This window comes from Brevundimonas sp. DW-iso22 (assembly GCF_058725425.1).
This window is the reverse complement of record NZ_JBZXEB010000002.1, coordinates 111,395-169,065: the sequence shown is the minus strand read 5'-3', so window position 1 is coordinate 169,065 and position 57,671 is coordinate 111,395. Positions and strand designations below refer to the sequence as shown.

Genomic DNA, 57,671 nt, shown 5'->3' with positions numbered 1-57,671 from the left:
GGCTGGACCTGAACTACTCCAAGGTCGAGCGGCAGGACGTGGTTCTGGAGACTTACTCGGGTACAGGTCGCAATATCGGCGGAGCGACTGACAGTGTCAGCTTTGTCACCGGCAGCGACGGCGTGCCTGTGCTGACCACGACACTGAACTATGCCGACCCGAACACCATCTTCCTGACCAGCCCTCAGGGGTGGGGTGGGGATATCGTTCCCGGCGGACAGGTCGGCTATCTGAACACGCCGTCGATTGACGATGAGATCAAGGCTGTGCGTCTGACGGCGCGTCGTGACTTCAATGGTGGTCTGTTCAGCTCGATCGATTTTGGCATCAATCTGTCGGACCGCGAGAAGTCCTTTGCCAACGACCAGTTCTTCCTGGGGGCTGCGGGTGACACGACGCCGATCCCGACCCAGTTCCTGCTGGCACCGACCCGGTTGGACTATCTCGGTATTCCGGCGGTCATCAGCTATGACGCACTGGGCCTGGTAAACTCCGGCTTCTACACGCAGGCTCGCAACCCGAACGCGGACGTCCTGAGTGGCAACTGGGTCGTCGGCGAGACGGTCAATACCTACTACGTCAAGGCCAACATTGACCACGAACTGTTCGGACGCGCCCTGACCGGCAACCTCGGTCTGCAGATCGTCGACACATCTCAGGAATCGAGCGGCTTCTCGGCCAGTGGCACGGGCAGCAGCACCGTGTCCATCGCGGTCAATGGTGGCGACGACTACGTCGAGGTCCTGCCTAGCGCGAACCTGATCTTGGAGATTGGCGAGGACCGGTTCCTGCGGTTTGCCGCGTCACGAGTTCTTGCTCGTCCCCGTATGGACGACATGCGAGCGTCGCAAAACTACAACTTCAATGTCGGCAACAACAATGACACGGCCACGCCAGAGCTGAACTCGCCCTGGAGCGGTGGTGGCGGCAATCCGGCACTGCGGCCAACGATCGCCAATGTCGTTGACCTGTCGTTCGAACAGTATTTCGCGAACCGGCGGGGTTATGTTTCGGTTGCAGCTTTCTACAAGGATCTGGAAACCTACGTTTACACGCGCAATCAGATCTTCGATTTCACCGGATACCCGACCAACGCACCGGGCGTTACGCCGGTCATCAATGAAGGCATCGTTTCAACCCCGGCCAACGGCGATGGTGGCTACATCAGCGGTATTGAGTTTGCCGCCTCCGTGCCGTTCGAGGTCTTCCATCCGGCACTGGAAGGCTTCGGCCTTCAGTTCAGCGCCTCGCAAACGTCCAGCGAGATAAAGCCGGACGGCGTGAACGCAACGGCCCTGCCTGGGCTGTCGGAAACGGTGGTCAATACGACCATCTACTACGAAAACAGAGGCTTTCAGGTCCGGGCATCGAACCGTTACCGCTCGGATTTCTTGGGTGAGGTCGCCGGTTTCGGCAATGGCCGAACCTTGCGCAGTGTCGGCGAGGAAAGCGTGGTGGACGCCCAGATCGGTTACCAGTTCGAATCCGGTGCCCTGGAGGGCCTATCTTTCCTCGCTCAGGTCAACAACCTGACCGACGAGCCGTTCTACACGTTCCAGAATGGGGACGAGCGCCAGGTCATCGACCATCAGACCTATGGCCGGTCGTTCCTAGTGGGATTGAGCTACCGCTACTGACCGCCCTGAACGGTCGAACTGGGCCGCCGCGGGAGACCGGGGCGGCCTTTCTTTTTGCTGTCAGCGCAGGGCACTTTTGGTTACGGCCCGCGAAAATGCGCTGGACGCAACCGCGCACGGATGAAACCTAGAGCGCATGATCGTCGCGCGGATGCCGCCGACGACCCCGGGGAGAGACATGACCGACACTTCGACCGCACCACGCAAGGGCACAGGCCTGGCCTTCGCTTATGTGACTACGCTGTTTTTTGCCTGGGGGTTTGCGACCTCGTTGATCGACCCACTGATCGCGGCGGTGCGCAAGGTATTCGACCTGACGACGACCGAGGCGCTGCTGACCGCCTCGGCCTGGTTTATCGCCTATGCTGTGGTGTCTATCCCCGCTGCAGGGATTCTGGGTCGGCTGGGGTACAGCCGCTCGATCATTTCCGCCCTCGGCGTGATGGTCGTTGGGTGTTTGATCATCCCGCTGGCCACCCTGGTCGACGTCTATGAGATCGTGCTGCTTGGTCTGTTTGTCATAGCATCGGGCGTAACCCTGCTGCAGGTCGCGGCCAATCCTCTGGTCGCCGTGCTCGGCTCGCCGAAGGGGTCCCATGCGCGCCTGAACTTCTCGCAGTTCTTCAACTCGCTGGGAACCACCTTGGGGCCGCTGCTGGGCTCCAGCGTTCTGCTGACGGGCGGCGTGTTCGCAACCGGCGCCGTAGTCACGGCGGCGACGCGCGACGAGTCGCTGCGCAGCATCGACTTCGCCTTCCTGGGGCTGGCCTCCGTCTTCGCCGTAGTCGCGTTTTTCATCTTCACCGCTCGCAAGAAGATCAATGCCGCCGCCGAGGGGGCTCAGGGCGACGCCGTCTCCTCACCGCTAAAGGCCTTCAGCTCGCGCTGGGCCGTGTTCGGGGCCTTGGCGATCTTCGTCTACGTCGGCTCCGAGGTGACCATAGGCGGCTTGCTGACCAACTTCCTGGCCAGCCCCTCGATCCTGAACCTGGCCGAGGTCGATGCGGGCCGTCTGGTCAGCTTCTACTGGGGCGGCGCGATGGTGGGCCGTCTGATCGGCGCGATCCTGCTGACACGCGTGCCTGCCGGCGTCTTGCTGACGGTTAATACGGTGATCGCCGCGATCCTCTGCTTGGTGGTGACGCAGTCCTCGGGCACGACCGCCGCCTATGCCGCGATCGGCGTGGGTTTCTTCAACTCGATCATGTTCCCGACCATCTTTACCTTGACGCTGGAGCGTTCCAGCGCGCCGGTGTCGGCAACCTCGGGCCTGCTGTGCACGGCCATCGTCGGTGGGGCCGTCCTGCCCCTGATCGGCGGGATGTTGGTTGACGACGCGGCCGAGATCTTCAACCCGGCTTTCTTCGTGCCTCTGGTCGGCTACGCCCTACTGGCGGTCTTCGCGGTGGCTGCGGCGCGTAAGAAGCCGGAAAGCCGTGAGGCGGAAGTCGCCACGACATTCCACTAGTTGCTTAAGGCCGCCGATATCATCGGCGGCCTTTTTCTGACCGGGGTCAGCTGTTTCGCTTTGCCTCAGGCAGCACGAGCGGTTGATGCGTGCTTGCGCATCATCAGCGCAGCAAATCGCCGCATTTTACCCGGACCGCTAGATCAACGTTGAATGAGCTGGCTTCATCCTATACTGCGACGCGTTCTCATTATCGTGAAGGCGTCGTCCCATGCTCCGTACCCTGCTTCTGGCCTCGACTGCAGCCCTGATCCTGGGTTCTCAGGCACAGGCTCAGGATACCGAGGTCACACAGATCGACGACGTCATCGTCACGGGCTCGCAGGTGACCCTGACGTCGCCCTATGCCGGTGGCCAAGTCGCGCGCGGCGGACGGGTCGGGCTGTTCGGCAATCTGGGCGTCATGGACACGCCCTTCGCGACGACCAGCTACACCGAGGAACTGGCCCGCAATCAGCAGGCCCGCAGCGTTGGCGATGTGCTGCAAAACGATCCGGCGGTGCGCGTGTCCAAGGGCTTTGGCAATTTCCAGGAGCTGTATGTCATCCGCGGCTTCCCCGTCTATTCGGACGACATGACCTACAACGGCCTGTACGGCATCCTGCCGCGTCAGTTCGTGGCGGCAGAGTTCCTGGAGCGGGTCGAGGTCTTCCACGGGGCGACGGCGTTCCTGAATGGCGCCGCGCCGGGCGGCAGCGGCGTCGGCGGGGCCTTCAACCTGACACCCAAGCGGGCCCCGAACGAAGCGCTGACACGCCTGACCGCCGGGATCGACGGCGAGAGCGAGCTGTATCTGGCCGCCGATGTCGCCCGGCGTTTCGGTGCCGCCGACGACTATGGCTTGAGGCTGAATGTGGCCCGCCGGGACGGGGAGGCGGGGATTGAGGGCGAAAGCCGCGAGCTGACCGCCGTCGGACTGGGTCTGGACCGCCGCGGCGAGCGCGCACGGTTCTCGGCCGACATCGGCTATCAGGACCACCGCATCGACACGCCGCGCCCGACCGTGACGCCAGCCGGGGCCGTGCCCGCGCCGCCGTCCGCCGACAGCAACTTCGCCCAGCCCTGGACCTATACAGACGAGCGTCAGCTGTTTGGTGTCGTGCGCGGCGAGTTCGATCTCAGCGACACCGTCACCGCCTGGGCCGCCTTCGGTGGTCGTCAGGGCGAGGAGGCGAATATCCTGGCCAACCCGGCGGCCCAGCCCGACGGCACGCTGAGCGCCTATCGCTTCGACAATACGCGCGAGGACACGGTCTGGTCCGGTGATATCGGCGTGCGTGCCGAGCTGACCACCGGTCCGGTCGGGCATACGTTGGTGGCCTCGGCGTCGCAGGTTCAGTCCAGGTCGCGCAACGCCTATGCCTTCTCCGACTTCGCGGGTTTCGCCAGCGATCTTTACGCGCCAGTTGTCGCTAGTCCGCCTGTAACGGACGCCCTGGTCGGCGGCGACCTCGACAATCCTCTGGTGACCGAGCGCGTCAACAACAGCAGCGTCGCCGTTGCCGACATGATGTCCTTCATGGACGGCAGGCTGCTGGCCACGGTCGGTGCCCGGTATCAGCAGATCGAGACGCGGACCTACGACTACAACACCGGCGCGCCTTCTCCGGCGGTCGAAGGCGACGCGATCACGCCGGTGTTCGCTCTGGTCTACAAGCTGAGCGACGCTGTGGCCGTCTACGCGAACTACGCCGAGGCCCTGCAGCCCGGCAAGATCGCGCCGTCGGTCGTCAACGGTGTGCGCGTCCAGAACGTGCAGGAGGTGCTGTCGCCGTTCCGCTCGAAACAGAGCGAAGTCGGGGTGAAATATGATGGAGGGACCTTCGGCGGCACGCTGAGCCTCTTCCAGACAACCCAGGCCACGGAGTCGTTCTACATCGTCAATCCGGACGCCCCGCCTGCTGATCAGTTTGGCATCTACGGCGACGGTGATGAGCAGCAAAACCGGGGTGTCGAGGTCAGCGTATTCGGCGAGCCGGTTCCCGGCCTGCGTCTGATCGGCGGAGCAAGCTGGTTGGATACCGAGATCGTCTCAACCGAAGCCATCGGCGTCCCTGACTTCCAGGCCAACGCCAATGTCGAATGGGATGTTCCTCAGTTCGCTGGTCTGACCCTCGAAGGCCGCGCCGTCTTCACGGGTGAGCAGCAGGTCAATGAAGCGAACACTGTGCAACTCGACAGCTGGACCCGTTTCGACGCCGGTTTGCGCTATGTGACCCAAGTCGCGGATCGCCCGGTCACCCTGCGAGCCCGGGTCGAGAACCTGGCAGATGAGGATCAATGGGTCGCCGTCGGTGGCTTTCCGGGGGCCAACTATCTGACGCTGGGCGCGCCGCGCACCTTGCGGCTGTCACTGTCGACGGACTTCTGAGGCGGATGCAGACACGCACCCTCAAGGGCTGGTCGTGGGTCCACAAGTGGTCGAGCCTGGTCTCGACCGCCTTCCTGCTGATGCTGTGCATCACGGGCCTGCCGCTGGTGTTCAGCCATGAGCTTGATCACCTGCTGCTGGACGAGCCGTGGGCGCCCGCCCATGCGGACGGGCGTCGTCTGTCGCTGGATCAGGTGCTGGAGACCGCACTGGCGCGTCAGCCCGGTGAGGTGCCGGCCTTCATGAGCTTCGACGAGGACCGGCCGGTGGTGAACGTCACCAGCCGGAGGCCCGATGCGCCCGAGGGGCAGTACTCATTCCAGCCCATCGACCAGACCAGCGGCGAGGCGGCTCCGCTGGTGGCCGGTCATCCGGTGATGGAGTTCTTGCTGCAGCTTCACACCGACATGTTCCTGGGTCTGCCGGGCATGCTGTTTCTGGGGGCGATGGGGCTGCTGCTGGTGGTCGCCGTGGTGTCGGGCGTGGTGCTCTATGTGCCGTTCATGCGGCGGCTGGTGTTCGGGACGATCCGGATCGACAAGGCCGCGCGGACCCGGTGGCTGGACTATCACAACCTGCTGGGCATCGTGACGGTGGGCTGGGTCCTGGTGGTCGGGGTGACCGGCATCGTCAACACCCTGGCGACGCCCATCCTGGCCTACTGGAAGGATACGGCGCTGAAGGAACTGACGGTGGCCTATGCCGATCCGGCCCCGGTCGGCGAGCGGGCCTCCCTGGATGTGGCCGTAGAGCGGGCGAGAGCGGCCCTGCCGGGCAAGACACTGCAATTTGTGGCTTTTCCCGGCACCGCCTATTCGACGGACCACCACTACGCCGTGTTCTTCCATGGCGACACGCCGTTGACGACGCATCTGACGACGCCAGCCCTGATCGATGCACGGACCGGCGAACTGGCCGCCATTGCGCCGACGCCCTGGTATGTGAAGACCCTGGCTCTGTCGCAGCCGCTGCATTTCGGCGACTATGGCGGGCTGGCGCTGAAGATCGTCTGGGGCATCCTGGACCTGGTGACAATCATCATCCTAGGCTCGGGTCTGTACCTGTGGCTTGGCAAGCGACGGAAGGCGATCTGATGCGTCGGTCGTTTCCGCTCGTCGCTATACTGTGTGTGCCCCTGCTGCTTATGATCCTCAGCCTGACCGGCCTTGTCGGTGCGTTGATCTATGATGGAGCCTGGGATGTCATTGGCTCGGCCCTGCTGGGAGTCACCATCGGTGTAGCCCTCTGGGCCTGGGTCCGGGCCAGGATCACTCATCGTCGCTAAGGTCAGTCTGGCCTTCGACCAAAGTCTCTCTCTGCACTCATGAATGCGGCTGTCACTGTCACGGTGACGATCGCTTCGGGCGATGCGTGAGAACAGCCGATAACGGCGAGCTTTGGGAGGCTAGACTATGACCGATAGCGCGATAGGCGCACCGGCCGAACCGGAACATGTGGTGGACAAGAACGACCGCCTGGTGATTCTGGCGTCGTCCGTCGGCACCGTGATCGAATGGTACGACTTCTATCTCTACGGATCGCTGGCCGCGATCATCACGGCCCAGTTCTTCTCGGGCGTGAACGAGACCACAGGCTATATCTTCGCGCTTATGGCCTTTGCCGCCGGGTTCGCCGTGCGTCCGTTCGGAGCGGTGTTCTTCGGGCGGCTGGGCGATCTGTGGGGGCGCAAGAATACCTTTCTGGTCACCATGCTGCTGATGGGGCTGTCGACCTTTGTGGTGGGTCTGTTGCCGTCCTATGCGGCCATCGGCATCGCCGCGCCGATCATCCTGGTCGCCATGCGTCTTATTCAGGGTCTGGCCCTGGGCGGCGAGTATGGCGGGGCCGCGACTTATGTCGCTGAGCATGCGCCCAAGGGCAAACGCGGTTTCTACACCTCGTTCATCCAGATCACGGCCACTGCCGGTCTGGTGCTCAGCCTGCTGGTCATTCTGGGCGTGCGCCTGGCGGTCGGTGAGGAAGCCTTTGCGGAATGGGGCTGGAGAATTCCATTCCTGGTCTCGATCCTGCTGCTGGGCGTGTCGCTGTGGATCCGCCTGAAGCTGGCTGAAAGCCCGTCGTTCAAGCGGATGAAGGCCGAGGGCAAGGGCTCCAAGACCCCGCTCAAGGACTCCTTCGGCAAATGGCCGAACCTGAAACTGGTGATCATCGCTTTGGTCGGTCTGACGGCGGGTCAGGCGGTCATCTGGTACACCGGTCAGTTCTACGCCCTGTTCTTCCTGGAGCGGGTCATGAAGATGGACGCCACCCTGGTGTACATCCTGCTGGCCATCGCGCTTCTGGCCGCCTCGCCCTTCTTCATCTTCTGGGGCTGGCTTTCGGACAAGGTGGGGCGCAAGCCGATCATCCTGGCGGGCTGCCTGATCGCGGCGATTACCTACTTCCCGCTGTTCCAGGCCCTGACGCATGCCGCCAACCCGGCGCTGGCCGCGGCAACGGAATCGGCACCGGTGACCATCTATGCGGACCCGGCGGACTGTAATCTGCAGTTCGATCCCGTGGGCAAGACGGTGTTCAACCAGTCCTGCGACCTGGCCAAGTCCTACATCGCCAAGGCGGGCGTGAACTACACCAATGTCGCGGCTCCGGCCGGGACGGTGGCAGAGGTCCGCATCGGCAACGACTTGGTCTATCCGGCCTTCCGCGGCGAGGCCCTGAGCACGGCCGACTTCGCAGCGCAGAAGAAGACCTGGGAGGCCGGTCTGGGCGAGGCGCTGACGACCGCAGGCTATCCGGCCAAGGCCGACAGTGCGCAGGTCAACAAGCCGATGGTGGTGCTGATCCTGTTCATCCTCGGCTTCTATGTGACCATGGTTTACGGCCCGATCGCCGCTGCCCTGGTCGAGATGTTCCCGACCAACATCCGCTACACCTCGATGTCGCTGCCCTATCACATCGGCAACGGCTGGTTCGGTGGCTTCCTGCCGACCACGGCCTTCGCGCTGGTCGCGGCGACAGGCAACATCTTCTACGGCCTCTGGTACCCGATCATCGTCGCGCTCGCGACGGTCGTGCTGGGCTTCTTGCTGGTCAAGGAAGGCAAGGACGTCGATCTCAACGCCTGATATCGATGACGTGCAGACAACAGGGGGCGGGTCGACCGGAAACGGTCGGCCCGCCCCTTGGCCTTGCGACACAGCCCGGGAGCCTCTCTAGATGAGTGCGATGCTCAGCCTGGTGATCCTGTCGATGGTGGCCGCCTATATGGCGATGCTGTTCCTCGTCGCCTGGCGTAGTGAGCGGCGCGCGGCGCGGGGCAAGCCGGGCCGCATGGGACCGTGGGCCTATGCCCTGTCACTGGCCATCTACTGCACCTCCTGGACCTATTATGGCGCGGTGGGTACGGCGTCGAGGGACGGATGGGAGTATCTGCCCATCTACATCGGTCCAGCGCTGGGGATCGTGCTACTGTTCCCGATCTGGCGCAGGATTGCGGCAACCGCCCGGCGCGAAAACGTCGGCTCCATCGCCGATTTCATCTCCTCCCGTTATGGCAAGAGCCAGGGGCTGGGAGCTCTCGTCGCCTGCGTCGCCATCGTGGGGTCGCTGCCCTACATCGCACTACAGTTGAAGTCGCTGGCCATGGCCTGGACCCTGGTCATGGCCGATACACCGGTGGCGGGGTCGGAGGGGCTGACGGTGACCGGGGTGGCCATTGTGCTCGCGGGGTTCACCATCCTGTTTGGGGCCCGGCGTCCGGACCTGACGGAGCACAATCGCGGTCTGATCCAGGCCATTGCGCTGGAATCGGTCGTCAAGCTGGCGGCGTTGGTCGCGGTCGCCGTCTTTGCCGCCCTGCTGATCCTGGGGGCGCCGGATAGCGCGGAGATAACCGCCAGCCTGGGTCGTCTGGCCTCTATGCCGGACCTGGACGGGCGCTTCATCGCCATCACCCTACTGGCGACCCTGGCCATCTTCTGCCTGCCCAGACAGTTCCACGTCGCCTTCGTGGAGGCGGCGGCTCCGGCAGACATCCGGCGGGCGCGATGGGTCTTTCCGCTCTATCTGCTGATCACCAGCCTGGCGGTCATCCCGCTGCTGGCGGCAGGCGGACTGTTCTCGGCCATCGCCAATCCGGACCTGTTCGTGCTGGACCTGCCGTTCAGCCAGGGCAATGGGCTGCTCACCGCCGTTGTTTTTGTCGGCGGATTTTCGGCGGCGACGGCCATGGTCATCGTGGAGACCGTGGCCCTGTCCGCCATGGCGTCCAACAGCTTGATCCTGCCGCTGGTTGCGCGCGATCGCTGGCGGGCGCGGGAGGACGGCTCGGACATGGCCGGGGCCATCCTTCAGGTCCGGCGCGTCGTGATCTGTGCGGTGCTGTTTCTGGCCTGGCTGTATTTTCAGGCCATGGACCGGTCCAGCGGACTGGCCTCCATCGGCCTCACGTCGTTCGCTGCCCTGGCCCAGCTGGCCCCGGCCCTGTTCGGTGCTGTCTTGTGGCGGGATGGTCATGCGCGCGGGGCCTTCGCCGGGATCGTGGCGGGCACCGTCATCTGGTTCGTGCTGCTGGCCTGGCCTCAGGTCGGATCGTCGATGGGGCTGGCGGATGCGACTCCATTCGGGATCGCCGACACCCTGCCGCTGGGGGTGTTCCTGAGCCTTCTGGTCAATACGGCGATCTATGTCGGTGTCTCGCGACTCGTACAGCCTCGCCTGATCGACCGGGTTCAGGCTCGCGCCTTCGTCGACAGGCTGAGCCCGGATTGGCGTGAGCCCAATCCCGCTCCGGCGGGTGCCCTGATCGGCGATCTGAAGACGCTGGTCGCCCGATTCGTCGGCGAGGCGGGGGCCATGCGCGCCTTTCAGGCTCTCGAGCGCGAAACGGGGCAGGTTCTCAGAGACAAGGATCCCGCCGATGCCGGCCTTGCCCGAGCGGCCGAACGCATGCTGGCCGGGGCGGTCGGCGCGTCATCGGCCCGCCGCGTCATCTCGGCGGCTCTGGCCGGTGGGGGGCGGGCACCCGAGGACGTTGTGCGGATGCTGGATGAGGCCTCGCAGGCCGTTCAGTTCAATCGCGAGCTTCTGCAAGCGACCCTGGACAATATCGATCAGGGAGTCAGCGTCGTTGACGCGGACCTGCGGCTGATCGCCTGGAACGCGCGCTATGTGGCCTTGTTCGACCTGCCGTCCGGCTTCGTCCACGTGGGCCAGCCCGTCGCCTCCATCTATCGCCTGAATGCCGAGAGGGGCGAGGTCGCGGGGGACATCGAGGCCTGGGTCGAGCGGCGGCTGGAGGCCCTGCGTCGGCGCGAGCCGCATGTCTATGAGCGCATCCAGCCCAATGGTAGCGTTCTGCGCTCGACCGGCACGCCGATGGCGGGCGGCGGCTATGTCACCAGCTATACCGACATCACCGAGTTGCGCCGTGCGGCCGAGGCGCTGGAAGAGGCGAATGAGAGGCTGGAGGCTCGGGTCGCGGACCGCACCGAACGCCTGGCCGAAGCCAAGCGGATGGCCGAGGAGGCCACAGCCTCCAAGACCCGGTTCCTGGCCGCGGCCAGCCATGACCTGCTGCAACCGCTTCATGCCGCCCGGCTGTTCATCGCAGCATTGAAGGAAGAGCCTGGCCTGACCGATGCCGGGCCGCACGCCCTGGCCGACAACGCCGACCGATCGATCGAAAGCGCCCATCGGCTGCTGAAGGCCCTGCTCAACCTCTCCCGTCTGGAAGCCGGGGGCGTGAAGCCGACGGTGCAGCCCCTGTCGATCCAGAGCCTGTTCGATGACCTGCTGCGGGAGTTCGAGCCCTTGGCCACGGCGAGAGGGCTGCGGCTGAAGGTCCTGCCGTCCAGCCTGTGGGTGGCGTCGGACCGGGATTTGCTGCGGTCCATGCTCCAGAACCTTGTCGGCAATGCCATCCGCTACACGGATCGCGGAGTCGTGCTGCTGGGTGTGCGGCGGCAAGGCGATCACGTCCGTTTCGAGGTTCACGACACGGGGCGTGGGATTCCGACGGGTCAGCAGCAGAGTATCTTCGGCGAGTTCGTACGGCTGCCGTCTGCCTCGGGCGAGGAACCGGGGGCCGGTCTGGGGCTGGCCATCGTGCGCAAGGTGGCTGAGTTGCTCGGACAGACGGTGACCGTGGCGTCGCGGGAAGGGCAGGGCTCGAGCTTTGCGGTCACGGCCCCGCGTGCCGAGCCCATTATAGCCCAAGCCGTGGTTCATGGGGCGACATCCGTCGGGCTATCGGGTCTGCGTGTGCTGTGCGTCGACAACGACCCAGCGATCCTGGCGGGCCTGACGGCGCTTCTGGCCCGGTGGGGCGTCGAGATGACCACAGCTGCGGATGCCGATGCGGCCCTGGCTCTGGACAGCATCTTCGACGTGGCTCTGGTTGATCTGCACCTCGGCGACGGACCTGATGGTCTGGTCGTCGCTGACACCCTGCGGCGCAGAGGGCTGGAACACATTGCCCTGATCACCGCTGATGCGGATGAAACCCTGACCGCACGGGCTGCCGATGCCGGGGCCACGCTGCTAGCCAAGCCGGTCAAGCCCGCCGCCTTGAAAGCCTTCCTCAGTCGGTTGGCCGTTTAAGTCTCACGCGACGTTGGGGTCGAGGTCCAGTGTTCGCGCGGCGATGACGGCCTGGGTCCGGTTCTGGACGCCCAGCTTGCGGAATACGCCCGTCAGATGCGCCTTGATCGTTGCCTCGGTCACGCCGAGGTCGAAGGCGATCTGCTTGTTCAGGCGCCCGCGCTGAAGCCCGGTCAGGATCTTGAGCTGGGAGGGCGTCAGGGTGGCGATCCGCTTTTCCAGATCGCCGATCGGGACATCGTCGAACAGGACCGGGGCCGCAACATCGCCGGCGAGCACGCGGGTCAATGCGTCCACCATCTCGTTCAGCGAGGCGGACTTGGGAATGAAGCCCGACGCCCCAAAGGCCAGCGCTCGCTGTATGGTCGGGACATCTTCGCTGGCCGAAACCACGACGACAGGTGTGGCGGGGAACTCGCTGCGCAGGGCGACCAGCCCGGAAAACCCGTCGCAGTCCGACAGCTTGAGGTCCAGCAGCACCAGGTCGGCCGGCATCTTCAGGGCTTCACGCGCACCGGCCAGGCTGTCGCACTCGTCGATCTGTGCGCCCGGCAGAGCGCGAGCCACCGCAGAGGCGACGGCGGCGCGGAACAGGGGATGATCGTCGGCGACGACGACACGATCCATGGGCATCCTTCCTGGCGTGACCGGGTTCTTGCGACGGCTCACAGCGGCATTGTGACACCCCTAGACCTTGGTCGAAACTAGACCAATGGCTAATGGCCCCGACCGCCCCCTATCCCGGAAGCTGTCCTCAGGGAGGTTCGCATCAGACGAACCCGGGAGGACGTCGCATGAAGCTTCATCTGTTGGCCGGCACCGCTGCCGTTGCCCTGCTGGCCGTGCCCGGTGTCAGCATCGCCCAATACGATCCGGCGGCTCTGGAAGCCCGAATCGCCCTGCTGGAATCAGAGTTGAACGCCCTGCGCAGCGACATCGCCGCAGCCCGTGCCGCCCAGGCAGCCCAGACGGACGATATTATCCGGCTGGACCGCCAGGTCGCCGCCGCGCCCCCCGCGCCGGCCGCTCCGGCTCCCGCCGCTCCCGCTGACGGGTTTCGCATCGGGGCGCATACGGTCAAGCTGGGCGGCTATGTGAAGTTCGACGCCATGGCCAGCCGGTACAGCGACGGCGATCCGGCCAATGGCGATGCCCTGAGGGAGTTCTATCTGCCAAGCTCGATCCCGATTGGCGGTGCCAGCGAGGGGACGGCGACCGACTTCAACGCACGGCAGTCACGCTTCTGGTTCACGACCGAGGGTCTCATAGGTGGCCACCGCGTCGGTTCGCGTGTGGAGATGGACTTCCAGGTCCTGCCCGGCACCGGCGACCAGCGCACTACCAGCCCCGCGACGCCCGCCCTGCGACGGGCCTATGTCACCATCGACAACTGGCTGTTCGGTCAGGAATGGACCAATTTCCAGAACGTCTCGGCCCTGCCCGAGACCGCCGATTATGTGGGTCCGTCCGAAGGCACCGTCTTCAACCGCCAGGCCCAGGTCCGCTACACGCGCGGCCCCTTCTCGGTCTCGATCGAGAACCCCGAAACCACCGTCAGTCCCTTCTCCGGCGGTGCGCGCATCGTGGCCGACGACAATTCGTCCCCCGACTTCACGGCGCGCTATGTCCATGCGCGGCCTTGGGGCGACGTGGTGCTGGCGGGTCTTGTGCGCCAGCTGCGATACGAAGTGCCGACGGCGGGGATCGACACCGACGCCCTGGGCTGGGGTCTGTCCCTGTCCGGCAAGATCAAGGTCGGGACCCAGGACGATTTCCGCTTCATGGTCACGGGCGGGGAGGGGATCGGCCGCTATGTCGGGCTGAACTTCGCCAATGATGCGGTGCTGGATGCCAGTGGAGAGCTGGAGGCCATTCCGGTGGTCGCGGGCTTCATGGCCTATCGCCACGTCTGGGCACCCGGCTGGCGCTCCAACCTGATCTTGTCGATGCAGGACGTGGACAATGACGCCAGCCTGACGGGTCTGGCCGTGAACCGCTCGGCGCAGAGCTCGCGGGTCAATCTGATCTGGACCCCTCTGCCCGGGCTGGACGTGGGCGGCGAGCTGATGTTCGGTGAGCGCGAGCTGGAGTCCGGTGCCAGCGGTGACATGAGCCGCCTGGCGATGTTCGCCAAATATGGGTTCTGAAGTGAGCGTGAATGTCGACTGATCCTGAAGTCTATCCCGTCGCGTCCGACTGGGCCGCCCGCAGCCACATGGATGCCGAGGCCTATGAGGCTGCACGTCTGGCGGCGAGCCAAGATCCGGACGTCTTCTGGTCAGAGGCGGCGCAGCGTCTGGACTGGATGACGGCCCCGACGGTCATCAAGGACGTGTCGTTCGACAAGGCTGATTTCCGCATCCGTTGGTTCGCCGACGGTGTGCTGAACGTCGCCTGGAACTGCCTGGACCGGCACCTGGAGACGCGCGGCGATCAGACGGCGATCCTGTGGGAGGGCGACGACCCCAACCGCCATGGCGGTCTGACCTACCGCGAGCTGCACGCCGAGGTGTGCCGCATGGCCAATGTGCTGAAAGGCATAGGCGTCCAGAAGGGCGACCGCGTCACCATCTACATGCCGATGGTGCCGACGGCGGCCATGGCCATGCTGGCCTGTGCCCGTATTGGGGCTGTGCATTCGGTCGTTTTCGGCGGCTTCTCGCCCGACAGTATCGCGGGGCGGATTGAGGACTGCGGCTCGCGCTTCGTCATCACCGCCGACGAGGGCCGTAGAGGTGGCAAGTCTGTGCCTCTGAAGGCCAATGTCGATGCTGCCCTTGAACGGGCCGGCGTTCAGGGTCTGGTCGAAAAGGTTCTGGTGGTCTCGCACACAGGCACAGATGTGCCGATCATCGAGGGTCGCGACGTGCGCTACGAGACGGCGCGCGAGGGCGTGCCCGACGACTGCCCCTGCGAGCCGATGAATGCCGAGGATCCGCTGTTCATCCTCTATACCTCGGGCTCGACGGGCAAGCCGAAGGGGGTTTTGCACACGACCGGCGGATATCTGTTCTGGGCCAGCTGGACCCATGAACTGGTCTTTGATTATCGGCCCGGCGAGGTCTTCTGGTGCACGGCCGACGTCGGCTGGGTCACGGGCCACAGCTACTGTGTCTATGGCCCGCTGGCCAATGGCGCGACGACCCTGATGTTCGAGGGTATCCCGTCCTGGCCTGACGCCAGCCGCTTTTGGCAGGTGGTGGATCGCCACAAGGTCGAGATCTTCTATACCGCCCCGACCGCGCTGCGGGCCCTCATGCGCGAAGGCGACGGGCCGGTGAAGGGGACCAGCCGCAAGTCCCTGCGTCTGCTGGGCAGCGTGGGCGAGCCCATCAATCCCGAGGCCTGGCGCTGGTATCACGAGGTGGTGGGGGAGGGACGCTGTCCCATCGTCGATACCTGGTGGCAGACCGAGACGGGTGGCATTCTTGTGTCGCCACTGCCCGGTGCCACGGCGCTGAAGCCTGGATCAGCGACCAAGCCGCTGCCCGGTGTCGAGCTGCAACTGGTCGATGCGGAAGGTGTCGTGCTGGACGGCGCGACCGAGGGCAATCTGGTCATCACCGACAGCTGGCCGGGGCAGATGCGCACGGTCTGGGGCGATCACCAGCGGTTCTTCGAGACCTATTTCAGCACCTATCCTGGCAAGTATTTCACCGGCGACGGCTGCCGCCGTGACGAGGACGGCTACTATTGGATCACAGGCCGGGTCGACGACGTCATCAACGTCTCGGGCCACCGCATGGGCACCGCCGAGGTCGAGAGCGCCCTGGTCCTGCATGACCATGTGGCCGAAGCCGCCGTCGTGGGTTTCCCCCACGATATCAAAGGCCAAGGGATCTACGCCTATGTGACACTGAAGGCGGGCGTCGATCCCCACGATGATCTGAAGTCAGCCCTGATCGCCCATGTTCGCAAGGAGATCGGGCCGATAGCCGCGCCTGATGCCATTCACTGGGCCCCAGGCCTGCCCAAGACGCGCTCTGGCAAGATCATGCGGCGCATCCTGCGCAAGATCGCCGCCAACGAGACCGATGCCCTAGGCGACACATCCACGCTGGCAGATCCTTCGGTGGTGGACGATCTGGTTAAGGGGCGGTTGGCATAGAGGCCCATTACACACAGGCGGGGTAGAGCAGGATCGGGCCGCCTGTGAAGATCAGCGAGATAAATCCCACAGCGGCCAGGCCAGTCGTCAGGCGGTCGATCAGCGTCGGCTTTTCTTCTGGGCTTCGGGTCAGACGCGGCACGACCCCATAGCCGGCCAAGACTACAAGACCGGCAATCCATAATGCGCCAAGGACGATCAGGTGCAGGGATGTTCCCGCCACAGGAACTCCGACCCATCCGCGCTCGCAGCCCAGGCCATGGGCACCGTACATCAGGCTGAAGACTACAGCCCAGATCAGCAGCCCCCCGCAGGCGCGTGTCAGTGCCGCCATCAGACGACCGCCGATATCATGCCCACACCAAGGGCAATCAGGGTTACGACCGAACCATAGTCGCTCCAAAGTCGGATGCTCTGTATCGCGGCGCTGCGCCGGGCCGATATGTAGCCGCGCCGCCCGCGCAGGAACACGAACGCCAGGCCCAGAAGCGCCAGGGCACCATGGAAAATCGCGTAGCAGAACAGGATCCACAGGATGGCCGCGTAGGCATGTCCGGATGGCGGCGGTGCCCGCAAGATCAGCGTCGAGATCAGGGCCGTGACGCCAAGAGCCTGGCCTGCCATCGCCATGAGCAGCGGCAGCCCCCGGGCACGCGGTCCCGCCCCCTGGCGGACGGCGGTCGTGGCCATGCGCACGCCGAGACCAGCCAGAACCAGACCCGCGGCGGCGACGATGAGCTCGCCCAGTGCGGCCTCCATACAGATCTGAGGTGGCCAGGCCGGGGCCACGGTCCAGAGAAAGGAGAAGCCGAAAAGAAGCGAAACCAGCAGGGTGCCGCTGGCGGCTAGGGCAAGGGTGGTGGCCCACCATGCCGGGGGCTGGGGAGCTTCGTCGTGAACGGGGAGCGTCTTGCCGTCAGCAGCCTCGATCACACCCAGGTCGCGCGTTCGGCCACCCTTCCACAGCCACATCCAGCCAATCACGGTGACGCCGACGAGAAAGACCGGAGCCAGTGGATAGAGGCTGAAAAGCATGGACAGAAAGAACCCGGCCAGACAGCAGGCCATAACAAATGGAAGCGCACTGTTGCCTGGCAGTATGACGATGGACCGGGCCTCGCCAGAAACAGGATCGACCGCAAGTGTCTCGCGGCGATCGGCACGGGCCATGCCCAGCCAGCCCTCGCCGCGCGCGAGAGACAGGGCAAGATCGGGCTCGTCATGCAGCGGCTCGCGGGATCGGACGTCGGGCAGGCTGGCAAAATTATAAACCGGAGACCCGCGCGGCATCGACCACTCCAGGGTGCCGGCTCCCCACGGGTTACGCGAGGCCTGGCGGCCCAGGAAAATCTGAAGCCCGACATCGATCACGAACAGGGCGAAGCCGAAGGCCATGACGAAGCCTCCGATCGATGAAATCAGGTTGAGCCAGGCCCAGCCCGTTTCCCAGCTGTAGGTCTCGACCCTGCGCGGCATGCCCAGAAGGCCGGTCAGATGCATCAGGAAGAAGGTTAGGTTGAACCCGACGAAGATCATCCAGAATGCGGCTTCGCCCAGACGGAAAATACCCAGGCGACCGATGATGTGGGGCAGCCAGTAGTAGGCCGCTGCCAGCATCGGGAAAACAAAGCCGCCGACGAGCACATAGTGCAGGTGCGCGGTAACGAAGGCCGTGTCGTGCGCCTGGACGTCAAACGGAACCATGGCCAGCATGACGCCCGTCAGACCGCCGATGACGAAGACGACGAAGAAGCCGATCAGATACAACATCGGCAGTTTGAGCTGTGGTCGGCCCTCCCAGAGCGTGCCCAGCCAGGCAAAAATCTGTACTCCCGTGGGTATGGCGACCAGGCCTGATGCGGCCGAGAAGAAGGCCAGCGCCATACTGGGAATGCCGGTGGTGAACATGTGGTGCACCCACAGCCCGAAGCTGAGGAAGGCCAGGGACAGGATCGCGCCGACGATCCAGCCGTAACCGATGATGGGGGTGCGGGCCATGACCGGCAGGATGGTCGAAATCGCCCCGGCGGCCGGCAGAAAGATGATGTAAACCTCGGGGTGCCCGAACAGCCAGAACAGGTGCTGCCACAGCAGGGGATCGCCACCCTTGTCGATCGAGTAGAATGGCCAGCCGAACGCCCGTTCGATCTCCAGCAGGATCGAGCCCAGGATCAGTGGCGGAAACGCGAACAGCATCATCCCGGCGGTGACCAGCAAATACCAGGCGAACAGGGGCATGCGATCCAGACGCATGCCGGGCGCACGCAGGATCAGGATCGAGGTGATGATCTCGATTGCGGCGCACATGGCCGATATTTCGACGAAGGTCACACCCAGCAGCCAGACATCGGCATTGATGCCCGGTGTATGCACCTTGTCCGACAGGGGCGTGTACATGAACCAGCCGCCGTCCGGGGCTGCTCCAACCAGCAGGGCGACCAGCAGGATTGCCCCGCCGAAGAAGTAACACCACCAGCCCAGCGCCGACAGGCGAGGGAAGGCCATGTCGCGTGCCCCCAGCATCTTGGGCAGAAGATACATCGCCAACCCCTCGAACATCGGGATAGCGAACAGGAACATCATGATGCTGCCGTGCATCGTGAACAGCTGATTGTAGACGTCGGGGCCCACGAAGGCGCTGGCGGGCGTCGCCAGCTGTGCCCTGATCAGCATCGACAGGATGCCGGCGACCGCGAAATAGAAAAGGGCCGTCACGATGAACCGCTTGCCGATGGTGGTGTGGTTCACCGTGGTGAAGATGCCGCGCCACCCCTTGTCGCTGCCCCAGATGCGGCTGAGATCCTTGTGCAGTTGAAGTGCTGTCATGGCTGCTGCCCCGTGAAGCGGGCCCAACTGTCGGGACTGTGGACCACCACGGAAAAGACGTGCGCGGAGTGGCCGGTGCCGCAGTATTCGGCGCACTGACCGCGATAGATACCGGGCTGATCGGCAACGAGCCTCAGAACGTTGTCATGGCCAGGAATGGCATCGATCTTTCCGGCCAGCCGCGGGGCCCAGAAGGCATGGATCACATCCGTCGCACTGACGCTCAGATCGACTGGCCGGCCTGCCGGGAGGTGCAGAATGCCCTCGACCTCGATGACGTCCTCGGGACCGGCCCCGGGATGTCTGAACGTCCAGTTGTACTGATCGGCCTCGGCCGAGATCCGGACGACATCAGGGGCTGGCAGCGGAATGGTCCGCAGCCCCACGAAGAAGGCATAGATCATGAGGGCCGTCAGAACTGCACCGGTCATGCCCAGCCCAAGGCCGATGATCCAGAACCGTGTGCCGCGCGGACGGGCCTTGGGGCGTCTACGGAAAGCCAGAACGAGGGGTATGAAGACGACAGCGCAGAGCAGGGCCGACCCGGCCAGCATCACCCACCAGAGTTGGGCGATCGATGCCGCGGCAGGGCCTGCGGGGTCGAGAATCGAAAGATCTCCGGCGCATCCGGCCAGACCCAGGATGCTGATCGGCACCAGACTGCGTTGCACCAACCGGCCGATCCGGGCAAAAACCGCTTCATGACCAGTTTGCCTGAAGACAGTGCCGAGAAGCGCCTGGTCGATCCCATTGCGGAAGACCCCTCTTTCCACCGGACGGGATCCAAGGTGGCGGTCGCCGGCCATCCCATCCATGCCATGCTGGTGGCGTTTCCGGTCGCGCTGTGTGCCTGCACTTTCGGAGCCGATCTGCTTTACTGGTACACGGGCGATCTGTTCTGGGCGAGGGCAGGTCTGTGGGCGGCGGGTATGGGCTTTCTGATGGGGGTTCTGGCGGGTGTTGCCGGAACGGTGGAGCTGCTCTGGGCACCCGGTATCAGGGCAAGGGCGGCAAGCTGGACCCATTTCGTGATTGCCGTCATGCTTCTGTCGTTGCTGGGAGCAAACTGGGGGCTGAGGCTGATGGGCTTTGAGGCAGCGGTCCTGCCTTTTGGCGTGCTTCTCTCCGCCTTTGCTCTCGGGTTCACCGGGTTCACGGGCTGGCATGGCGGAAAGCTCGTGTTCGAATATCAAATCGGGGTCTCGTCGAAAGGGAGCTGACGGCCGAGGGGCTGGGTCATGAAGTCCGGGAAGGCTTCTGGCGAGATCATCGGTTTGGCCAGGACCAGGACCAGGATGGTGGCCATGCAGAGAAACAGGCCGACCAGGATCAGGACCGGGGAGGGGGGCTGATACTCGCCGCGCCTTTCGCTCATCAACACCACGGTATGACCGATCAGCCCGTGCAGTGACACCAGGGCGCCGACCGCCACCAGCTTGGCAAACAGCCACGGGGTCAGCGCGGTCCTCATGAAGATCAGGATGGTGCCGGAGGCTATGGCGACGACGGCGGCGGGGGTGACCAGGCGCGTATAGCTGTAGTGGGTCAGGTAGCGGAGCCGGTCATAGGTCGACTGACTTTCGGAAGCGCGATGCCGGCCAAGCAGCAGCGGCAACACGATCAGGCCAGCGCACCAAGTGATCAGGGCGATGATGTGCAGGGCTTTGACGGCGACGATCATGCCGGGCCTGTGCTTATCTGGAACCATGATCGCCGGCCCAGCCACAGGGCCAACACAAGGAACACGGCCATGCCGGGAACCCACATGACCAGACCCGCCAGTTGCTGATCTTCTAGCGCGGACAATCCAAACGCCGCAGTGGTCGTCAGATGCTCTGCATAGAGCGGATCTGGTGCGAAGGTCAGCAGCGCAGCCAACAAGCCCATCTGACCCGCGCCTAGAGCAATCACAGGCAAGGCGGAAAGAGCGGGGCGCTTGATATCCATGAGGCGGCTCCAGAACAGCCAGGCCGTGGACACAAGAAGCCCCTGCAGGAGCCAGTAGACAGCTGTGCTGGAAAGCGCCGCGCTGTAGAGAGCCGGCAGGTGCCAGGCCCACAGGACCACGGTGGAGCCCAGGAATGCAGCCGATGTCGGAAACCGGCGTCTGAACGGGAAGGCCATGGCTAGCAACGGTGCGGCGACGGCATAAAGCAGGATGTGATGGATGGCTCGCGCCGAGAACAGGGCCGTCGTCATGGCACAGAGCGGCGATACGAAGGCAATTGCCAGCACGATCGCGGCAGCGACGATCGCAGATCGGCGATAGGTCGGAATGGTGCGCGCCAACAGTCCGCCAGCCGCCAGCATGCCCAAGGCCGCGAGGACCAAGGGATCAAGGTTCCAACTCGCCACCATCTCGGACGGAAGGGGGGGCGGACCACAATAGGCAATGGGAATACCGGGCTGCATGGCCTTCCTGTCTGCAAGACGAGCCGAACCTAGCGCATACCGAAAGGGTTGATACAGTCCGATCTATTCAAGCCCTCGACAGCGCATAGGTTCCTGGCCTGCGAGACAGACTTTCATCCAGGTTGAGCGCCCTGTTGGCGGCGATTTGGAACCCTGCTGAAGTGCGGCTCGTTAGCGCCTGAGCAGGGGAGAGGTTCAGATGGCCGAGGCGACGCGGAAATCCGGTGCGGCTGCGTGGTTGGTCCGAGGATTCGGCATTCTGGTGCTCCTTCTGGGAGTTCCACTTCTAGTCGGTGGCGGCTGGCTGATTGGGCTTGGTGGATCGGCATACTATCTACTTGCCGGAGCTGGTCTGGTCGTTTCGGGCTGGCTCTTGTTTCGCCTTCGGCCAATGGGCGCATGGATCTATACTGGCGTCTTCATCGCCACCTTCGCCTGGGCATTGTGGGAAGTCGGGCTGAACGGCTGGGCGCTCGTGCCGCGTCTTGTGGCCCCCACAGTCATTCTGTTCGGTGTCGTCCTTTGCCTTCCTGTCCTCCTCGCGAGACGAGGCTGGCAGATGGCAGGGTTGGGAGCCGCTGTGCTGACCGTCGGCGTCGCTGCGTTTGGCGTAGCGGTGGCGCAGGCTAACCGGCCCATGTCTCCTGCAGCGACGAACGGGCTGCCGTTGACCAATGCCGACGGCGAGACGACGGGAGCGGATTGGCCCGCATATGGAGGCACGCATGGTGCCCAGAGGTTCTCCGGGCTGACACAGATCACACGCGCCAATGTAAGCCAGCTCGAACGCGCATGGACATTCCGCACCGGTGACCTGCCTGAAGAAAAGTGGGGTGCCGAAACCACGCCATTGAAAGTCGGCGACACGGTCTATCTTTGCAGCGCGCGCAACATTCTGATCGCTCTGGATGCCCGCACCGGTCGACAGCGCTGGCGCTATGATCCCGAGGTTTCCGACGACTGGATTCCCTATACCGCAGCCTGTCGTGGTGTGGCCTATCATGAAACGCCCACCACTGGTCAGGGCCAGCCAGCAGCAGGCGGCGTAGTCCGGACCACAGCGGATACGGCCACGACTACAGGGCCTGCAAGCACCTCTGGTCAGTCGGCGGGTGCGGGAGCGACGCCATGCGCCGCCCGCATCATCGAGGGTACGCTCGACGGTCGCCTGATTGCCGTCGATGCGGCGACAGGGCGTCCATGTGCAGATTTCGGCGAGAATGGATCCGTCGACATCAAGACCGGGATGGGTGAGGTCATTCCGGGCATGGTCTCGATGACCTCTGCGCCCACCATTGTCCGCGGTGTGATCGTGACCGGTCACCAGGTGCTCGATGGCCAGTATCGGAGCGCACCATCAGGCGTGATCAAGGGCTTTGATGCCATCACCGGCGAACTGCGGTGGGCCTGGGACATGACGCGCCCGGACATCACTGCCCTGCCGCCAGAAGGTCAGACCTATACCCGCGGCACACCCAATATGTGGACCACAGCGACCGGGGACGAAGAGCTTGGTCTGGTCTATCTGCCGATGGGTAACTCTGCGGCCGACTATTACAGCGGCGACCGCGCGGATCTCGAGAATGCCTATTCCACAGCTCTGGTCGCGTTGGATGTAGCCACAGGTCGCCCGGCCTGGTCGTTTCAGACGGTTCACAAGGATGTCTGGGACTATGACCTGGGTTCCCAGGCTTCGCTGATCGACTATCCATCGGCCCAGGGTTCGACGCCAGCCGTCCTTCTGCCCAGCAAGCAGGGCGACATCTACATTCTTGATCGCCGTACCGGCCGCCCGCTCACGCCCGTGCAGGAACGCCCGGTGCCTCAGGGCGGTGTCGAGCCATCCGAACGTAGCCGGACCCAGCCCTTCTCACTGTTCCATACATTGGCGAAGCCTCGGCTGAGAGAGCGCGACATGTGGGGCATGTCGCCGATCGATCAGATGATATGCCGCATTGGATTCCGTCAGGCAGCCTATGACGGGCCTTACACCCCGCCGACCAGTGGCCGGCGATGGATTCAGTATCCCGGCTATAATGGCGGATCAGACTGGGGCGGTGTGGCCATCGAGCCCCGCAAGGGCTGGATCATCGCCAATTACAATGACATGCCAAACTTCAATCGGCTGGTGCCACGGGCTGAGGCGGATCGGAAAAAGTGGTTTCCTCATGGTGATCCTCGCGCGGTCTCCGGCGGGGCAGAGGGAGCCGGCGACCCCCAGGTTGGCGTCCCATATGCGATTGACGTCAATGCCGGCTGGCGAATGGCCACGACAGGCATGCTGTGCAAGCAGCCTCCTTATGGAGGCATTCGCGCCATAGACATCCGTAGCGGTCGCACGGTGTGGGACAGACCTTTCGGGACAGCACGCAAGAACGGACCGTTCGGCATTCCCTCCATGCTCCCGGTCGACATCGGAACCCCGAACAATGGTGGGGCGGCGGTGTCCGCTGGTGGGCTGATCTTCATCGCGGCAGCCACTGATGATCTGATCCGCGCCATCGACATCGAAACCGGTGAAACGGTCTGGCAGGACGTCCTGCCGGCCGGGGGTCAGGCGAACCCCATCCTCTATGAACAGGACGGCCGACAGTACCTGGTCATCATGGCGGGGGGGCACCACTTCATGGAAACGCCCAGAGGCGACTATGTGATTGCCTATGCCCTGCCCGAAGCGGGCTGATCGACTCTGTGCCCTTGCCCACATGAGCGAGATGAACCCGAGATGAACCATTGCGGGTCAGGGGGATTAGATGTGTCACCCCACACATGGCCCGAGGAGCGACGATGAGACTGGAAATTGCGGCGGAGCGAGGATTTCATACCGTGCATTCTCTCGTCCTGGCCTTTCCCATCGCGCTATTCAGCGCGGGCCTGGTGGCCGACATCGCCTACCTCCGGACCGCAGAAATCCAGTGGACCAACTTTGCAGCCTGGCTGATCGTCGGCGCGCTGGTCTTCGGCGGTGTAGCGGCGGCATGGGCGCTGGCATCATTGGTCATTGCGCTGAGATCGCCGCAAAGAACGCGTCGACTGATCTACTTCGGCGTCCTCGCGGCGATGTGGCTCCTGGGCCTGGTGAATGCCTTCAAACACAGTCAGGACGGATGGAGTTCGGTGGGTGCCCTCGGCGTCATCCTGTCCATCCTGTGTACGGTTCTGGCCCTGGTTGCCGGTGTGATGGCCTACACCCCCACCATCTCCAGGGAGATCGCGCGATGATGCGTTCGTTGATGGGCGCGAGCGCCTTGTTGCTGACATTGGCGGCTTGCGGCCAAAGCGATCCTGGCCTGAATCAAACCGGAGCCACTCCGGATCTGCCTGGCGTTCGTGAAACACTCGTACCGCCGATGAAGATCGCCAGCCCGACCGGCTGGAACGGCCAGACCCCGACTGCACCGGCCGGCTTTACGGTCACGGCCATGGCCACGGATTTCCGCATCCCGCGCCAGATGCTGGTGCTTCCCAACGGTGACATTCTGGTCGCCGAGGGACGCGGCGGCAATGCACCGCCGCTAAGGCCCAAGGATGTGATCGCTGGATCGATCAAGAAGAAGGGCAATACACAGGTTGAAAGCGGTGACCGTGTCACCCTTCTGCGGGACGCCAACAACGACGGCCAGCCGGAGGTACGCAGCGTTTTCATCGACAATCTGGATGCCCCCTACGGCCTCGCCTTCGTGGATGGCACCCTCTATGTCGCCACGCAGGATGCGCTGCTGAGCTTTCCTTATCAGGCGGGCCAGACAAGGATCACGGCTCCTGCGACGGAGCTGACCAAACTCCCTTCGCGTATCAACCACCACTGGACCAAGTCGCTGACCGCCAGCGCAGATGGTCAGACGCTCTATGTCGGGATCGGATCGAACAGCAATGTCGGCGAGCGCGGTATGGCGGTGGAGGAAGAGCGTGCCGTGGTCTGGGCCATCGACCGTGTGACGGGCGCACGTCGCACGGTGGCGACCGGCATTCGCAATCCTACGGCCTTGGCTATCGAACCCCAGACCAGCGCCTTGTGGGCCGTGGTCAATGAACGCGACGAGATCGGTCCGCAGCTTGTCCCCGACTATCTAACCTCTGTGCGCGAAGGTGCCTTCTATGGGTGGCCTTACAGCTATTGGGGCAAGAATATCGATCCACGGGTCAGGCCCCAACGTCCAGACCTGGTCGCGACAGCCGTTGCGCCGGATTATGCGCTCGGTTCCCACGTGGCGGCGCTGGGGCTGTCCTTTGCGACGGATGGCGGCTTCGGCGGGACCTTCAGCCAGGGAGCTTTCATCGGGGAGCACGGAAGCTGGAACCGGCAGGATCTGTCTGGTTACAAGGTCGTCTGGGTGCCGTTTGCCAATGGGCGTCCCAGTGGGCCGCCTGTGGATTTCCTCTCCGGTTTTCTGACTGATGATGGTCAGGCGAGAGGACGACCCGTGGGTGTGGTCTTTGACCCTGTTCGCCGTATTTTGCTGGTCGCAGACGATCTGTCGAACACGGTGTGGCGCGTCGCCCTTGGAGCACCAAGGACCTGACGGTCTGGTATGATCGGCTTAGGTCTACGGCGGCGGGTGAGCTCAACTCCCGGTCTTCTGTTCCAGAACAGCATGCGACGTGCCTCACGCTGTGAGTTTTGAGCACAGGGGGTCGTCGCGGCCAGCCCGCTCCGGTAAGGTCAAGGTAGCGCGCGATGGACGCGGCTTCACTCAGATCATTTCCGCCGAGAAGGTCGATTCTTGCTGCTTCTGCTTGCCTTTCTACCTTTGATCGGAGCGATAGCCCCCGCGCTGGCGATTCGGGCCGGACGCGACGCTTGCGCGCTGGCAGCGGGAGCCGTGACACTGGGCGCGCTGGCGATCCTCGGTGTTCTGGCTCCCGCCGTGATGGCGGGCCAGACGGTGCAGGTTCAGGTCGACTGGATTCCGCTGCTCGGGCTGAACCTCAACTTCTTCCTTGATGCGCTGGGTCTGATGTTCGCGGGGATGATCCTGGGTATCGGCCTGCTGATCATCGTTTATGCCCGCTTCTATCTGGCCAAGGCCGATCCGATGGGTCGGTTCTTTACCTACCTGCTGCTGTTCCAGGGAGCGATGCTGGGCATCGTCCTGTCCGACAACATCCTGTTGCTGTTGATTTTCTGGGAGCTGACGAGTTTGTCGTCATTTCTGCTGATCGGCTTCTGGCGGCACCTGCCCAAAGGTCGACAGGGAGCACGCATGGCGCTGGCCATCACGGGTGCCGGTGGGCTGTCGCTGATTGGAGGACTGCTGATCCTCGGCAACATCGCAGGGTCCTACGACCTGACTGTAATTCTTCAGAACCGCGATGTGATCCAGGCGTCGCCGTTATATCTGCCAGCGCTACTTCTGATCCTGGGTGGTTGTTTCACCAAATCGGCCCAGTTCCCGTTTCATTTCTGGCTGCCGCACGCCATGGCCGCGCCGACGCCGGTCAGCGCATATCTGCATTCGGCGACCATGGTGAAGGCGGGCATCTTCATGCTGGCTCGGCTCTGGCCAGTGCTGGCGGGCACTGATGCCTGGTTTTATCTGGTCGCGACCACGGGCTTGGTGACGATGGTATTCGCGGCGATTGTGGCGCTGTTCAAGGACGACCTGAAAGGGCTGCTGGCCTATTCTACAATCAGCCATCTGGGCTTTCTGACCATGCTGTTCGGCTTCGGTACGCCCATGGCCGCTGTGGTCGGTGTCTTCCACATCATCAATCATGCGACCTTCAAGGCGGCTCTGTTCATGAACGCCGGCATTGTCGATCACGAAACCGGGACGCGCGATATCAGGCGGCTGGGCGGGCTTGCGACCCTCATGCCGATCGCGGCCACATTGGCGGTGGTGGCGGGCCTGTCGATGGCTGGCCTTCCGCCGCTCAACGGTTTCATTTCCAAGGAGATGATGCTGGAAGAGGCATCCCACACCGTCTGGTGGAGCCAGCCCTGGCTGGTGCCGGCCCTGGCGACCCTAGGGGCGACTTTCTCGGTGGCCTATTCGTTCCGCTACATCGTGCACGTCTATTTCGGGAAGAGGCGCGACGATTATCCGAAGGCACCCCATGATCCCGGGGTGGGCTTGTGGGGCCCGCCGGCGGTCCTGGTTGCCCTGGTCGTCGCGATCGGCCTGTTCCCTGCAGTGGTGGCCGGACCTTTGGTGGAACAGGTGTCGCGGGCCGTCATTGGGGGGGACACTCCCTATTATTCCCTGTCGCTCTGGCATGGGGTGACCCCCGCTCTTTTCATGAGCGTCGCGGCCATCGGCCTCGGCCTGGTTGTGCTGAGTGCACATCGGCAGATCGCAGGTGTCTGGCAGGCTCTGCCGCTACCGGATGCCAAGCGGCTTTTTGATCAAGCTGTCGAGGGCACGACCGCAACAATGGTGGCGTTCACGACGCAAACCCAGAACGGGTCGCTCGAACGCTATATCGCGATGTTTATCGGCACCGCTCTTGTCGTCGGGTTCGCCGGCTTTATCGGGTTCGACTTTGTTGGCGGGGAACGACCCACGACGGCAGCATCGCCCATGGCCATCGTTTGCTGGCTGACGATGATTACCGCCACGGTTCTGGTCGTGGTCAACCACAGGGCCAGGTATCTGTCGCTGATCTATATCGGCATCGTCGGCCTCGTGATTTCGCTTGGCTTCGTCCACCTGTCTGCGCCGGACCTGGCCTTGACCCAGATTTCAGTGGAGGTGGTCACCATCCTGTTGATGTTGCTGGCGCTCAACCTGCTGCCCAAAACCAGCCCACGAGAGAGTGGTCTGCCCCGTCGCATCCGCGACGGCCTGCTGGCTGTGATGTGCGGGCTTGGTGTCGGCGGCGCGGCCTGGGCCGTGATGACCCGTCCCTTGAGCAGCATCTCTAGCTACTTCTGGGAAAATGCTTATTCCGGCGGCGGGGGCACCAATGTTGTAAACGTCATTCTGGTCGATTTTCGCGGGTTCGACACCTTCGGCGAAATCATCGTGTTGGGCATTGCGGCCCTGGGCATCTTCTCCTTGCTGGAGACCGCAGGCAATGGTGCCAGCGGGCGCAGGATCCTTGCCTGGCAGCCCGATACACCGCGTTCGCCCGAGCATCATCCCATGATGCTGGTGGTCGCCACGCGTCTTCTGCTGCCCCTGGCCGTGATGGTCGGGCTCTATATTTTCCTGAGGGGCCACAACCAGCCGGGTGGAGGCTTCATCGCCGGCCTGGTCGTATCCATTGCCATCCTCATGCAATACATGGCGTCGGGCTATCAGTTCGCAGCACAGCGTCTGCGTGCGGACCATCACACATTGATTGGTCTGGGTGTACTGGTTGCCGCGGCGACAGGTCTGGGGTCGTTGCTTTTCGGGGCCCCATTCATGACCACCGCGTTCGATTATTTCAGCCTGCCTGTCATCGGCACGTTCGAACTCGCCACGGCCATGCTGTTTGACGTTGGAGTGGCCCTGACAGTGATCGGTGCGGTCATCCTGGCTTTGGCGCAGTTGTCCCAGGTCGCCCAGAGCGCAGAGAAGCAGCCCCCCCTCACGACCGACGAGGCCATGGATGTCGATCCATCCCGTGCGAGGACAGAAGCGGCCTCCAGGGAGGCGAAGTGATGATCAGTCTGGAGTTTCTGGTGGCTTCGGCCATAGCCGTTCTGACGGCCGCCGGTGTTTATCTGGTTCTTCGCCGACGGACATTTCCGGTCGTGCTGGGACTGGCGTTTCTGTCCTATGCGATCAACGTTTTCCTGTTCGCCATGGGGCGACTGGTGATCGACCAGCCCCCGCTCTACGACAAGGGGGCTGAAAGCTATACCGACCCCTTGCCTCAGGCCCTGGTCCTGACGGCCATCGTCATCGCGTTCGGCATGACAGCCTTTGTGGTCGTCCTGGCACTGCGCAGCTATCTCGAAACCGGCGTTGACCGGGTCGACGGCACGCCAGATGCGGAGGGCGACCAGTGAGCCTGATCGTCTCATACTGGGTCGTTGCCAGCGTCATCATGCCTGCCGTTATGGGGGCGGGCATTCTGTTGTTCCTGCGCCATAAGCTGACCTTATCTCGGTTCGCCGCGATCGGATCGTGCCTGGCGATGATCGTCGTGGCCGTCGTTCTGGTCGTGGAGGCCAATGGTGGCACGATCCAGAGCTATGCGCTGGGCAACTGGCGGGCCCCGTTTGGCATCGTCCTGGTCCTTGATCGGCTCTCTGCGATGATGGTGTTGCTGACCGCCGTCCTCGCCCTGGTCGTTCTGGTTTATGCGATCAGCACGGGCACGGACCGCAAGGGCTGGCATTTTCATCCGCTGTTTCAGTTCCAGTTGCTGGGGCTGAACGGGGCCTTCCTGACCGGCGATCTGTTCAATCTGTTCGTCTTCTTCGAGGTTCTGCTGATCGCCTCCTATGGGCTGATGCTGCATGGCCAGGGAGGGCAGCGGCTGAAGGCAGGGGTGCAGTATGTGATCATCAACCTGGTCGGCTCGACCCTGTTCCTGGTGGCGGTCGGACTGCTGTACGGCGTGACCGGAACCCTCAACATGGCCGATCTGGCGATTCGTGTGGCGGCCGCGCCGCCGGGTGATCAGGGGCTGATAGCCGCTGCCGGTCTGTTGCTGACCGCAGTTTTTGCCCTCAAGGCCGCGGTCGTGCCGCTGCATTTCTGGCTGCCGGGTACCTATGCGGCGGCGACGGGAACGGTCGCCGCCTTGTTTGCCATCATGACCAAGGTCGGGGCCTATTCCATTATCCGCACCAGTACTCTCATCTTTGGCGAGGACGCAGGTGGCCTGGCGTATGTCGCTGGTCCCTGGCTGCTACCGGCCGCGCTCGTGACTCTCGTGATCGGGTTCGTCGGGCTATTCGCGGCGCGCAGCCTGCGCGGTATGGCGGCCTGGGCCGTTGTCGGCTCCATGGGCACGCTGCTGTGTGCCGTGTCCGTCTTCACCGTCCAGTCGATGGGTCCGTCACTCTACTATATCCTGCATTCGACCCTGGCCGGGGCCGCACTGTTTCTGATCGTCGACCTGATTGCCCAGAGACGCGCCGAGCATGCAGACGCCATCACCCTGGCCCCGAGGTTCAGCCAGTTCGAAATCCTGTCGGGCTTGTTCTTCCTTGCAGCTATCGCCACGGTCGGGTTGCCGCCCCTTTCGGGCTTTGTCGGCAAGTTGCTGATCCTCGACGGTGTACGGGCCTCACCGCAGGCGGTGTGGATCTGGGCCGTCATCCTGACGACCACGGTTCTGGGCGTCCTGGCGTTCGCGCGCGCCGGAAGCGCGATCTTCTGGAAGAGCACGACGGTCGAAGGCGAGATTGTTTTGCGGGCCCTGCGCGGCAAACGTGGGGGCGTCGCCGCGGCGGGGGCACTTCTGCTGATGCTGGCGGGTCTGACTCTGCTGGCCGGGCCTGTCACGACTTACACGGCGGCGGCGGCGGGCCAGTTGTTCTCGCCTGACCAATATATCGAGGCCGTCCTGGGTCCGCAGTCCGGAGGTCGCCGATGATCCGCCGTCTTCTGCCTCACCCCGGCCTGAGCGCGATGCTTGTCGTCGTGTGGATGCTGCTGGTGAACGCGTTCACCTTCGGGGCCCTGTTTCTGGCGATCGTGTTCGGGGTGCTGGTGCCTCTTGTCACAAGCCGCTTCTGGCCTGATCGACCGAAGGTTCGCTTTGGGCGGGACATGATCGGTTATATTGGCGTGGTGCTGTTCGACATCCTGATCGCCAATTTTCAGGTGGCGTGGCTGATCATGACGCGCCGTAATCGGGATCTTCGCTCCCAGTGGCTCGTGATCCCGCTGGAGCTTCGTTCGCCAGAAGCCATCACGGCACTGGCCGGTACTATCAGCCTGACGCCCGGTACGGTCTCCAGCGACATCTCCGGCTGCGGTCGCGCTTTGCTTGTTCACTCCATTGATGTCGCCGACCTCGAGGCGGAGGTCGCACGCATCAAGAGCCGCTACGAGGCCCGCTTGCTGAAGGTTTTCCCATGACCGGATCGATCTTGCCCGTGGCACTCGGCTTCGCCTTCATCTGCGTCAGCCTTTCGATCCTGCTCAACCTGTTCCGCCTGTGGCGCGGCCCGCTTTCGGCCGATCGCATCCTGGCGGTGGATACCCTGACCATCAACGCCATTGCGATGATCGTCCTGTTCGGGATCGCCTATGCGACCTCGGCCTATTTTGAAGCCGCGCTTCTGCTGGCCATGGTCGGGTTCGTGGGCACTGTGGCCTATTGCAAGTTCCTCCTGCGAGGAGACATCGTCGAATGAACCTGATCGCAGAACTCGCCATTTCGCTGCTTCTGGTCACCGGCGGACTGTTCATACTCGTGGGGTCGTGGGGCTTGGCCAAGCTGCCGTCATTGATGACGCGGCTTCATGGTCCGACGAAAGCGACCACTCTGGGGGTCGGTGCCTGTCTGATTGCCTCGATGATCTATTTTCCCGTCTTCGGCGGTACGTACTCGGCGCACGAACTGCTGATCGCCCTGTTTCTGTTCCTGACGGCACCTGTGTCGGCAAACATGATTGCCAAATCCCACATCCATCGGCAGGGCCGCGGAATCGACGCCAACCCATCGGACCACATTATCGACGGGCTTCCTTCGCCTGGTACCGGCTCGGACTGGGCAACCTTCATGGGGGCCGACGAGGGAAAACCATTGACCAAACAGGGTCAACGCGACGCGGCTTCAGACTTTTAGCGGTTGTCGGTGTGAACGAAGCCGGTGGCGGAGAGGGTGGGATTCGAACCCACGGTACCCGTAAAGGCACGCCGCATTTCGAGTGCGGTACATTCGACCACTCTGCCACCTCTCCGCGGGGCCGTAAGTACGCTTGGTCGAGCGAGGGGCTTCTCTAGTCGGGCGGGAGCCGGGCTGCAAGCGGGAAAAACCGTCAGCGTTGCGCCGGAAGTGGCAGACCGAGCGTGTCGCCGCCGGTCAGGTCGCCGTCGATGACGCGGAAGAGTTCGGCGGGGCGGCCGCCGGTGGCCGAGGACATCACGCCGGTGGGCTGAACCAGGCCGGTGCGTTCGACCCCGCGCCGGAAATTCTGCTTGTGCAGCGATAGTCCGGCGATGGCTTCGGCGGCGGACTGGAGGTCGGAGAGGGTGAAGGTGGCGGGCATCAGGTCGAACAGGACGGGGCGGTATTTCAGCTTGCTGCGCAGTCGGCCCAGGCCGGTGGCGAGGATGCGGCGGTGGTCGGAGGCCATGGGGAGGCCAGAGGCTGTGGCCGCGACACGGCGGTCGTTGTCGCGATCGGCCTCGGCGACCAGACCGGCTTCGTAGAGAAGTTCGTAGCGGTCGAGGACGCGGCCTTCGTTCCAGCGATGTGGCGGTGTCGTGGCGAACAGGGTCTGGACGCGAGATTGGCGGCGCGGGTCGGTGGCGGCCCAGTCATTCAGGGCCGTGATCAGGGGCGGCAGGCAGGCGGCGGTGCCGTCGCGGCGATCATCCCAAGGGAAAATGTCCAGCAGGGGTGTCCAGCGGGCTTCGTCGAGTGGGGGCGCGTCGACGGCGTCGGCTGTGAGAGCCAGATAGCCGACGGAGACTTCGCGGCGGCGTTCGGGGCCGGGGGTGGCGCGGGGGCTGGCGCGGCCCAGGTCGCCGAAGGTGTAGAGCTGTTCGACGAAGCCGAGACGAAAGCCGGTCTGGTCGGTTACGAAATCGCGCAGCGCCCGTTCGAAGGTGCGATCACGAACCGGGTCGAAGGGGCCGAAGGGCAGGGCGGTCAGGCCGTCGTCGCCGGTGACGGTCAGGACGCAGGCGGTGCGGTCACGAACGGCGATGACGACCGCCGACAGACCGATGCGAACGCCCTGTTCGTCCTGAGCGGCCATCGATCCTATTCCGTGTGCCAGGCGTCGGGCCCGGGACTCAGACCGGTGGCCTCGGCCAGGATGCGGTAGCGCTCCAGATAGCGGGCCTGGGCGATGGGGGCTGGCAGGGGCTCGATGACCAGGTCGTAGCCGGCGGGCGGGGCTCCGAAGAGCGAGAGGGATTCGGTCTTGTTGAATCCGGCCAGCTGGGTCGCCTCGAAATAGGCGCAGGCGCGGTCGGCCTTCTTGATCAGGGTCTTGATGGCGAGGGGCGATTTCGGCGGCAGGGCGAAGCGGACGTGGATGGCGCTTTCCAGTCGGGCCTCGAAGGCCTTGTAGTTGACACCCAGCGCGGATTTGAAGGGCGAGATCATGTCGCCGATGACGTATTCGGAGGCGTCGTGCAGCAGGGCGGCGAGCCGCCATTTCGGCTCGAGGCCCGGCTTGATATGGGCCGCGATCTCCTCGACGACGCAGGAGTGCTGGGCGACGGAGAAGGCGTGTTCGCCAATGGTCTGGCCGTTCCAGCGCGCGACGCGGGCCAGGCCGTGGGCGATGTCCTCGATCTCGATGTCGAAGGGCGAGGGGTCGAGCAGGTCGAGGCGGCGGCCGGACAGCATGCGCTGCCAGGCGCGAGGCCCTTTGGATGCGGAGGAACGGGGACTGACGGCCAAGGCGATTTCCTGCTGGAATGGCCCGGTGTGGTGGCCCATCGGGGCCGCGGGATCAAGGCCGGGGCCGACAAAGCTGTTGGCGATCATTCCCCGACGTTGAGGGTGACCAGTGCCTTGGCGTCGTCGAAGACGTCGCCGCCCTCGCGGTCCTTGGAGCGGACGGTGACGACGACGATGGGGCCACCGGCCGGGCCGCGTGCCTCATAACCGACCAGTCGCCAGCCTTCGACCGAGGGGCGGTTGTCGGTCAGGATCCAATTGGCGCGGGTGGCATTGCCCGCAGCAGAAGTGCGGACCACGGTGGCGGCGTCATTGGCCTGAACGCTGACGCTGTCGCCGCCGTCGTCGCTTTGAACATCGACGGTGGTACCGTCGCCCTTGGCCTCGACCTGAAAGCCGCCGATGTTGACCGAGGCATCCTCGCCGTCGGCGTCGATGCTGATGCCCGGAAGGCGAACGGTGGCCTTGTCGCCCTCGGCCTGGATATCGACGCCGGGGGCCTGGATCGATGCGCTGTCGCCGCTCGACGATGTCGCCTCGGCGGAGGCACTGGCTGTGGCGCTCTTCTGGGCGCGGATGCCGGCCACAGCCTGGGGCAGGGAGGCGGAGAGACGATCCTCGAAGGTCTTCAGGGCTGCAGTGCTATCGGTGCCCGAAAGGCTTACCAGATGCAGGATGACCTCGGCTCCGCGCGGACCGCCATAGGTACAGACGGTGCCCTGTGCGCTGGCAGAACCCTTGCGGGTCAGGCTGCCAAGTGTCTGCGGGCATTGCAGGGTTTCGACAACGCGAAGCACGCCGCTGGTGTCATTCTCGACTGTCCGGGTCGAGGAGATACGGACGGAATTGTTGTCGCAGCCGGTCGTCAGCGCGGCGAAGGCGCAGACGGTGGGGATCAGAAAGGGACGAACCATCATGGTCGAATATCCTTGGTCTTGGGTGCATCCTGCGCCCGCTGGCCCGCGAATCCAGTGAAATCGCGGTAACCGGTGTATTGGGCAGATGCTTCAAGACTTAAACGCCGGGACGCGAGCCTTCCCGTCGGGTCAGGAAGGCCAGGCGTTCGAACAGGTGGACGTCCTGTTCGTTCTTCAGCAGGGCACCGTGCAGCGGCGGGATCAGCTTGTTGGGCGATTTCTCGCGCAGGGTTTCCGGATCGACATCATCGACCATGAGCAACTTCAGCCAGTCCAGCAGCTCGGAGGTTGAGGGCTTCTTTTTCAGGCCCGGCGTGTCGCGGATTTCGTAGAAGGTGCGGAGGGCCTCAGAGACCAGACGCGGCTTGATGCCGGGGAAATGGACCTCGATGATCGCCTTCATCGTCTGATCGTCGGGGAAGCGGATATAGTGGAAGAAGCAGCGGCGCAGGAAGGCGTCGGGCAGCTCCTTCTCATTGTTCGAGGTGATGACCACGACCGGGCGGACGGCGGCGCTGATGGTCTCGTCCGTCTCCTGGACATAGAACTCCATGCGGTCGAGTTCCTGAAGCAGGTCGTTGGGAAACTCGATATCGGCCTTGTCGATCTCGTCGATCAGCAGGACAGGGCGGACCGGAGAGGTGAAGGCCTCCCACAGCTTGCCCTTCTTCAGATAGTTGCGCACGTCGTGAACGCGGGCGTCGCCCAGTTGGCTGTCGCGCAGGCGGCTGACGGCGTCATATTCGTACAGGCCATTGTGGGCCTTGGTCGTGGATTTGATGTGCCAGGTGATCAGGGGTGCGTTCAGCGCCTTGGCCATCTCATAGGCCAGGACCGTCTTGCCGGTGCCGGGCTCGCCCTTGATCAGCAGCGGACGCTCCAGCGCGACCGAAGCGTTGACCGCGATCTTTAGATCGTCGGTGGCGATATAGTTGGACGTACCTTCGAACCGGTCGGCGGTGCGCGACATGGAGAACTCCGGGTTGCTTTAGGAGACGGTTAGCGAAGGGCACGCAGCTTCACAACGCTCATCGTGCTGAGCGCACAGCGTCCACCGGACAATGACTACGGGGCTATCCGCTCCGGCGGATCAGTTCGTCGGCCAGAGCCGCGGTCAGATAGCCGTCGGGGGTGCGGTTGTTGGCGGCCTGCCAGCGGCGCAGGGCGTAGCGGGTGTTGGCCCCGACGACGCCGTCGATCCCTTGTGTGTCGAAGCCCATGGCGGTCAGGGCGCGCTGGGCGCCGATGCGCTGGTCGCGCGACAGAGGCGCATCGTCGGGCCAGGTGCCGACCAGGCCGGGCTTGCCCGCGATCCCGTCCGCCGTCAGGCCGATGGCCAGGGCGTAGGAGACGGAGTTGTTATACTGGCGGATCACATAGTGGTTGGGCAGGGCCAGGAAGGCTGGGCCGCGTGCGCCTTGCGGCAGCAGGATGACGCCGTCCTCAAGCGCCTCCAGCTGGTTCGGGCTGCCGCCGTGGGCTAGGCGGACGCCGCGCGCCGACCAGTCGCTCCATCTGTGCTTGGGTCCCTCGGCCTGGGTGTAGTCGAAGTTGGACGGCAGAATGACCTCATAGCCCCAGGACTGTCCGCGCTTCCATCCGGCTTGGGCCAGCAGGTTTGCGGCGGAGGCGAGGGCGTCGGCGTCCGAGCCCCAGATGTCGCTCATGCCGTCGCCGGTCTGGTCCACGGCCAGACGGGTATAGGTGCTGGGCATGAACTGGGTCTGGCCCATGGCTCCGGCCCAGCTGCCCTTCAGGCCCGCGCGCGCGCGCTTGCCGTCGATGACGATGTCGAGCGCGTTCTTGAGCTCGGTCTCGGCCCAGGCGCGGCGGCGACCGTCGTAGGCGAGGGTCGCCAGCGAGCGGATGACGTCATAGCTGCCCTGAATCTGGCCGAAGGCGCTCTCGTTGCCCCAGATGGAGACCAGGATTTCGGTCGGCACACCATATTGCTGGACCACGGCAAAGGGGACGCGGTCGGACAGGCGACGACCCTGGGCGACGCGGGTCGCCGACGCCGCATTTTGGATATAGGCCCCGGCGGGACGGCTGAACTCCGGCTGGTTGCCGTCCAGGCGGACGACGTTGGGGTCGGGGGTCAGGCCCTCGAGCTCTCGCGCATAGAAGGTGGCGCGGTCGCCGCCGTGCCGGGACAGAAAGCCCTGTTTCCAGCCATCGAAGCCGGCCTGATCGGCGGGCGCGGCCGGAGCGGGGGTTGTCGGCGCAGGAGCCGGCGTCGAAGGCGCGGGTGCGCTGGGGGCGGGCGACGTCGTCGGGCCGGCGGGCGGTGCCTCGGGCAACATGGGGCCGCAGGCGGCGACGGACAGGAGCAGGAGAAGACTGAATCTGGAACGCATGGCGATACTCTAGCCGCAGGAGAGGGGCGGGCGTGATGACAAGTGCGCGAGGCGACAGTCCGTTGCGACGCCGGGCGGCTGATGTCTCTCTGGATCGTGGAAAAGGGTAAACCGGGCGCTAACCGCGTCTGGCAACGCGGAGGCAAGGGTCCGGGACGATAAGGGGCGTGCTCTCTGATACGGCCTGGTGGCGGAGGGGCGACGCGGCGGGGGTGCAACCCCGCAGACCCTCCGTTCAACTCGGAGGCCAGGCCTCCATCGTTCTTAGAGCGCTAATGCTCACCGCGCGGCGGCTCGCTGCTTGAGCGCGGTTGCTTTGGGGACGTGTGCAGATGCTCGGTCGCGTCATTAGAAACATGCTGCATCCGATGGGGCGGCGTCGCTACGCTCGAAAGCTGTCATTTCCGATGCTTGTAGCGGGTGTGGGTCTCCTGGCTTTTGGAGGCACACTCTATGCCACGACCCCTGATGCGCCGGGCCGAAGCGCAATGGTCGCTTATGTAGAAGTGCGGTCGACGGATCAGCATTACCGTGACTGCGCACATGCCAAAGCCGAAGGACGAACCAATATCCGCAGTTGGGATCCGTCCTATCGCGAGCGAATGGACAAGGACGGTGACGGTGTCGCCTGCGAACCATATTTCTAAGCGACACCAGCGCGCAGGCGTTGACGTCTCACCCAACCCCCACTATACGCCCCGTTCCGCCGCTGGTCCGCCTGCGGCTTTTCTATTTTTGATTTTGATTCAGGACGAAGACCATGAAGGTCCGCAGCTCGCTCAAGTCGCTCAAGACCCGCCACCGCGACTGCAAGGTCGTGCGCCGCAAGGGTGTGGTCTATGTGATCAACAAGACCGACCCGCGCTTCAAGGCGAAGCAGGGCTAAGCCATTCTAGTGCGCTAACGTGCGCGACGCGGTCGCGCGCTGCTTGAGCGCAAAGATATCAAGAGGCTGTGGATTCTGTCCGCAGCCTTTTTCGTGTCCGGTGTTGAGCCGGGCCAAGCGACGTGGTTAGCGTCCGCATTCCATTTGCCCTGACGGTCGTTCGGCCTGCTTGAGGGCGTTTCTCTGTTTCTGATCCTGTTTCCGGAGCCTTTCCATGGCCGATGATGCGTCCTTCGATTCCTCGCCCGACGTCCTGAATGCGACGGCGCAGGGGCGTCTGCGCACCATCATCGAGCGGCTGGAGCGTCTGGAAGAAGACAAGGCCGCCGTCATGGAGGACATGAAGGAGGTCTTCGCCGAGGCCAAGGGCGAGGGCTATGACGTCAAGATCCTGCGCAAGGTCATCCGCATCCGCAAACAGGACAAGGCCAAGCGCCAGGAAGAGGACGCGATCCTGGACCTCTACCTGTCGGCGCTCGGCGAGGTCTGACACTGAAGCGAACCGGCTTCGGCGGGGGTGGGAGCGGTTCCAAGAAGCCGCCCGCCAGTCCGTTCGAGGCTGAACGCAAGGCGGCGCAGCGCGCGGCCCTGAACGCCCTGAGACGCGCCCGCCGGTTGGCAGACAAGGCGGGCGTTTCGCTGTCTGAATGGGAGGGCGAGTTCTTGGACTCGGTCAGCGAGCGGGTGAAGACCCACGGCCGCGCGTTCGGCGACCCGGAAAAGGGCGCGCCCGGCCAGGCCCTGTCATCCATGCAGGGCCGCAAGCTGAAGGAGATCGCCGCCAAGGCCAAGGGCGAGGAGCCGAAGCGGCGGTGGGGAAAGAAGAGGGATTAGGTTTCAGGTTATAGGTTCCAGGGACAAGACCGAGCGATCGATCAACTGCCGCCCCTAGAACCTAGACCCTCAGAACAGGATCTTGCGGAAGGTCAGGCTGATCGTGCGCCCTTGAGGGTCCAGATAGTCGGCCTGGTAGTTCAGCGGCACGACGGAGCCGTCCTGGGTGGTGACCTCGGTGCGTGTGTCGAAGATGTTCTGGAAGCCGAGGTTGATGCGCGAGCCCTTGAGCCAGCCAAAGCGCTGAATCAATGACTGCTGCTGGTCCAGATTGACGAACATGTTGAGGTTGATCGTGGTCTGGTCCGAGAAGCGCAGGGTGTCGCCGACGGTGGTCGAGTCGCGCCAGTTGGCGTTGACGAACGCGCCCATGCCGTTCCTGAACACGCCGCCCTGGGCCTGGATTTCATGGCGCGGGCTGCCGCCGCGGCTGCCGGTCGCGCCGCCGTCCAGCAGGTCGATGACGGGTAGTCCGTCACGAATGACGATCTCGTCCTGCAAGCGCCAGGTATGGTAGATCGACAGGTTGAAGCGGCCTTGCCCCGGCTGCATGCCGCCACCACGACCGCGACCCCCGCCGCCGCCGAACCTGACGGCACCGCCGCCGGGCGGGCCTCCGGCACGGGGACCGCCGCCGCCCGGACCGCGCGCGCCGCGAGCGCCAGGCATGCTGGAGGCACCGGCCGCAGCCGGTGTCGGCGTTCCAAAAGCCCTGGAAAAGTTGAAGCCGGTGCGGATGTCCTGACGTTCGGCGCTGTCATAGCTCAATGCGCGCGCGTCGAAGAACACCAGATTGCCGTCCAGATCGCGCTCGAAGCGTTCTGGCAGGGCTGCCTCCAGTTCCCGCGTGATGGTCGGGAAGGCGGCGATGACGTCGTCGGTCTGGCTGACCGTCCAGGTCGAGGAGAGGCTGAAATCCTGTTCGTCGAAGGGCCGCAGGGTGGCCCCCACTTTGAAAACGCGGCGGTTGTCGGAGTTCAGGTCCGGGTTGCCGCCGTCTCTGCGGGTCACAAAGACCGTCTGGTTGGTGGCGAAGTCGAAGACCGGTACGTCCAGCGTCTCGATGATCGGATCGTTCAGCTGCGAGATCGAAGGCGCGCCCTGTTCGTCGGTATAGCTGACCAGGAAGGACAGGGGCTCGATCGGCGACCAGTTCAGGCCCACACCCACGACCGGCAGGCCGCCGAAGTCCGACAACTCCTCATAGCCCGCGTTGAAGTTGACCGACAGGTCGCCCAGGAAAGGCAGGACACCCTGATCTCGGTCGGCGATCGGGAAGGTGAAGCTGCCGGAGCCGGTGAAGCGGTCGCGCGACTGCGAGCGCTCGAACACGTCGCCGGAACGGACGCTGGTCGAATCCAGCGAGCGGGTGTCCGCGCCGACCTTGAAGGTCGAGGAGATGCCCCCGGCCGGCAAGTCGTAAAGATCGCCGGTCAGAACCAGCTCGGCCGCAAGCGACTGGGAGACGGAGTTGGCGGTATCACCGGCCAGCGAGGCGAAGTCGGCGACACCGACCGGTCCAAACGGATCGGCGGTGGTATCGCCGGCATCGATGCGATCCTGGAACGGCGACGCGCTGTAGCCGCGACCCGTGAAGGTGTCGGTTTCGGTGCGGTCGTAGTTGCCGCTGAAGGTCCATCGCCACTCCTCGCCGATGAAGCCGTCCAGGACGGTGCCGACATTGGCGGTCAGGGTGTCGGTCTTGCGACCGAGCGAGGCGGGCGCGTCGAGGTAGCGGAAGACGGTCTCACCATCAGCCATACCCGTGCCGACATTGGTACCATCGACGTCGATGACGACGCCGGGCAGGCCGTTGAAGCTGCGGGTGTTGGTGTTTTCAAGGCTGACGCTGAGCGTGCCCTGGGTGGTGCTGTTCAGGTCGCGCTTGACCGAGCCTCGGGCCTCCAGTTGTTCGCTCTGGGACAGCAGGGTGCGGTATGCTCCCTGATCGGCGGGGTCGCCGAACAGCGGGGCGGGCAGGTCGTCGGGATCACGGCGGATATCCCGCTCGGACTCGAACAGCGGGCTCGATCGGGTGTATTCGGCATCCACCGAGTAGCGGTTGCCGCCCGCAATGTTGAACAGGGTACTCTCCAGCTCGGTGGTCGTGCGACCGCCCTGGGTGGGGGCGCGGTAGGCCGCCTCAGCCGAAATCGAGCGGAAGTTGGCCTTCAGCACGAAGTTGACCACGCGCTGATCGGCGCGATAGCCGAACTGCAGCGCGACCTCCTCGGGCAGGATGTCGGTACGTTCGATGGCTTCGGTCGGGATGCTCTGGATTTCGCGGAAGCCCGAGATGCGGCGACCGTTGACCAGCAGGACGGGCTGACCGCCGTCGCGGCCCTGGGAACTGCGGGTGACCGGCTCCAGATAGGCGAGAAGTTCGGAGATGTTGGCGGCACCGTAGGCCTGGATCTGATCGGCCGTCAGCGACAGTTCGGGTTCGATATCGGTGTCGACGGCCCCGCGAGGGCGGCTGCCGGTGACGGTAACGGTGCCCAGATCATAGGCTTCCTCGTCCTCCTCGACCGGTGCCGAGGTGGCCGGGGCTGGCCGTGTGACCGGAGGCGGCGTCTGGGGTGCCGTTTGGGGGACCGCCGAGGCGGGGACAGTGCTGGCGAGCAGGCCGGACAGGGCGGTCGTGACGAGAAGCATGGGGCAATCCGAAGGGGGAAGAACAGGCTAAACGGGCGGGCCCCGAGAATCCGTCGTTAGGCGTGATCGTATTTCGATGTGTCGAGAAGAGGTCATCGCCGCCGGTATCGACGGTCGCCGGTGAACTTTCGGACAGGTTTGAGGCATCGCCGGGGCATGGCCCCGATGCCTCACGCGGGCAGGGTCAGCCGACCTCGCGCAGCACGTCTTCCAGACCCTGTTCCCGGACCTTGCGGTACAGGGTGGAGCGGCCGATGCCGAGGCGACGGGCGATCTCGGACATGTGGCCGGCATAGACCTCGATGGCGTGCTGGATCAGGTCGCGTTCGATCTCTTCCAGGGTGCGAAGGTGGCCACGGTCGTCGAGGATGCGAATGGGGCTGTCGGGAGGGAGAACGGCGGCTCTTGTAGCGGCCCCCTCCGTCTCGCCGCCAGGGCGGCGATCCACCTCCCCCATGAGGGGGAGGAGAGGGGCGGCCATGCCGGAAATGGCCGGGAAGTCGTGGGGTTGCAGGAAGGGGGCGTCGGCCAGGACAATGGCGCGATAGACGGCGTTCTCCAACTGACGCACGTTGCCAGGCCAGTCGAAGGCGGTCAGCAGGGCCAGGGTCTCGGGCGCGCAGCCCGTGACGCGGCGACCCTCTTCGGCATTGAAGCGGGCGATGAAGTGGTCGGTCAGGGCCGGGATATCCTCGCGCCGGTCGCGCAGGGCCGGGGCCTCGATCGGGAAGACGTTCAGGCGATAGAACAGATCCTCGCGGAAGGCGCCTTCCTTGACCTGCTGGGCCGGGTCGCGATTGGTGGCCGAGACGATGCGGACGTCGACCTTGACCGAGCGCTTGGCCCCGACGGGATCGACCTCGCCCTCCTGAAGCGCCCGCAGCAGCTTGACCTGCATGTCCAGCGGCAGTTCGCCGATCTCGTCCAGGAACAGCGTGCCGCCGTTGGCCTCCTGGAACTTGCCCAGGTGCTTGTCGTGGGCGCCGGTGAAGGCCCCCTTTTCGTGGCCGAACAGGATGGATTCGATCAGGTTGGACGGCAGGGCCCCGCAGTTAACGGCGACGAAGGGCTTGCCCGAACGGTCGGACGCGCCGTGCAGGGCGCGGGCGATGACTTCCTTGCCGACGCCGCTCTCGCCCGTGATCAGGACCGGAATACTGGACTTGGCGGCGCGGGTGCCCATGGCCTTGACCATGCGCATCGGCGGGCTGTCGCCGACCAGATCGTCGAACGAGGAACGGTTGGAGACCCGTTTGGTCAGGCGGCCGACCTCGGCCGTCAGCCGGGTCATCTGAAGGGCATTGGACACGCCGACTAGCAGGCGTTCGGCCGACACCGGCTTGACGAAGAAGTCCTGGGCTCCAGCCTGCATGGCCTTGACCACCGCATCCACGCCGCCGTTGGCGGTCAGGACGATGACGGGCGTGGTGACGCCGGCGGTGCGGATTTCGGCCAGGGCCTCCATGCCGCTCATGCCCGGCATGACCATGTCCAGCAGGACGACATCTGCCCCACCGCCCTTGGTCAGCCGGTCGATCGCCTCGCCACCAGATTCGGCATGGACGACTGCATAGCCTTCACGCTCCAGCACGGCCTGGGCCAGGCGGCGCTGGGTCGGATCGTCGTCGACCACCAGAACGGTCTTGGCCATGCGGAAACACCCTTCAAACATCACAGATCGTGGCCGGTCCTCGTTCAGCGGGACTGGTTCATTCCGGGACGTTTTAGGCCCGACAAGGTGAAGATCGGGTGGTCGGGAAGGGTGAGCGGGGGGTTAACGGGGTGAAGAAGTGAGCTCTTCCGGGCATTCGGGGTAGCCCTCTTGGTGCTGGAAACGCTCGCCGTTGATGAGTAGGTCTGGAAATCTAGGGCGCGCAGTTTCAAAACGGCCTTGGCGTAAAGCCTGACCCGGGTTCTTCGGATTTCTAAGGCAATAGTTCTGGCGGTAATTCACCCACTCGAACCACCGACCGTCATCTTCGATCTGGAAAACCATTACCTCGGTCTCGCCTGCGACAAGCACTTCCAGCCTGCCATCACCATCCAGATCCAGGACTACCGAGCCGCAAACCTTTGGGTCGGCACAGTGCGCGAGTTGGTTAGACAATCGCTGGAGCTGTTGTTGAAAAGATGCGGGGAGCGGTCTGCTGGAGGGTGCGATGTTGAGGTGCAGATCGGAGGCTGAGATTGGGGCGCGGCCTTCCCATCTTGCCTCATAGCGGTCAGTCCTAGCTTTACTTGTCTTCGCCAAGGTGGCGATGCGGGGGTCAGTTGATCCCCCCAGCTTGTCCAAGGCCGCCAGCCCCGCCTTGCCGCTCTCGAAGCGCAGGAAGCGGAAGTCGAACTGATCGACGGCGATCGCACCCCGCTCCAGCCGGGAGACCTGGTCGTTGACGGACAGGCGGGTGGGGTCGGCCAGGGGGCTGAACAGGGCCAGGATCAGGACGACGGCCAGGACGGCGGTCCAGACGTTGGTGCGCTCCAGAGGGGTCATCCAGGCGGCGTCGCGCTGCCAGAAGGGCCGCAGGGCGGCGAAGCCATAGCCGACGGCATAGGCCAGGCCGACGACGGCGCAGGCCAGGGCGATGATCCGGTCCGGCGTCAGGCCATGCTGGCCGATGCGCAGGGCCAGACCCCAGAAGGCGAGGATGACCAATGGCGTGATCAGGACGGCGGCGACGCGGACGGCGATACGAAGGACCGCGGGCGGCAGGTTGTCGGGGCGGCCATCCTGATAGGCGGTGTTGATCAGGATGATCAGGGCCGCAGAGGCGGACAGGACCAGGGCGGTCGCGCTGCCCGTGTTCCACAATCCAGCCAGGCCGGTGAAGGGCAGGGCGACAAGGAAACCCGCGACCAGCACCGTCATGACCAGCAGCAGCCAGGACAGCAGCATCAGCACGACCGTCCGCACGCCCCGGATCAGGCCGTCTCGCACGTCCGTCAGGTGAACCGCCACGGGGAAGACCAGGCAGGTGAGGGGGATGGTGAACCACTCCTCGCCGATCAGGTCGCTGAGGAAGGTCAGGCCGATGATCCTGAACAGCTGGGACCCCAAAATCAGCAGCAGCCAGAAAGCGCCGGTGAAGCCGATTGACAGACCCAGCTGCACGGCTGCCTTCCAGGCCGTGTCGAAATAGGTCGGGAAGGCCGCGATCCAGCGCCGCTCCAGATCGGCAGGCAGAATCAGGTGATGGCCGATGAACAGGGCAGTGGCGCTGAACAGGAACAGCGGCGCGGTGAAGAAGGGCGGCGAGCGCAGGGTGTCGGCGCTCTGACGCGCCACATCGTGCCAGCCGAGCAGGGCCAGGACGGCGGTCGCGGCGACAGCCCATATGGCGAGGGTGCGCCAGCGCATGCGGCCGACACCAGCTAGCAGGAGGACCGGCACGAAGAAGAAAACGAGCACCAGCGGTGCGAACAGTTCAGGGATGGTCCCGGGCCAACTGACTTTCGGGCATAGTTCCGGATCGTTGTCGCAAATCCACCCGACCGCCGAAACCGACCGATACAGCCACCACAAGGCGAGCCCTTGGATCAGGCCGATGCCCAACCGGATCGGGAACAGCAGGGGCGAAGTCGCACGGCCGAGGCTGTCGCGGCCGGTGGCTTCGGGTGTGGCCGTCTGGATGGACTCAGTCATCGTGTCGTTCCCGTTTGACGGATGTGAGCGCCTTCAGCGCCGCTTGTGAAGGGCGGACGCTTGAGTTTGACGGCGAGCCGTGTATAGAGCGCCCCTTCGCCGTCTGGACCTTACCGGTTCCGACGGTCCTGTCCGAGAACTTCGGGGTCTGGGGGTCACCCAGACCATAAATGTCAGAGAGCCCTCTGACGCCGTGGGGAGATGGGGATGCAGACGACGCCAGACGCGACCGGTATCCGGTCAGGTCGGGGTTGCAAGCCTCCTTCGGACAATACGACCGGCCAGAACGTCTCGCAGCGATGCGGAACGCTATGGCCAATCCGCCGTCGGGAATAAGCCCGCCGGTGAATGCAAGACTGGAGACCGCAATGGATCGCGCACAAAAAGCCGAGTCGATCGAAACGCTGAAGGGCGTTTTTGCCGACGCGGGTGCCGTGGTCGTGACCCACAACTTGGGTCTGACCGTTGCGGATATGGAAGACCTGCGTGGTCGCCTGCGTTCTGCGGGCGGCACGTTCAAGGTGGTCAAGAACCGCCTGGCGCTGAAGGCGCTCGAAGCCGACGAAGGCAGCGACTACCACGGCCTGTTCAAGGGTCCCGTGGGCATCGCCTATGCCGACGACGCGGTGACGGCCGCCAAGATCACCGCTGAATACGCCAAGGCCAACGACAAGTTCGTCGTCCTGGGTGGCTTCATGGGTGAGAAGGTTCTGGACGCGAAGGGCGTGGAAGTTCTCTCCAAACTGCCGTCGCTGGATCAGATCCGCGCTTCGTTCCTCGGCCTGCTCAACACGCCTGCGACCCGTATCGCCGGTGTGGTTCAGGCCCCGGCCGGCCAACTGGCACGGGTGTTCAACGCCTATGCGACGAAGGACGCCGCGTAAGCGGAACCGCCTCTTTCATCTCCGCACACCCTCTACTCTGAACCCAATCCCTCCGAAGGAATCTACTCCATGACCGACCTGTCCAAGATCGTCGAAGACCTGTCCAAGCTGACCGTCCTCGAAGCTGCCGAACTGTCCAAGCTGCTGGAAGAAAAGTGGGGCGTCAGCGCCGCTGCTCCGGTCGCCGTCGCCGCCGCCGGTGGTGCCGCTGCTGCTCCGGCCGAAGCCGCCGAAGAGCAAACCGAGTTCACCGTCGTCCTGCTGGACGGTGGCGACAAGAAGATCAACGTGATCAAGGAAGTGCGCGGCGTGCGTTCGGACCTGGGTCTGAAGGAAGCCAAGGACCTGGTCGAAGGCGCTCCTCAGAACGTCGTCGAGAACGTCTCCAAGCAGAACGCCGACGAAGTCGCCAAGAAGCTGACCGAAGCCGGTGCCAAGGTCCAGATCAAGTAAGATCGGGAAGTTGGTCTGCCCCTGACGCGCAAAGCGCGTCCGGGGTTTGCGAAATGAGCAGGTCCGGAGGGAAACCTCCGGGCCTGTTTTCGTTTGGGTCGTGGCATCGACGGCGTGGGCTTCCCACATGCCGTCTCTCCCCGAACCCGAAAGGCTGACCCCATGAAAATCCTGATGGTCCTGACGTCGCACGACAAGCTGGGCGACACCGGCAAGAAGACCGGCTTCTGGCTGGAGGAGTTCGCCGCTCCCTATTACGTCCTGAAGGATGCGGGTGCGGACATCACCCTGGCCTCGCCCAAGGGCGGCCAGCCACCACTGGATCCCAAGAGCGACGAGCCGGACGCCCAGACCGAAGCGACCGAGCGGTTCAAGGCCGACGCCGCCGCCAAGGCGGCCCTGGCCTCGACCCATCCGCTGTCAGAGATCAAGGCCGAGGACTATGACGCGGTCTTCTATCCCGGCGGTCACGGCCCAATGTGGGACCTGGCCGAGGACAGGACCTCGATCGCCCTGATCGAAGCCTTTGCAAAGGCCGACAAGCCCGTCGGAGCCGTCTGCCACGCCCCCGCCGCCCTGCGTCATGTGAAGGGTTCCGACGGAGAATTTCTGGTCAAGGGCCGCAAGGTCACCGGCTTCAGCAACACCGAGGAGGAGGGCGTCGGCCTGACGGACGTGGTGCCCTTCCTGCTTGAGGACGCGCTGAAACAGAATGGTGGCGACTATTCCAAGGGCGCGGACTGGGGTTCCTACGTCCTGACCGACGGCAAACTCGTCACCGGCCAGAACCCGGCGTCGTCGGAAGGCGCGGCTGAAGCCTTGCTGGCGTTGTTGAAGTAGGCAGTTGTAGTTCTCCCCCTCGCAACGACGAAGGGGAGAACCATTCCTAACGGCGACGTGGGGCCAGGATGTCGCCCAATATGTCCGGGGTCCCCTCGACCCGCTCCAGGCGCGGGTAGCGCAGGCCGTCGTGATAGGGGATCGACAGGGTACGGACGCGGTCGCCGTTCTTGACGGTCATCACAAGGGGTTCCGAACCCCCCTTAACCGCTGTGATGGCTTCCCGCAGGGCCTCGGCCGATGCAGCGCGATCGCCCACGGCGATCAGGTCCCAACCCGCCCCCAGACCCTGGTCATAGGCCACGCTGCCCCAGCGCACGCCGCCGATGCGATTGGTCGACGCCAGGCTGAAGCCCAGGGAATACTGGAAGTCGTTGGCCCAGCCGGTCTGGATACGCTTCTCGGCGTCGGACAGGCTGTCGACATAGACCAGACGGTAGCCGCCGCGGGAGATGCCATCCAGCGGGGCCCTCGCTTCGGGTCCAACCGTATCCAGGCGACCGCGCAGGAAGCCGGCCCAGTCATGGGGGTGGACGTCGTTCAGGGCCGCGACCAGCTCCTCGAACGTATAGCCGCGGGTCTGAACCTCGCCGTCCAGGCGGCCGAAGAAGCCCTTGGCAAAATCGTCGAGCGAACGCCGCCCGTTAGTGCCCTCACGGATCAGGGTGTCCGCGTCCAGCCAGACCAGCAGGGCCTCGTCATAGTAGTCGCTGGTCGTCCGCATCCACGACGGCCAGTTGCCCGGCACGCGATAGCCCAGCAGGTTGTGGTTCTGGGTGTCGTGCAGAGCGCGCCATTGGCGCCCCGGCTGGTTCTCGTAGAAGGCGGCGTGACCGGCCATGCCGATCAGCGTCTCGTCCTTGGTCGCCAGACCGGCGCGCGCCGCCAGCACCTCGCCCCAATAGGACGTCAGGCCCTCATAGACGAACATCAGCGTGTTCTGGGTCGGGACGTTGTAGTTGGCGGTCTGCTCGTCCGCCGGCCGCATATATTTGCCGTTCCAGGAGTGGACGTATTCGTGGGGCAGCAACTGGCGCGAGCCCAGCGAGCCGGTGCCGCGATTGAAGAAGTCGGGAGCCAGGGTATTCTCGGACGACCGGTGGTGCTCCAGCCCGATTCCGCCCAGTTGGTTGGTCAGGCCGACCAGGAACTCGTAGCGGTCGAACGGTCTGGCTCCGAACAGGCGGTCGGCCTGGACCACCATGGCCTCGAACTTGGCCATCAGCCCATCTGCCGGTTCGAGCTGCTCGGCCTTGTCGGCGACCACGTTCAGATAGACCGGCGAGGTCCCGTCGGCGTCCAAGGCAAAGCGTCGATAGTGGGCCCCGGCGAACATCGGGCTGTCGACCAGGGTGTAAAGGCTGACCGGTGCGAAGGTGGCCAGGCCGCCTTCGTTGGAAACGGTGTCCAGGGCGACGCCATATCCCCAGCCTTGGGGCAGGCGGATCGAAGGCTCGATCGTGATGCCGCTGGCGGCATAGCCGGCCGGATAGAGGACGGCCTTTTCCCACTGCATGTTGACCATGCCACTCGTCTGAACGACCCGCCAAGGACCGCCGTCGGGCTGGGTCAGCCACTGGAACTCGACCCGGATCTCCGTGATCCCCTGAGGAATGTCCAGGTGGAAGGCGTGGGGCTGAACGGTGTCGCGCAGCCACTCCAGCCGTCGGCCGTCCGGCGCGGTAACTGTCAGTCCGGAGATGAGTTGGATCGGACCCGTGTCGGCGTGGTTGCCGGGCAGGAACTCGGGATACAGAAGAGTGAAGGGTCCCGCCGACGGAACTGGGATGATTTGATTGACGCTGATGATCCGCCGGTCGCGGTCGGTGACGTCGGCCTCATAACGGATCACGCCCGGAAAGGTCGCCTGGGTCGGTGCTGGAATGGCCGGCTGCGAACGCGGCAGGGCCAGGGCCGCATCCTGCGGCTGGGTCAGCACCCGGCTTTGGGCCAAGGCCGGGGCCGCCATGATCAGGGCGGCGGTGCAGGCGGAAGCGCACAGCAGCAGGCGGGGCAGGGGACGCATCATCTCGGCACTTCCGGTAAAAAACGAGGAGCCGGAGATCACGACGCCAGGCCGCGCGGGTCAACCCGGCGAACGGTCGAAAGGATTACAATCCTGTAATCCGAGACTCAGGCGGCGGGCTGAACTTCCAGCAGTTCCACAGTGAACAGCAGGGTCGAGTTGGGCGGCAGGTCGTCGCCGCCGACCCAGCGGTCGCCGTATCCCAGCGAGGCGGGGATGACGAACTCGAAGGTTTCGCCCTCGCGCATCAGGGCCACACCCTCGGTCCAGCCCTTGATGACGCGGTTCAGCGGGAACTCTGCGGGCTCATTGCGGGAATAGGAGCTGTCGAACTCGCGCCCGTCCACGAAGGTGCCGCGATAGTGGACCTTGACCGTATCGGTGGCGATCGGCTGTTTGCCGCCCGGCTTGGCCGCTCCGACGCGACGGTACTGCAGACCGCTTTCGGTCGTGGTCCAGCCGCGTTTCGCTCCGTTAAGGGTCAGATAGGCCGCATTGCCGGCGTTCCAGTTCTCCTGGGTGTTGCTGCCCGAGAAGTCGAGGTCGACGGCAGTCTGGCTGGGCGCGGTGGCGCAGGCGGCAAGGGCCAGACTTAGGGACAGGGCAACGGCGGCGGTGCGGATATGGGTCATGGCGCGGACGCTAATTTCACCGCCAAGGCAAAGCAATGGGGGTTCGGCGAACCAATGCGCAATCTTTGAGACGAGGGCCTTTATTTCGCCGAAGAAGCGCGTATATGTCCGCTCTTCCGCAGAACTCCATGAGTCCGCGCGCGAAAGCGTCGAGGCCCGGTCCGTCGCCCTCCGACCGAGCGAAGACGCGCTCCTCCCCAAGGGAGCCCTACATTTCAGGTGTCCTGGAGCCGAAAGGCCCGAGGGTGGACGCCGAAACCGATGGTCACGGGTCGCCGGATTGGCGAAGCCGTGGCTGCTGCATTTGATCGCCGCCTGCCCGGGTGGCGTATTGGGAAGACAGAATGGCCAAGACCAACGCTGAACTCACCGCCCCCGGTCAGTTCGCCACCGCCACCTCGTTCACCGGCAAGAAGCGCATCCGTCACTCCTTCGGGCGTATCCCCGAAGCGATCCAGATGCCGAACCTTATCGAGGTTCAACGTGCCTCCTACGAGCAGTTCCTGCAGCGCGAAGTGCGCAGTGGTCCGCGCAAGGATCAGGGCATCGAGGCGGTGTTCAAGTCGGTCTTCCCGATCAAGGACTTCAACGAACGCGCCATCCTGGAATACGTCTCCTACGAGTTCGAGGACCCGAAATACGACGTCGAGGAGTGCATCCAGCGCGACATGACCTATGCCGCGCCGCTGAAGGTCAAGCTGCGCCTGATCGTGTTCGAGGCGGACGAAGAGACCGGCGCGCGCTCGGTCAAGGACATCAAGGAGCAGGACGTCTACATGGGCGACATTCCGCTCATGACAGACAAGGGTACCTTCGTCGTCAACGGCACCGAGCGGGTCATCGTCTCGCAGATGCACCGTTCGCCGGGCGTCTTCTTCGACCACGACAAGGGCAAGACGCACAGCTCGGGCAAGCTGCTGTTCGCCGCGCGGGTCATTCCGTACCGTGGTTCGTGGCTGGACTTCGAGTTCGATGCCAAGGATGTGGTCTACACCCGCATCGACCGTCGTCGTAAGCTGCCGGCCTCGACCTTCCTGATGGCCCTGGGCATGGACGGTGAGGAAATCCTCAAGACCTTCTACGACACCGTGCCCTATGAGAAGCGCGGCGAAGGCTGGGTCACCCCCTACAAGGCCGAGCGCTGGAGAGGCGTGAAGCCCGAGTTCGATCTGGTCGACGCCGACACCGGCGAAGTGATCGCTGCCGCTGGCACCAAGATCAGCGCCCGTCAGGCCAAGAAGCTGGGTGAGACGACTTCGTCGCTGTCGCTGGCCGCCGATGCCCTGCTGACCCGCTATCTGGCCGCCGACGCCGTCAACTACGAAACCGGCGAAATCTACGCCGAGGCCGGTGACGAACTGGACGCCCCGACCATCGAACTGCTGGAAAGCCACGGCTTCACCACCATCGACGTGCTGGACATCGACCACGTCACTGTCGGGGCCTACATGCGCAACACCCTGCGCATCGACAAGAACACTGGCCGAGAGGACGCGCTGTTCGACGTCTATCGCGTGATGCGCCCGGGCGAGCCGCCCACCCCCGAAGCCGCCGAGGCCATGTTCAACTCGCTGTTCTTCGACAGCGAACGTTACGACCTGTCGGCCGTGGGCCGGGTCAAGATGAACATGCGTCTGGAAACGCCGGAAGTGTCCGACGAAATCCGCGTCCTGCAAAAGGACGACGTGCTGAAGGTGCTGCAGATCCTGGTGGGCCTGAAGGATGGCCGGGGCGAGATCGACGACATCGACAACCTGGGCAACCGCCGGGTCCGTTCGGTCGGCGAGCTGCTGGAAAACCAGTACCGCGTCGGTCTGCTGCGGATGGAGCGCGCCATCAAGGAGCGCATGTCCTCGGTCGATATCGATACGGTCATGCCGCACGACCTGATCAACGCCAAGCCGGCCGCCGCTGCGGTTCGCGAGTTCTTCGGTTCGTCGCAGCTGTCCCAGTTCATGGACCAGACGAACCCGCTATCCGAGATCACCCACAAGCGCCGCCTTTCGGCGCTTGGCCCGGGCGGTCTGACGCGTGAGCGCGCGGGCTTCGAAGTCCGCGACGTCCACCCGACCCACTACGGCCGCATCTGCCCGATCGAAACGCCGGAAGGCCCGAATATCGGCCTGATCAACTCGCTGGCGACCCACGCCCGGGTGAACAAGTATGGCTTCATCGAGAGCCCGTACCGCCGGGTGAAGGACGGCCAGGCTCAGGACGAGGTGGTTTACATCTCGGCCATGGAAGAGGCGAAATACACGATCGCCCAGGCCAACATCGAGCTGAAGGACGGCATGATCGTCGAGGAGCTGGTCCCCGGCCGTATCAATGGCGACTCGCAGCTGCTGATCCGCGCCGACGTGGACATGATGGACGTGTCGCCGAAACAGGTCGTTTCGGTCGCTGCGGCCCTGATCCCTTTCCTCGAAAACGATGACGCCAACCGGGCCCTGATGGGCGCGAACATGCAGCGTCAGGCCGTGCCTCTGGTGCAGTCGGACGCGCCTCTGGTCGGCACCGGCATGGAAGCGGTCGTGGCCGTGGATTCCGGCGCTGTCGTGGTCGCCAAGCGTGACGGCATCGTCGAGCAGATCGACGGTACCCGTATCGTGGTGCGCGCCACCAACGAAGCCGACGCCGGCCGTTCGGGCGTCGACATCTATCGCCTGTCCAAGTTCCAGCGTTCCAACCAGTCGACCTGCATCAACCAGCGCCCGATCGTGCGCGTGGGCGATGAAGTGAAGGTCGGCGATGTGATCGCCGATGGTCCCTCGACGGACCTGGGCGAACTGGCTCTGGGCCGTAACGCCCTGGTCGCCTTCATGCCGTGGAACGGCTACAACTTCGAGGACTCGATCCTGATCTCCGAGCGCATCGTGCGCGACGACATCTTCACCTCGATCCACATCGACGAGTTCGAGGTGATGGCCCGCGACACCAAGCTGGGGCCGGAAGAGATCACCCGCGACATCCCCAACGTCGGCGAGGAAGCCCTGCGCAACCTCGACGAGGCGGGCATCGTGGCCATCGGTGCCGAGGTCCAGCCGGGCGACATCCTGTGCGGCAAGGTCACGCCCAAGGGCGAGAGCCCGATGACCCCGGAAGAGAAGCTGCTGCGCGCCATCTTCGGCGAGAAGGCTTCGGACGTGCGCGACACCTCCCTGCGCCTGCCGCCCGGCGTGGCCGGTACGGTCGTGGACGTGCGCGTGTTCAACCGTCACGGCGTCGACAAGGACGAGCGGGCCATCGCCATCGAGCGTTCGGAAATCGAGCGCCTGGGCAAGGACCGCGACGACGAGCTCAAGATCCTGGAGCGCAACGTCTATGGTCGCCTGAAGCCTCTGCTGCTGGGCAAGAACGCCACCTCGGGTCCGAAGGGCCTGGGTCGCGGTGAAGTCACCGAGGACAAGCTGGGCGAACTGTCGCGCGGCCTGTGGTGGCAGATCGCTCTGGACGACGAGAAGGCCATGGGCGAGCTCGAGGCCATGAAGAAGCAGTTTGAGGACGCCCGCAAGGCACTCGACCGCCGCTTCGAGGACAAGGTCGAGAAGCTGCAACGCGGCGACGAACTGCCCCCCGGCGTGATGAAGATGGTCAAGGTCTTCGTGGCCGTGAAGCGCAAGCTTCAGCCCGGCGACAAGATGGCCGGCCGTCACGGCAACAAGGGCGTCATCTCCAAGATCCTGCCGATCGAGGACATGCCGCACCTGGAAGACGGTACGTCGGTCGACGTCGTTCTGAACCCGCTGGGCGTGCCGTCGCGCATGAACATCGGCCAGATCTTCGAAACCCACCTGGGTTGGGCCGCCGCCGGTCTGGGCAAGCAGATCCAGGGTCTGCTGGAAGCCTGGCAGCAGGGCGGACAGAAGAAGGCGCTGATCGATCACCTGACCAGCATCTATGGTCCCGAGACGCCTCTGCCGGATACGGAAGAAGAGCTGATCGAACTGGCCAAGAACCTGTCCAAGGGTGTGCCGTTCGCCACGCCGGTCTTTGACGGTGCCCACATCGGAGACATCGAGGACCTGCTGGAGAAGGCCGGTCTGGATCGTTCGGGTCAGTCGATCGTCTATGACGGTCAGACCGGCGAGCAGTTCAAGCGTCCGGTCACCGTCGGCTACATCTACATGCTGAAGCTGCATCACCTGGTCGACGACAAGATCCACGCGCGTTCGATCGGGCCGTACTCGCTCGTCACCCAGCAACCGCTGGGCGGCAAGGCGCAGTTCGGTGGCCAGCGCTTCGGGGAAATGGAGGTCTGGGCTCTGGAAGCCTACGGTGCCGCCTACACCCTGCAAGAGATGCTGACGGTGAAGTCCGACGACGTCGCCGGCCGTACCAAGGTCTACGAGGCCATCGTCCGCGGCGACGACAGCTTCGAGGCGGGCATTCCCGAGAGCTTCAACGTTCTCATCAAGGAAATGCGCTCGCTGGGCCTGAACGTGGAGCTGGAGAACAGCTGACCGACCGGATGAACCCTCTCCGCGAAAGCGGGGAGGACGGTCTTTCGCTCTCTCCACTGTCTGAATTTTCGCGGGAAGCCCCGCAGAAGGAATCAAGATGAACCAGGACGTCCTGAACATCTTCAACCCGCTTCCGGTCACTCCGACCTTCGATCAGATCAAGATCGCCCTGGCCTCGCCAGAGAAGATCCGCTCGTGGTCGTTCGGTGAGATCAAGAAGCCGGAAACCATCAACTATCGTACGTTCAAGCCCGAGCGTGACGGCCTGTTCTGTGCGCGTATCTTTGGCCCGACCAAGGATTACGAATGCCTGTGCGGCAAGTACAAGCGCATGAAGTACAAGGGCATTATCTGCGAGAAGTGCGGCGTGGAGGTCACCCTGGCCCGCGTTCGCCGCGAGCGGATGGGCCACATCGAACTGGCCGCCCCGGTCGCGCACATCTGGTTCCTGAAGTCGCTGCCGTCGCGCATCTCGCTGATGCTGGACATGGCCCTGAAGGACGTCGAGCGCGTCCTGTATTTCGAGAACTACATCGTCACGGAGCCGGGTCTGACCCCGCTGAAGCAGAACCAGCTGCTGACGGAAGACGAATTCTATCGCTACCAGGACGAATACGGTGATGACGGCTTCACCGCCGAGATCGGCGCGGAGGCCGTTCGCAACCTGCTGATCGGTATCGACCTGCATGCCGAGGCCGAGCGTCACCGCGGCGAGCTGGCCGACAGCCCGTCCGAGATCAAGGCGAAGAAGGCCTCCAAGCGCCTGAAACTGATCGAGGCCTTCCTGGAATCGGGCAACAAGCCCGAGTGGATGATCATGACCGTCGTTCCGGTCATCCCGCCGGAACTGCGCCCGCTGGTGCCGCTGGACGGCGGTCGTTTTGCGACCTCCGACCTGAACGACCTGTATCGCCGGGTGATCAACCGCAACAACCGCCTGAAGCGTCTGATCGAGCTGCGCGCGCCGGACATCATCATCCGCAACGAAAAGCGGATGCTGCAGGAATCCGTCGACGCCCTGTTCGACAACGGCCGTCGCGGTCGCGTCATCACCGGCGCGAACAAGCGCCCGCTGAAGTCGCTGGCCGACATGCTGAAGGGCAAGCAGGGCCGTTTCCGCCAGAACCTTCTGGGCAAGCGCGTCGACTATTCGGGCCGTTCGGTCATCACCGTGGGTCCCGAACTGAAGCTGCACGAGTGCGGCCTGCCCAAGAAGATGGCTCTCGAGCTGTTCAAGCCGTTCATCTATGCGCGCCTTGACGCCAAGGGCCTGTCGGGCACCGTCAAACAGTCCAAGCGCATGGTCGAGCGCGAGCAGCCGCAGGTCTGGGACATCCTGGACGAGGTCATCCGCGAGCACCCGGTCCTGCTGAACCGCGCGCCGACGCTTCACCGTCTGGGCATCCAGGCGTTCGAGCCCAAGCTGATCGAGGGCAAGGCCATTCGCCTGCACCCGCTGGTCTGTACCGCGTTCAACGCCGACTTCGACGGCGACCAGATGGCCGTTCACGTCCCGCTGAGCCTCGAGGCCCAGCTGGAAGCGCGCGTCCTGATGATGTCGACGAACAACATCCTGTCGCCCGCCAACGGCAAGCCGATCATCGTGCCGTCGCAGGACATCGTCCTGGGCCTGTACTATCTGTCGCTGGTCAAGGACGGCGAGCCCGGCGAGAACAAGCTGTTCGCCAACATGGGCGAGATCGATGCCGCGCTCGACGCCAAGGTCGTGACGCTGCACACCAAGATCAAAGCGCGCTGGACCGAGATGAACGCCGAAGGCGAGGTCATCACCAAGGTGATCGACACGACGCCGGGCCGGATGAAGCTGGGTGCGCTGCTGCCGCACAACGCCAACATCGGCTATCGCCTGCTTGAGAAGAACCTGACCAAGAAGGAAATCGGTAACCTGATCGATCAGGTCTATCGCCACTGCGGTCAGAAGGCGACGGTCATCTTCGCCGACCAGATGATGCAACTGGGCTTCCGCGAGGCGGCCAAGGCGGGCATTTCGTTCGGCAAGGACGACATCGTCATTCCGGAAGCCAAGGCCGGACTGGTGGCGGACACCCGCACCCAGGTCGAGGAGTACGAGCAACAGTACGCCGACGGCCTGATCACCAAGGGCGAGAAGTACAACAAGGTCGTCGACGCCTGGGCCAAGGCCACGGACAAGATCGCCGACGCGATGATGGGCGAAATCGCCCAGCCGCGCGTCCTGATCAAGGGCGAGAACCCCGACATCAACTCGGTGTTCATGATGGCCAACTCGGGGGCCCGGGGTTCGCAGGCCCAGATGAAGCAACTGGGCGGCATGCGCGGCCTGATGGCCAAGCCGTCCGGCGAGATCATCGAGACGCCCATCATCTCGAACTTCAAGGAAGGCCTGACCGTCCTCGAATACTTCAACTCCACCCACGGCGCCCGTAAGGGTCTGGCCGACACCGCGCTGAAGACCGCCAACTCCGGCTATCTGACGCGTCGTCTGGTCGACGTAGCACAGGACTCGATCGTCACTGAGGACGATTGCGGCTCGACGCGGGGCATCACCCTGCGCGCCGTGGTCGAAGGCGGCGACGTGCTGGTCTCGCTGGGTCAGCGGGTTCTGGGTCGCTATGCGGCCGAGGACATCCGCGAGCCGGGCGGCGACAAGGTCCTGTTCCCCGCAGACACCTATCTGCAGGAAGAGGAAGTCGAGGTCATCGACGCGGCGGGCGTGCAGTCCATCAAGGTCCGTTCGGCCCTGACCTGCGAAGCCGAAGCCGGCATCTGCGCCTATTGCTACGGGCGTGACCTGGCGCGCGGTACCAACGTCAACATCGGTGAAGCGGTCGGCGTCATCGCCGCCCAGTCGATCGGTGAACCCGGTACCCAGCTGACGATGCGGACCTTCCACATCGGCGGTACGGCCCAGGTGGCGGAAACCTCGTTCTACGAGGCGACCAACGCCGGTGTCGCCAAGATCAACGGCCCGACCGTCAAGGCGGCGCACGGCGATCTGGTGGCCATGAGCCGCAACGTGACTATCACCGTGGTGGTCGACGGCAAGGACCGCGAGACGCACAAACTGCCTTACGGCGCACGCCTGCGGGTGGTCGAGGGTTCGGACATCAGCCGCAGCCAGCGTCTGGCGGAGTGGGACCCCTACACCTCTCCGATCCTGACGGAAGTCGGCGGCACGATCCGGTTCGAGGACCTGGTCGAGGGTCTGTCGGTCCGCGAGGAAACCGACGAAG

General features: G+C 64.2%; 44 protein-coding genes and 1 tRNA gene (2 of these 45 running past the window's edge). 28 read left to right on the top strand and 17 right to left on the bottom strand.

The genetic code is table 11. The features are described from left to right. From AC4PRM_RS00815 to AC4PRM_RS00785, 7 genes are all read left to right on the top strand, one after another. Positions 1-1,637 carry the 3' portion of a TonB-dependent receptor gene (locus AC4PRM_RS00815; RefSeq protein WP_492038443.1) on the top strand. The gene continues 1,264 nt to the left of window position 1, outside the view, so 1,637 of the gene's 2,901 nt are visible here — the last part of the coding sequence; the start codon falls outside the window, past its left edge; its stop codon occupies positions 1,635-1,637. A 178-nt stretch (positions 1,638-1,815) separates the two neighbouring features. Further along, a complete protein-coding gene (locus tag AC4PRM_RS00810; protein WP_487923043.1) occupies positions 1,816-3,105 on the top strand; it encodes a sugar MFS transporter in 1,290 nt (429 codons plus the stop codon). Positions 3,106-3,316: 211 nt separating this feature from the next. Further along, positions 3,317-5,476, top strand: a complete 2,160-nt coding sequence (locus AC4PRM_RS00805; RefSeq protein ID WP_492038442.1) for a TonB-dependent receptor — start codon at positions 3,317-3,319, stop codon at positions 5,474-5,476. After that, on the top strand, positions 5,386-6,570 hold the full coding sequence (locus tag AC4PRM_RS00800; RefSeq protein WP_492038441.1) for a PepSY-associated TM helix domain-containing protein: 1,185 nt from the start codon (positions 5,386-5,388) through the stop codon (positions 6,568-6,570). Before AC4PRM_RS00805 ends, AC4PRM_RS00800 begins: the two co-directional genes overlap by 91 nt. Then, positions 6,570-6,761, top strand: coding sequence for a hypothetical protein (locus AC4PRM_RS00795; protein ID WP_492038440.1), 192 nt, complete (start codon positions 6,570-6,572; stop codon positions 6,759-6,761). The genes AC4PRM_RS00800 and AC4PRM_RS00795 overlap by 1 nt, the downstream gene beginning before the upstream one ends. Positions 6,762-6,888: 127 nt before the next feature. Beyond that, on the top strand, positions 6,889-8,562 hold the full coding sequence (locus AC4PRM_RS00790) for an MFS transporter (RefSeq protein ID WP_492038439.1): 1,674 nt from the start codon (positions 6,889-6,891) through the stop codon (positions 8,560-8,562). 91 nt (positions 8,563-8,653) lie between these two features. Then, complete coding sequence (locus AC4PRM_RS00785; RefSeq protein WP_492038438.1) at positions 8,654-12,037, top strand: hybrid sensor histidine kinase/response regulator; 3,384 nt, start codon at positions 8,654-8,656, stop codon at positions 12,035-12,037. A gap of 3 nt (positions 12,038-12,040) precedes the next feature. Here the strand turns inward: AC4PRM_RS00785 and AC4PRM_RS00780 are convergent, their stop codons facing one another. After that, complete coding sequence (locus tag AC4PRM_RS00780; protein ID WP_492038437.1) at positions 12,041-12,664, bottom strand: response regulator; 624 nt, start codon at positions 12,662-12,664, stop codon at positions 12,041-12,043. Between the two features lie 167 nt (positions 12,665-12,831). Here AC4PRM_RS00780 and AC4PRM_RS00775 point away from each other — a divergent pair, with 167 nt between their 5' ends. After that, the gene (locus AC4PRM_RS00775; protein ID WP_492038436.1) at positions 12,832-14,184 is read left to right on the top strand and encodes a DcaP family trimeric outer membrane transporter; all 1,353 of its coding nucleotides are present in this window, start codon (positions 12,832-12,834) and stop codon (positions 14,182-14,184) included. An 11-nt stretch (positions 14,185-14,195) separates the two neighbouring features. After that, a complete protein-coding gene (acs, locus tag AC4PRM_RS00770) occupies positions 14,196-16,145 on the top strand; it encodes an acetate--CoA ligase (protein WP_492038435.1) in 1,950 nt (649 codons plus the stop codon). 7 nt (positions 16,146-16,152) lie between these two features. On the opposite strand, the gene AC4PRM_RS00765 is transcribed toward acs, so the two are convergent. The 3 genes from AC4PRM_RS00765 to AC4PRM_RS00755 are packed head-to-tail and all read right to left on the bottom strand — an operon-like array spanning position 16,153 to position 19,642. Beyond that, the gene (locus AC4PRM_RS00765) at positions 16,153-16,479 is read right to left on the bottom strand and encodes a hypothetical protein (protein ID WP_492038434.1); all 327 of its coding nucleotides are present in this window, start codon (positions 16,477-16,479) and stop codon (positions 16,153-16,155) included. Further along, positions 16,479-18,971, bottom strand: a complete 2,493-nt coding sequence (ctaD, locus tag AC4PRM_RS00760) for a cytochrome c oxidase subunit I (RefSeq protein WP_492038433.1) — start codon at positions 18,969-18,971, stop codon at positions 16,479-16,481. Before ctaD ends, AC4PRM_RS00765 begins: the two co-directional genes overlap by 1 nt. Continuing rightward, complete coding sequence (locus tag AC4PRM_RS00755) at positions 18,968-19,642, bottom strand: cytochrome c oxidase subunit II (RefSeq protein WP_492038432.1); 675 nt, start codon at positions 19,640-19,642, stop codon at positions 18,968-18,970. The genes ctaD and AC4PRM_RS00755 overlap by 4 nt, the downstream gene beginning before the upstream one ends. Before the next feature lie 30 nt (positions 19,643-19,672). Between AC4PRM_RS00755 and AC4PRM_RS00750 the strand changes: the two genes are divergently transcribed. Continuing rightward, positions 19,673-20,191 carry a DUF2231 domain-containing protein gene (locus AC4PRM_RS00750; protein WP_373255618.1) on the top strand — a complete coding sequence of 173 codons (519 nt, stop codon included), beginning with the start codon at positions 19,673-19,675 and terminating at the stop codon, positions 20,189-20,191. Here AC4PRM_RS00750 and AC4PRM_RS00745 read toward each other — a convergent pair. Further along, on the bottom strand, positions 20,161-20,652 hold the full coding sequence (locus AC4PRM_RS00745; protein WP_492038431.1) for a CopD family protein: 492 nt from the start codon (positions 20,650-20,652) through the stop codon (positions 20,161-20,163). The two genes, AC4PRM_RS00750 and AC4PRM_RS00745, sit on opposite strands and share 31 nt — an antisense overlap. Next, on the bottom strand, positions 20,649-21,383 hold the full coding sequence (locus AC4PRM_RS00740; protein WP_492038430.1) for a cytochrome c oxidase assembly protein: 735 nt from the start codon (positions 21,381-21,383) through the stop codon (positions 20,649-20,651). Before AC4PRM_RS00740 ends, AC4PRM_RS00745 begins: the two co-directional genes overlap by 4 nt. 199 nt (positions 21,384-21,582) lie before the next feature. Between AC4PRM_RS00740 and AC4PRM_RS00735 the strand changes: the two genes are divergently transcribed. The 9 genes from AC4PRM_RS00735 (at position 21,583) to AC4PRM_RS00695 (ending at position 32,060) form a co-directional block, all read left to right on the top strand. Continuing rightward, entirely contained in the window at positions 21,583-24,066 is a 2,484-nt protein-coding gene (locus tag AC4PRM_RS00735; RefSeq protein WP_492038429.1) for a membrane-bound PQQ-dependent dehydrogenase, glucose/quinate/shikimate family, read from the top strand. 104 nt (positions 24,067-24,170) lie between these two features. Beyond that, complete coding sequence (locus tag AC4PRM_RS00730) at positions 24,171-24,605, top strand: DUF2231 domain-containing protein (RefSeq protein ID WP_492038428.1); 435 nt, start codon at positions 24,171-24,173, stop codon at positions 24,603-24,605. Next, positions 24,602-25,906: a PQQ-dependent sugar dehydrogenase gene (locus AC4PRM_RS00725; RefSeq protein ID WP_492038427.1), complete on the top strand. Its 1,305-nt coding sequence runs from the start codon at positions 24,602-24,604 to the stop codon at positions 25,904-25,906. Before AC4PRM_RS00730 ends, AC4PRM_RS00725 begins: the two co-directional genes overlap by 4 nt. A gap of 201 nt (positions 25,907-26,107) precedes the next feature. Further along, entirely contained in the window at positions 26,108-28,972 is a 2,865-nt protein-coding gene (locus AC4PRM_RS00720; protein WP_492038426.1) for a monovalent cation/H+ antiporter subunit A, read from the top strand. Then, the gene (locus tag AC4PRM_RS00715) at positions 28,972-29,322 is read left to right on the top strand and encodes a Na+/H+ antiporter subunit C (protein WP_492038425.1); all 351 of its coding nucleotides are present in this window, start codon (positions 28,972-28,974) and stop codon (positions 29,320-29,322) included. Before AC4PRM_RS00720 ends, AC4PRM_RS00715 begins: the two co-directional genes overlap by 1 nt. Next, positions 29,319-30,860, top strand: coding sequence for a monovalent cation/H+ antiporter subunit D (locus tag AC4PRM_RS00710; RefSeq protein ID WP_492038424.1), 1,542 nt, complete (start codon positions 29,319-29,321; stop codon positions 30,858-30,860). The genes AC4PRM_RS00715 and AC4PRM_RS00710 overlap by 4 nt, the downstream gene beginning before the upstream one ends. Next, positions 30,857-31,348 (top strand): Na+/H+ antiporter subunit E, encoded by a 492-nt coding sequence (locus tag AC4PRM_RS00705; RefSeq protein WP_492038423.1) that lies wholly within the window; start codon positions 30,857-30,859, stop codon positions 31,346-31,348. Before AC4PRM_RS00710 ends, AC4PRM_RS00705 begins: the two co-directional genes overlap by 4 nt. Then, positions 31,345-31,626, top strand: a complete 282-nt coding sequence (locus AC4PRM_RS00700) for a K+/H+ antiporter subunit F (RefSeq protein WP_373255609.1) — start codon at positions 31,345-31,347, stop codon at positions 31,624-31,626. Before AC4PRM_RS00705 ends, AC4PRM_RS00700 begins: the two co-directional genes overlap by 4 nt. Then, positions 31,623-32,060, top strand: coding sequence for a Na+/H+ antiporter subunit G (locus AC4PRM_RS00695; RefSeq protein WP_492038422.1), 438 nt, complete (start codon positions 31,623-31,625; stop codon positions 32,058-32,060). The genes AC4PRM_RS00700 and AC4PRM_RS00695 overlap by 4 nt, the downstream gene beginning before the upstream one ends. 25 nt (positions 32,061-32,085) lie before the next feature. Here the strand turns inward: AC4PRM_RS00695 and AC4PRM_RS00690 are convergent. From AC4PRM_RS00690 to AC4PRM_RS00665, 6 genes are all read right to left on the bottom strand, one after another. Beyond that, positions 32,086-32,175, bottom strand: a tRNA-Ser gene (locus AC4PRM_RS00690). A 78-nt stretch (positions 32,176-32,253) separates the two neighbouring features. Further along, on the bottom strand, positions 32,254-33,198 hold the full coding sequence (locus AC4PRM_RS00685; protein WP_492038421.1) for an NUDIX hydrolase: 945 nt from the start codon (positions 33,196-33,198) through the stop codon (positions 32,254-32,256). 5 nt (positions 33,199-33,203) lie between these two features. Beyond that, the gene (locus tag AC4PRM_RS00680; protein ID WP_492038815.1) at positions 33,204-33,797 is read right to left on the bottom strand and encodes a YfbR-like 5'-deoxynucleotidase; all 594 of its coding nucleotides are present in this window, start codon (positions 33,795-33,797) and stop codon (positions 33,204-33,206) included. Positions 33,798-33,934: 137 nt separating this feature from the next. Further along, the gene (locus AC4PRM_RS00675; RefSeq protein WP_492038420.1) at positions 33,935-34,768 is read right to left on the bottom strand and encodes a methyltransferase type 11; all 834 of its coding nucleotides are present in this window, start codon (positions 34,766-34,768) and stop codon (positions 33,935-33,937) included. A gap of 97 nt (positions 34,769-34,865) precedes the next feature. Continuing rightward, positions 34,866-35,738 (bottom strand): AAA family ATPase, encoded by an 873-nt coding sequence (locus tag AC4PRM_RS00670; protein WP_492038419.1) that lies wholly within the window; start codon positions 35,736-35,738, stop codon positions 34,866-34,868. Positions 35,739-35,841: 103 nt separating this feature from the next. Further along, on the bottom strand, positions 35,842-37,125 hold the full coding sequence (locus tag AC4PRM_RS00665; RefSeq protein WP_492038418.1) for a lytic murein transglycosylase: 1,284 nt from the start codon (positions 37,123-37,125) through the stop codon (positions 35,842-35,844). A gap of 332 nt (positions 37,126-37,457) precedes the next feature. Here AC4PRM_RS00665 and AC4PRM_RS00660 point away from each other — a divergent pair, with 332 nt between their 5' ends. The 4 genes from AC4PRM_RS00660 to AC4PRM_RS00645 all read left to right on the top strand — a co-directional run bounded on the left by AC4PRM_RS00660 (position 37,458) and on the right by AC4PRM_RS00645 (position 38,845). Then, entirely contained in the window at positions 37,458-37,772 is a 315-nt protein-coding gene (locus AC4PRM_RS00660; protein ID WP_492038417.1) for an excalibur calcium-binding domain-containing protein, read from the top strand. 113 nt (positions 37,773-37,885) lie between these two features. After that, positions 37,886-38,011 (top strand): type B 50S ribosomal protein L36, encoded by a 126-nt coding sequence (ykgO, locus tag AC4PRM_RS00655; RefSeq protein WP_055832286.1) that lies wholly within the window; start codon positions 37,886-37,888, stop codon positions 38,009-38,011. A 214-nt stretch (positions 38,012-38,225) separates the two neighbouring features. Then, complete coding sequence (gene gapR, locus AC4PRM_RS00650; RefSeq protein ID WP_292175304.1) at positions 38,226-38,501, top strand: nucleoid-associated protein GapR; 276 nt, start codon at positions 38,226-38,228, stop codon at positions 38,499-38,501. A gap of 98 nt (positions 38,502-38,599) precedes the next feature. Beyond that, positions 38,600-38,845, top strand: coding sequence for a hypothetical protein (locus tag AC4PRM_RS00645; RefSeq protein ID WP_492038814.1), 246 nt, complete (start codon positions 38,600-38,602; stop codon positions 38,843-38,845). A 69-nt stretch (positions 38,846-38,914) separates the two neighbouring features. On the opposite strand, the gene AC4PRM_RS00640 is transcribed toward AC4PRM_RS00645, so the two are convergent. The 3 genes from AC4PRM_RS00640 to AC4PRM_RS00630 form a co-directional block, all read right to left on the bottom strand. Beyond that, the gene (locus AC4PRM_RS00640) at positions 38,915-41,500 is read right to left on the bottom strand and encodes a TonB-dependent receptor (protein ID WP_492038416.1); all 2,586 of its coding nucleotides are present in this window, start codon (positions 41,498-41,500) and stop codon (positions 38,915-38,917) included. Between the two features lie 184 nt (positions 41,501-41,684). Next, positions 41,685-43,151 (bottom strand): sigma-54-dependent transcriptional regulator, encoded by a 1,467-nt coding sequence (locus tag AC4PRM_RS00635; RefSeq protein WP_492038415.1) that lies wholly within the window; start codon positions 43,149-43,151, stop codon positions 41,685-41,687. Positions 43,152-43,274: 123 nt separating this feature from the next. After that, a complete protein-coding gene (locus tag AC4PRM_RS00630; RefSeq protein WP_492038414.1) occupies positions 43,275-45,143 on the bottom strand; it encodes a DUF4153 domain-containing protein in 1,869 nt (622 codons plus the stop codon). Between the two features lie 368 nt (positions 45,144-45,511). Here AC4PRM_RS00630 and rplJ point away from each other — a divergent pair, with 368 nt between their 5' ends. The 3 genes from rplJ to AC4PRM_RS00615 all read left to right on the top strand — a co-directional run bounded on the left by rplJ (position 45,512) and on the right by AC4PRM_RS00615 (position 47,320). Further along, on the top strand, positions 45,512-46,027 hold the full coding sequence (gene rplJ, locus AC4PRM_RS00625; protein WP_373255597.1) for a 50S ribosomal protein L10: 516 nt from the start codon (positions 45,512-45,514) through the stop codon (positions 46,025-46,027). Positions 46,028-46,096: 69 nt separating this feature from the next. Beyond that, positions 46,097-46,480 (top strand): 50S ribosomal protein L7/L12, encoded by a 384-nt coding sequence (rplL, locus tag AC4PRM_RS00620; protein ID WP_373255596.1) that lies wholly within the window; start codon positions 46,097-46,099, stop codon positions 46,478-46,480. A 162-nt stretch (positions 46,481-46,642) separates the two neighbouring features. After that, complete coding sequence (locus tag AC4PRM_RS00615) at positions 46,643-47,320, top strand: type 1 glutamine amidotransferase domain-containing protein (RefSeq protein ID WP_492038413.1); 678 nt, start codon at positions 46,643-46,645, stop codon at positions 47,318-47,320. A gap of 46 nt (positions 47,321-47,366) precedes the next feature. On the opposite strand, the gene AC4PRM_RS00610 is transcribed toward AC4PRM_RS00615, so the two are convergent. Both AC4PRM_RS00610 and AC4PRM_RS00605 read right to left on the bottom strand, forming a co-directional pair. Then, a complete protein-coding gene (locus tag AC4PRM_RS00610) occupies positions 47,367-49,349 on the bottom strand; it encodes a M61 family metallopeptidase (RefSeq protein WP_492038412.1) in 1,983 nt (660 codons plus the stop codon). Positions 49,350-49,453: 104 nt separating this feature from the next. Further along, complete coding sequence (locus AC4PRM_RS00605) at positions 49,454-49,978, bottom strand: FKBP-type peptidyl-prolyl cis-trans isomerase (protein ID WP_492038411.1); 525 nt, start codon at positions 49,976-49,978, stop codon at positions 49,454-49,456. A gap of 344 nt (positions 49,979-50,322) precedes the next feature. Here AC4PRM_RS00605 and rpoB point away from each other — a divergent pair, with 344 nt between their 5' ends. Next, positions 50,323-54,438, top strand: a complete 4,116-nt coding sequence (gene rpoB, locus AC4PRM_RS00600; RefSeq protein ID WP_492038410.1) for a DNA-directed RNA polymerase subunit beta — start codon at positions 50,323-50,325, stop codon at positions 54,436-54,438. A 97-nt stretch (positions 54,439-54,535) separates the two neighbouring features. Further along, positions 54,536-57,671, top strand: the 5' portion of a protein-coding gene (rpoC, locus tag AC4PRM_RS00595) for a DNA-directed RNA polymerase subunit beta' (RefSeq protein ID WP_373255591.1). Its footprint extends 1,061 nt past the window's final position; 3,136 of the gene's 4,197 nt are visible here — the first part of the coding sequence; its start codon is at positions 54,536-54,538; its stop codon lies beyond the right edge, outside the window.

What these genes read in the sequence shown, in the direction of transcription:
- AC4PRM_RS00725 (WP_492038427.1), top strand. Translation starts at nt 24,602, where the DNA reads ATGATGCGTTCGTTGATGGGCGCGAGCGCCTTGTTGCTGACATTGGCG.
- AC4PRM_RS00610 (WP_492038412.1), bottom strand. Translation starts at nt 49,349, where the DNA reads ATGATGCGTCCCCTGCCCCGCCTGCTGCTGTGCGCTTCCGCCTGCACC.
- gapR (WP_292175304.1), top strand. Translation starts at nt 38,226, where the DNA reads ATGGCCGATGATGCGTCCTTCGATTCCTCGCCCGACGTCCTGAATGCG.
- AC4PRM_RS00785 (WP_492038438.1), top strand. Translation starts at nt 8,654, where the DNA reads ATGAGTGCGATGCTCAGCCTGGTGATCCTGTCGATGGTGGCCGCCTAT.
- AC4PRM_RS00630 (WP_492038414.1), bottom strand. Translation starts at nt 45,143, where the DNA reads ATGACTGAGTCCATCCAGACGGCCACACCCGAAGCCACCGGCCGCGAC.
- AC4PRM_RS00775 (WP_492038436.1), top strand. Translation starts at nt 12,832, where the DNA reads ATGAAGCTTCATCTGTTGGCCGGCACCGCTGCCGTTGCCCTGCTGGCC.
- AC4PRM_RS00700 (WP_373255609.1), top strand. Translation starts at nt 31,345, where the DNA reads ATGACCGGATCGATCTTGCCCGTGGCACTCGGCTTCGCCTTCATCTGC.
- AC4PRM_RS00745 (WP_492038431.1), bottom strand. Translation starts at nt 20,652, where the DNA reads ATGATCGTCGCCGTCAAAGCCCTGCACATCATCGCCCTGATCACTTGG.
- AC4PRM_RS00635 (WP_492038415.1), bottom strand. Translation starts at nt 43,151, where the DNA reads ATGGCCAAGACCGTTCTGGTGGTCGACGACGATCCGACCCAGCGCCGC.
- AC4PRM_RS00695 (WP_492038422.1), top strand. Translation starts at nt 31,623, where the DNA reads ATGAACCTGATCGCAGAACTCGCCATTTCGCTGCTTCTGGTCACCGGC.
- AC4PRM_RS00730 (WP_492038428.1), top strand. Translation starts at nt 24,171, where the DNA reads ATGAGACTGGAAATTGCGGCGGAGCGAGGATTTCATACCGTGCATTCT.
- AC4PRM_RS00735 (WP_492038429.1), top strand. Translation starts at nt 21,583, where the DNA reads ATGGCCGAGGCGACGCGGAAATCCGGTGCGGCTGCGTGGTTGGTCCGA.
- ykgO (WP_055832286.1), top strand. Translation starts at nt 37,886, where the DNA reads ATGAAGGTCCGCAGCTCGCTCAAGTCGCTCAAGACCCGCCACCGCGAC.
- AC4PRM_RS00715 (WP_492038425.1), top strand. Translation starts at nt 28,972, where the DNA reads ATGATCAGTCTGGAGTTTCTGGTGGCTTCGGCCATAGCCGTTCTGACG.
- AC4PRM_RS00780 (WP_492038437.1), bottom strand. Translation starts at nt 12,664, where the DNA reads ATGGATCGTGTCGTCGTCGCCGACGATCATCCCCTGTTCCGCGCCGCC.
- AC4PRM_RS00675 (WP_492038420.1), bottom strand. Translation starts at nt 34,768, where the DNA reads ATGATGGTTCGTCCCTTTCTGATCCCCACCGTCTGCGCCTTCGCCGCG.
- AC4PRM_RS00740 (WP_492038430.1), bottom strand. Translation starts at nt 21,383, where the DNA reads ATGCAGCCCGGTATTCCCATTGCCTATTGTGGTCCGCCCCCCCTTCCG.
- AC4PRM_RS00680 (WP_492038815.1), bottom strand. Translation starts at nt 33,797, where the DNA reads ATGCTGTCCGGCCGCCGCCTCGACCTGCTCGACCCCTCGCCCTTCGAC.
- AC4PRM_RS00800 (WP_492038441.1), top strand. Translation starts at nt 5,386, where the DNA reads ATGGGTCGCCGTCGGTGGCTTTCCGGGGGCCAACTATCTGACGCTGGG.
- acs (WP_492038435.1), top strand. Translation starts at nt 14,196, where the DNA reads ATGTCGACTGATCCTGAAGTCTATCCCGTCGCGTCCGACTGGGCCGCC.
- AC4PRM_RS00660 (WP_492038417.1), top strand. Translation starts at nt 37,458, where the DNA reads ATGCTCGGTCGCGTCATTAGAAACATGCTGCATCCGATGGGGCGGCGT.
- rplJ (WP_373255597.1), top strand. Translation starts at nt 45,512, where the DNA reads ATGGATCGCGCACAAAAAGCCGAGTCGATCGAAACGCTGAAGGGCGTT.
- AC4PRM_RS00615 (WP_492038413.1), top strand. Translation starts at nt 46,643, where the DNA reads ATGAAAATCCTGATGGTCCTGACGTCGCACGACAAGCTGGGCGACACC.
- AC4PRM_RS00685 (WP_492038421.1), bottom strand. Translation starts at nt 33,198, where the DNA reads ATGGCCGCTCAGGACGAACAGGGCGTTCGCATCGGTCTGTCGGCGGTC.
- ctaD (WP_492038433.1), bottom strand. Translation starts at nt 18,971, where the DNA reads ATGACAGCACTTCAACTGCACAAGGATCTCAGCCGCATCTGGGGCAGC.
- AC4PRM_RS00665 (WP_492038418.1), bottom strand. Translation starts at nt 37,125, where the DNA reads ATGCGTTCCAGATTCAGTCTTCTCCTGCTCCTGTCCGTCGCCGCCTGC.
- rpoB (WP_492038410.1), top strand. Translation starts at nt 50,323, where the DNA reads ATGGCCAAGACCAACGCTGAACTCACCGCCCCCGGTCAGTTCGCCACC.
- AC4PRM_RS00790 (WP_492038439.1), top strand. Translation starts at nt 6,889, where the DNA reads ATGACCGATAGCGCGATAGGCGCACCGGCCGAACCGGAACATGTGGTG.
- AC4PRM_RS00805 (WP_492038442.1), top strand. Translation starts at nt 3,317, where the DNA reads ATGCTCCGTACCCTGCTTCTGGCCTCGACTGCAGCCCTGATCCTGGGT.
- AC4PRM_RS00670 (WP_492038419.1), bottom strand. Translation starts at nt 35,738, where the DNA reads ATGTCGCGCACCGCCGACCGGTTCGAAGGTACGTCCAACTATATCGCC.
- AC4PRM_RS00795 (WP_492038440.1), top strand. Translation starts at nt 6,570, where the DNA reads ATGCGTCGGTCGTTTCCGCTCGTCGCTATACTGTGTGTGCCCCTGCTG.
- AC4PRM_RS00705 (WP_492038423.1), top strand. Translation starts at nt 30,857, where the DNA reads ATGATCCGCCGTCTTCTGCCTCACCCCGGCCTGAGCGCGATGCTTGTC.
- AC4PRM_RS00605 (WP_492038411.1), bottom strand. Translation starts at nt 49,978, where the DNA reads ATGACCCATATCCGCACCGCCGCCGTTGCCCTGTCCCTAAGTCTGGCC.
- AC4PRM_RS00810 (WP_487923043.1), top strand. Translation starts at nt 1,816, where the DNA reads ATGACCGACACTTCGACCGCACCACGCAAGGGCACAGGCCTGGCCTTC.
- AC4PRM_RS00640 (WP_492038416.1), bottom strand. Translation starts at nt 41,500, where the DNA reads ATGCTTCTCGTCACGACCGCCCTGTCCGGCCTGCTCGCCAGCACTGTC.
- AC4PRM_RS00765 (WP_492038434.1), bottom strand. Translation starts at nt 16,479, where the DNA reads ATGGCGGCACTGACACGCGCCTGCGGGGGGCTGCTGATCTGGGCTGTA.
- rplL (WP_373255596.1), top strand. Translation starts at nt 46,097, where the DNA reads ATGACCGACCTGTCCAAGATCGTCGAAGACCTGTCCAAGCTGACCGTC.
- AC4PRM_RS00750 (WP_373255618.1), top strand. Translation starts at nt 19,673, where the DNA reads ATGACCAGTTTGCCTGAAGACAGTGCCGAGAAGCGCCTGGTCGATCCC.